General features: G+C 42.1%; 44 protein-coding genes and 1 pseudogene (2 of these 45 cut by a window edge). 17 read left to right on the forward strand and 28 right to left on the reverse strand.

Going from position 1 to position 57,671, the window contains the following annotated elements; all coding sequences use genetic code 11:
* From L8S15_RS07860 to aspT, 7 genes and pseudogenes are all read right to left on the reverse strand, one after another.
* Positions 1 to 466 (reverse strand): annotated as a pseudogene (locus L8S15_RS07860) (BamA/TamA family outer membrane protein); it reaches 695 nt to the left of the window's first position.
* Between the two features lie 259 nt (positions 467 to 725).
* The gene (locus tag L8S15_RS07865) at positions 726 to 1,631 is read right to left on the reverse strand and encodes a LysR family transcriptional regulator (protein WP_016767437.1); all 906 of its coding nucleotides are present in this window, start codon (positions 1,629 to 1,631) and stop codon (positions 726 to 728) included.
* Between the two features lie 156 nt (positions 1,632 to 1,787).
* Positions 1,788 to 2,213, reverse strand: a complete 426-nt coding sequence (locus tag L8S15_RS07870; protein WP_102387813.1) for a hypothetical protein — start codon at positions 2,211 to 2,213, stop codon at positions 1,788 to 1,790.
* A gap of 16 nt (positions 2,214 to 2,229) precedes the next feature.
* Positions 2,230 to 3,402, reverse strand: a complete 1,173-nt coding sequence (locus L8S15_RS07875; protein ID WP_102297707.1) for a patatin-like phospholipase family protein — start codon at positions 3,400 to 3,402, stop codon at positions 2,230 to 2,232.
* A gap of 226 nt (positions 3,403 to 3,628) precedes the next feature.
* On the reverse strand, positions 3,629 to 4,486 hold the full coding sequence (pdxY, locus tag L8S15_RS07880; protein ID WP_280572428.1) for a pyridoxal kinase PdxY: 858 nt from the start codon (positions 4,484 to 4,486) through the stop codon (positions 3,629 to 3,631).
* 209 nt (positions 4,487 to 4,695) lie between these two features.
* Complete coding sequence (locus L8S15_RS07885; protein ID WP_280572430.1) at positions 4,696 to 6,294, reverse strand: bifunctional aspartate transaminase/aspartate 4-decarboxylase; 1,599 nt, start codon at positions 6,292 to 6,294, stop codon at positions 4,696 to 4,698.
* A gap of 164 nt (positions 6,295 to 6,458) precedes the next feature.
* A complete protein-coding gene (gene aspT / locus L8S15_RS07890) occupies positions 6,459 to 8,174 on the reverse strand; it encodes an aspartate-alanine antiporter (protein ID WP_280572432.1) in 1,716 nt (571 codons plus the stop codon).
* Positions 8,175 to 8,646: 472 nt separating this feature from the next.
* Between aspT and L8S15_RS07895 the strand changes: the two genes are divergently transcribed.
* From L8S15_RS07895 to L8S15_RS07920, 6 genes are all read left to right on the forward strand, one after another.
* Positions 8,647 to 8,859: a DUF1656 domain-containing protein gene (locus tag L8S15_RS07895; protein WP_280572434.1), complete on the forward strand. Its 213-nt coding sequence runs from the start codon at positions 8,647 to 8,649 to the stop codon at positions 8,857 to 8,859.
* 10 nt (positions 8,860 to 8,869) lie between these two features.
* The gene (locus L8S15_RS07900; RefSeq protein ID WP_016785222.1) at positions 8,870 to 9,736 is read left to right on the forward strand and encodes an HlyD family secretion protein; all 867 of its coding nucleotides are present in this window, start codon (positions 8,870 to 8,872) and stop codon (positions 9,734 to 9,736) included.
* A 9-nt stretch (positions 9,737 to 9,745) separates the two neighbouring features.
* Positions 9,746 to 11,101, forward strand: a complete 1,356-nt coding sequence (locus L8S15_RS07905; protein WP_016785221.1) for an FUSC family protein — start codon at positions 9,746 to 9,748, stop codon at positions 11,099 to 11,101.
* Between the two features lie 320 nt (positions 11,102 to 11,421).
* Positions 11,422 to 13,080, forward strand: a complete 1,659-nt coding sequence (locus tag L8S15_RS07910; RefSeq protein ID WP_280572437.1) for a hypothetical protein — start codon at positions 11,422 to 11,424, stop codon at positions 13,078 to 13,080.
* A 129-nt stretch (positions 13,081 to 13,209) separates the two neighbouring features.
* Positions 13,210 to 15,306, forward strand: a complete 2,097-nt coding sequence (locus L8S15_RS07915) for a carboxylesterase family protein (protein WP_016794773.1) — start codon at positions 13,210 to 13,212, stop codon at positions 15,304 to 15,306.
* A gap of 81 nt (positions 15,307 to 15,387) precedes the next feature.
* Entirely contained in the window at positions 15,388 to 16,839 is a 1,452-nt protein-coding gene (locus L8S15_RS07920) for a phospholipase D family protein (protein ID WP_280572440.1), read from the forward strand.
* 300 nt (positions 16,840 to 17,139) lie between these two features.
* Here the strand turns inward: L8S15_RS07920 and L8S15_RS07925 are convergent, their stop codons facing one another.
* The 6 genes from L8S15_RS07925 to L8S15_RS07950 all read right to left on the reverse strand — a co-directional run bounded on the left by L8S15_RS07925 (position 17,140) and on the right by L8S15_RS07950 (position 25,288).
* Positions 17,140 to 18,858, reverse strand: a complete 1,719-nt coding sequence (locus L8S15_RS07925; RefSeq protein WP_280572442.1) for an autotransporter assembly complex family protein — start codon at positions 18,856 to 18,858, stop codon at positions 17,140 to 17,142.
* Between the two features lie 186 nt (positions 18,859 to 19,044).
* Entirely contained in the window at positions 19,045 to 20,331 is a 1,287-nt protein-coding gene (locus L8S15_RS07930; RefSeq protein WP_280572446.1) for a DEAD/DEAH box helicase, read from the reverse strand.
* A gap of 143 nt (positions 20,332 to 20,474) precedes the next feature.
* Positions 20,475 to 21,215, reverse strand: a complete 741-nt coding sequence (locus L8S15_RS07935) for a DUF1223 domain-containing protein (protein ID WP_280572448.1) — start codon at positions 21,213 to 21,215, stop codon at positions 20,475 to 20,477.
* Positions 21,216 to 21,397: 182 nt separating this feature from the next.
* A complete protein-coding gene (locus tag L8S15_RS07940) occupies positions 21,398 to 21,586 on the reverse strand; it encodes a hypothetical protein (RefSeq protein WP_010429554.1) in 189 nt (62 codons plus the stop codon).
* A gap of 312 nt (positions 21,587 to 21,898) precedes the next feature.
* Positions 21,899 to 22,900 carry a TerC/Alx family metal homeostasis membrane protein gene (locus L8S15_RS07945; protein WP_016800344.1) on the reverse strand — a complete coding sequence of 334 codons (1,002 nt, stop codon included), beginning with the start codon at positions 22,898 to 22,900 and terminating at the stop codon, positions 21,899 to 21,901.
* 648 nt (positions 22,901 to 23,548) lie between these two features.
* Positions 23,549 to 25,288 carry a bifunctional UDP-sugar hydrolase/5'-nucleotidase gene (locus L8S15_RS07950; protein ID WP_016767452.1) on the reverse strand — a complete coding sequence of 580 codons (1,740 nt, stop codon included), beginning with the start codon at positions 25,286 to 25,288 and terminating at the stop codon, positions 23,549 to 23,551.
* A 238-nt stretch (positions 25,289 to 25,526) separates the two neighbouring features.
* On the opposite strand from L8S15_RS07950, the gene L8S15_RS07955 reads away from it, so the two are divergent.
* Positions 25,527 to 27,272, forward strand: coding sequence for an ATP-dependent endonuclease (locus L8S15_RS07955; RefSeq protein ID WP_016767453.1), 1,746 nt, complete (start codon positions 25,527 to 25,529; stop codon positions 27,270 to 27,272).
* Between the two features lie 222 nt (positions 27,273 to 27,494).
* On the opposite strand, the gene L8S15_RS07960 is transcribed toward L8S15_RS07955, so the two are convergent.
* Both L8S15_RS07960 and L8S15_RS07965 read right to left on the reverse strand, forming a co-directional pair.
* Positions 27,495 to 27,989 (reverse strand): DUF1097 domain-containing protein, encoded by a 495-nt coding sequence (locus tag L8S15_RS07960; RefSeq protein ID WP_010429538.1) that lies wholly within the window; start codon positions 27,987 to 27,989, stop codon positions 27,495 to 27,497.
* Positions 27,990 to 28,192: 203 nt separating this feature from the next.
* Positions 28,193 to 29,098 carry a LysR substrate-binding domain-containing protein gene (locus tag L8S15_RS07965; protein WP_010429535.1) on the reverse strand — a complete coding sequence of 302 codons (906 nt, stop codon included), beginning with the start codon at positions 29,096 to 29,098 and terminating at the stop codon, positions 28,193 to 28,195.
* 259 nt (positions 29,099 to 29,357) lie between these two features.
* On the opposite strand from L8S15_RS07965, the gene focA reads away from it, so the two are divergent.
* The gene (gene focA / locus L8S15_RS07970) at positions 29,358 to 30,809 is read left to right on the forward strand and encodes a formate transporter FocA (RefSeq protein WP_016768772.1); all 1,452 of its coding nucleotides are present in this window, start codon (positions 29,358 to 29,360) and stop codon (positions 30,807 to 30,809) included.
* A gap of 307 nt (positions 30,810 to 31,116) precedes the next feature.
* Here the strand turns inward: focA and L8S15_RS07975 are convergent, their stop codons facing one another.
* From L8S15_RS07975 to L8S15_RS07985, 3 genes are all read right to left on the reverse strand, one after another.
* The gene (locus L8S15_RS07975) at positions 31,117 to 31,686 is read right to left on the reverse strand and encodes a YceI family protein (protein WP_010429532.1); all 570 of its coding nucleotides are present in this window, start codon (positions 31,684 to 31,686) and stop codon (positions 31,117 to 31,119) included.
* A complete protein-coding gene (locus tag L8S15_RS07980; protein WP_010429530.1) occupies positions 31,683 to 32,222 on the reverse strand; it encodes a cytochrome b in 540 nt (179 codons plus the stop codon). The genes L8S15_RS07975 and L8S15_RS07980 overlap by 4 nt, the downstream gene beginning before the upstream one ends.
* Before the next feature lie 192 nt (positions 32,223 to 32,414).
* The gene (locus L8S15_RS07985; protein WP_010429527.1) at positions 32,415 to 32,660 is read right to left on the reverse strand and encodes a DUF2164 domain-containing protein; all 246 of its coding nucleotides are present in this window, start codon (positions 32,658 to 32,660) and stop codon (positions 32,415 to 32,417) included.
* A gap of 307 nt (positions 32,661 to 32,967) precedes the next feature.
* Here L8S15_RS07985 and L8S15_RS07990 point away from each other — a divergent pair, with 307 nt between their 5' ends.
* Positions 32,968 to 33,603, forward strand: coding sequence for a hypothetical protein (locus tag L8S15_RS07990; protein WP_010429523.1), 636 nt, complete (start codon positions 32,968 to 32,970; stop codon positions 33,601 to 33,603).
* A gap of 574 nt (positions 33,604 to 34,177) precedes the next feature.
* Positions 34,178 to 34,915 (forward strand): EAL domain-containing protein, encoded by a 738-nt coding sequence (locus L8S15_RS07995; protein ID WP_016768771.1) that lies wholly within the window; start codon positions 34,178 to 34,180, stop codon positions 34,913 to 34,915.
* Positions 34,916 to 35,075: 160 nt separating this feature from the next.
* Here the strand turns inward: L8S15_RS07995 and L8S15_RS08000 are convergent, their stop codons facing one another.
* From L8S15_RS08000 to L8S15_RS08010, 3 genes are read right to left on the reverse strand one after another with little or no spacing between them, the layout of a single operon-like run.
* The gene (locus tag L8S15_RS08000) at positions 35,076 to 38,135 is read right to left on the reverse strand and encodes an efflux RND transporter permease subunit (protein ID WP_280572459.1); all 3,060 of its coding nucleotides are present in this window, start codon (positions 38,133 to 38,135) and stop codon (positions 35,076 to 35,078) included.
* Positions 38,132 to 39,187: an efflux RND transporter periplasmic adaptor subunit gene (locus L8S15_RS08005; RefSeq protein WP_280572461.1), complete on the reverse strand. Its 1,056-nt coding sequence runs from the start codon at positions 39,185 to 39,187 to the stop codon at positions 38,132 to 38,134. The genes L8S15_RS08000 and L8S15_RS08005 overlap by 4 nt, the downstream gene beginning before the upstream one ends.
* The gene (locus tag L8S15_RS08010; protein ID WP_016768768.1) at positions 39,187 to 40,275 is read right to left on the reverse strand and encodes an efflux RND transporter periplasmic adaptor subunit; all 1,089 of its coding nucleotides are present in this window, start codon (positions 40,273 to 40,275) and stop codon (positions 39,187 to 39,189) included. The genes L8S15_RS08005 and L8S15_RS08010 overlap by 1 nt, the downstream gene beginning before the upstream one ends.
* A gap of 155 nt (positions 40,276 to 40,430) precedes the next feature.
* Here L8S15_RS08010 and L8S15_RS08015 point away from each other — a divergent pair, with 155 nt between their 5' ends.
* On the forward strand, positions 40,431 to 41,159 hold the full coding sequence (locus tag L8S15_RS08015; protein WP_280572463.1) for a TetR/AcrR family transcriptional regulator: 729 nt from the start codon (positions 40,431 to 40,433) through the stop codon (positions 41,157 to 41,159).
* Positions 41,160 to 41,305: 146 nt separating this feature from the next.
* Here L8S15_RS08015 and L8S15_RS08020 read toward each other — a convergent pair whose 3' ends face one another.
* The 3 genes from L8S15_RS08020 to L8S15_RS08030 all read right to left on the reverse strand — a co-directional run bounded on the left by L8S15_RS08020 (position 41,306) and on the right by L8S15_RS08030 (position 43,566).
* Positions 41,306 to 42,577: a DEAD/DEAH box helicase gene (locus L8S15_RS08020; RefSeq protein ID WP_102286106.1), complete on the reverse strand. Its 1,272-nt coding sequence runs from the start codon at positions 42,575 to 42,577 to the stop codon at positions 41,306 to 41,308.
* Between the two features lie 57 nt (positions 42,578 to 42,634).
* Positions 42,635 to 43,246, reverse strand: a complete 612-nt coding sequence (locus L8S15_RS08025; RefSeq protein WP_102286104.1) for an ACP phosphodiesterase — start codon at positions 43,244 to 43,246, stop codon at positions 42,635 to 42,637.
* Positions 43,247 to 43,437: 191 nt separating this feature from the next.
* Positions 43,438 to 43,566 (reverse strand): hypothetical protein, encoded by a 129-nt coding sequence (locus tag L8S15_RS08030; RefSeq protein ID WP_010429500.1) that lies wholly within the window; start codon positions 43,564 to 43,566, stop codon positions 43,438 to 43,440.
* Positions 43,567 to 44,013: 447 nt separating this feature from the next.
* On the opposite strand from L8S15_RS08030, the gene L8S15_RS08035 reads away from it, so the two are divergent.
* Both L8S15_RS08035 and L8S15_RS08040 read left to right on the forward strand, forming a co-directional pair.
* Complete coding sequence (locus L8S15_RS08035) at positions 44,014 to 45,237, forward strand: aromatic amino acid transport family protein (RefSeq protein WP_016793676.1); 1,224 nt, start codon at positions 44,014 to 44,016, stop codon at positions 45,235 to 45,237.
* Between the two features lie 148 nt (positions 45,238 to 45,385).
* The gene (locus L8S15_RS08040) at positions 45,386 to 46,816 is read left to right on the forward strand and encodes a methyl-accepting chemotaxis protein (protein ID WP_280572476.1); all 1,431 of its coding nucleotides are present in this window, start codon (positions 45,386 to 45,388) and stop codon (positions 46,814 to 46,816) included.
* 596 nt (positions 46,817 to 47,412) lie between these two features.
* Here L8S15_RS08040 and L8S15_RS08045 read toward each other — a convergent pair.
* The 3 genes from L8S15_RS08045 to L8S15_RS08055 form a co-directional block, all read right to left on the reverse strand.
* The gene (locus L8S15_RS08045) at positions 47,413 to 48,138 is read right to left on the reverse strand and encodes an HAD-IA family hydrolase (protein WP_016768765.1); all 726 of its coding nucleotides are present in this window, start codon (positions 48,136 to 48,138) and stop codon (positions 47,413 to 47,415) included.
* Positions 48,139 to 48,463: 325 nt separating this feature from the next.
* Positions 48,464 to 50,308: an HD domain-containing phosphohydrolase gene (locus L8S15_RS08050; RefSeq protein ID WP_016794994.1), complete on the reverse strand. Its 1,845-nt coding sequence runs from the start codon at positions 50,306 to 50,308 to the stop codon at positions 48,464 to 48,466.
* A 60-nt stretch (positions 50,309 to 50,368) separates the two neighbouring features.
* Positions 50,369 to 50,863: a hypothetical protein gene (locus L8S15_RS08055; protein ID WP_010429480.1), complete on the reverse strand. Its 495-nt coding sequence runs from the start codon at positions 50,861 to 50,863 to the stop codon at positions 50,369 to 50,371.
* A gap of 248 nt (positions 50,864 to 51,111) precedes the next feature.
* Here L8S15_RS08055 and L8S15_RS08060 point away from each other — a divergent pair, with 248 nt between their 5' ends.
* The 4 genes from L8S15_RS08060 to L8S15_RS08075 all read left to right on the forward strand — a co-directional run bounded on the left by L8S15_RS08060 (position 51,112) and on the right by L8S15_RS08075 (position 57,228).
* Positions 51,112 to 51,588 carry a CreA family protein gene (locus L8S15_RS08060; RefSeq protein ID WP_010429477.1) on the forward strand — a complete coding sequence of 159 codons (477 nt, stop codon included), beginning with the start codon at positions 51,112 to 51,114 and terminating at the stop codon, positions 51,586 to 51,588.
* 143 nt (positions 51,589 to 51,731) lie between these two features.
* A complete protein-coding gene (locus L8S15_RS08065) occupies positions 51,732 to 53,036 on the forward strand; it encodes an inosine/guanosine kinase (RefSeq protein WP_010429474.1) in 1,305 nt (434 codons plus the stop codon).
* A gap of 284 nt (positions 53,037 to 53,320) precedes the next feature.
* Positions 53,321 to 55,069, forward strand: coding sequence for a formate--tetrahydrofolate ligase (locus L8S15_RS08070; protein WP_016792004.1), 1,749 nt, complete (start codon positions 53,321 to 53,323; stop codon positions 55,067 to 55,069).
* A gap of 254 nt (positions 55,070 to 55,323) precedes the next feature.
* Positions 55,324 to 57,228 (forward strand): diguanylate cyclase, encoded by a 1,905-nt coding sequence (locus L8S15_RS08075; RefSeq protein WP_280572485.1) that lies wholly within the window; start codon positions 55,324 to 55,326, stop codon positions 57,226 to 57,228.
* 65 nt (positions 57,229 to 57,293) lie between these two features.
* Here the strand turns inward: L8S15_RS08075 and L8S15_RS08080 are convergent, their stop codons facing one another.
* A protein-coding gene (locus tag L8S15_RS08080; RefSeq protein ID WP_016793674.1) for a beta-phosphoglucomutase family hydrolase crosses the window boundary here: on the reverse strand, positions 57,294 to 57,671 show its 3' portion. It continues 228 nt past the right edge of the window; only the last 378 of its 606 coding nucleotides appear in the window; its start codon lies beyond the right edge, outside the window; its stop codon occupies positions 57,294 to 57,296.

Here is a 57,671-nt window from a genome sequence, read left to right on the forward strand (position 1 = left end):
CAAATTTCAAGTCTAATTCTTTGCCACCAAAAGAAAGTTGCTTATATAAATCGATATTCGCAACACCGAAACCACCGCCACCGGTATAACGAATTGAATCATTCATCCATGAACGTCTGTGGCCACCAAAAACAAACCAGGTTTCATTTTCTGTTCCTAAAGCACCAACAACACTCATCGCAGATGGAACAAGTTGCGCACCACCATCAATAGCCTTTAACGCTGCTTCTTTACGGATTCGTTTTTCTTCTTCGCCCTCGTGTAAAAACAACCCAGCAACACCACCACCATAACCAACCGCAGGCTCGGTAATTAGTATAGGTATAGGTAAAAACCCCGTTGCATTTTCTGCAATGTGATGTCCCATATCAAATTGACTATCAACAGGATCATAAAACGATGCAAAGGAAGGTGTTATCGTAAGCAAAGAGCAAGAAAAAAGAGCAAAGCCGCCGCAGCGATTCATAAGATTGGCCTCAATAAAAAGGCCGGGTAATTACCCGACCGAAAGTTTGCTTCCTTGAAATAAACATAGAAATTAAACACTTATTGCCAATAAAGGGGGTCCTTAATCGACTGGGTTAGAGTAGGTCAAACTGTGGCATTGCCCTACTCTCATATGGAGGATCTAGCCCTACAAAATCAAATCATTCTAAAGATGACAAATACGAAAAAGGCTCATATAAATGAGCCTCTGTGAACAAGTAAACTGTGTTATTGGTTCATTAATCTCGCTTTAGCAATCGCTCTACGTTTTCTTTGATAACTGATAATACTGATGACTTAACTTCGCTAATTTGTTTAGAATGAGGGCACCATAGTGCAAAGCCAAATTTAAATCCTTGTTCCATTTCAGATGATTGTATAGGTTCGATGTCGTAATGCGAAAATTCAGAATGAGCGAACGTTTTTGGTAGAAGTGCCCATCCTAGACCTGCTTCAACCATTTTGATAACTAGCGCTAATTGGTCGACTTCTTCATTGTCAGAACTAACGGTTATTTTTTCGGACATTCCTTCTTCAATGAAGGATTTTAAGACAAACTGCTTCGCATTTCTTAGCGCTAAAAGTACATCTTCTTTTGCCAAAGATGAAAACTCACCATTTTTTTGAACGAAAGGAAAAAATTCTATATGGCCTAAAAAGGTGGCATCAAAACTGTGTATTCCACGACTGTCATGCACGTTGACCAATCCAAAATGATACTCACCGCTCTGAAGGCCTTGCTTAATGTCTTTTTTATTTCGTACAAGAAAATTCACTCGCATCATCGGGAAATCACGACGCAACTTCTTTCGAATATCCACAAGGATTTGATGAGGTATCACACTTGAATAAGCAAAAGTAATGTTTTCCAAACCGCCATAAGACAAGCTCAAGGCTACCTTGTCGAAAGTGCGTGCTTGTTCAATCGTTTGCTTAGCATAGTGATAGAGATGGTGCCCATCTTCTGTTGGCTTAACCGATCTTCCAACCCTTTCAAATAGACTTACCGCGAGTTGGTCTTCAAGGTTAGTAATAACCTGGCCGATTGTTGTTCTGTGCTTGTTAAGCTTAACCGCAGCCTTGCTAAAAGACAGTTGGTCATAGACAGTCACAAACGCGAGAAGTTGTTCAATGCTGAAATTCATTTTGTTGTGCTTACTTTTAGTTGTTATGTATTTAAATTATCACAGGTTGACGAAAGATCTACTTTGTCAGAATAATAATAGTGAAATGAATTTGTCTGGTTTTAAAAAAAAACCTACTTAAGTCAGTAGGTTCTATCATTGACGTGTAACGAATACTTAAATGTATTCGATAATTCGTGCTAAGTAGTTAAAGTCGCCTGAATCACCGTGGTAATTGCGGTAAACATCGACACTAAAATATCTAGGTTGATCCGCTTGAATATGTTCAGCAATACGCTGCTCAATGGACTCTAGAGTTTCACCCGTTTGCGAGTAAATGTATTTTTTGGTGTTTTTTTGAAGCTGGCGTTGCTTGGCTTCTTTGTGTGTAACGTAATTGTTCACTTCACCCCACAGACCAATGTAATCAATCGCCACATAGTCTGAATTTTCTTCAACCATGGTCAACGCCGCTTCTTGCTGAACGTCGGCCAGTTGTAGCATGTCATTATCGATTTTCTGTTGTTCCATTAAGGTCGCGTTTTGGGCCATTACACAGGTAGACGTTGTCATTAAAAGTATCGCTAATGTTGTTTTTCTCATTTTCTAATATCCCTAACTAAGGTAATTCGGTTACCCAAGGTTTCCCGCGTGTTGCTTTGTGATAACCATATTTGTATATGGTTAATAGGTAATGTTCATCAAACATGTCTTTGGTGCGTTTTGCATAACCAAAGTCGTGTTCCATATAAGTAAATTGCATATCGATATTGTTGATTTCGCAGATGTATTTCATTCGATATAGGTCACCACGTGTTTGAGCAAGAGTCAGGCTTGATACGCTCTTTGCTACCAAATCGAGCCCCTTATCTCTGAGTGAGTGATACGGTGCTTTCAGCGAGCCATTTCGAATAATATCGAGTTGTGGTGATGTCTCTAACCCAAGTGAATCTGAGATCTGTTGATAATCGAAGTTAGATGGATTGAAGAACACTTGAGTCGCTAAACCGCCATCGACATGCAACTCTTCAAAAATTACACCTTCATGTTCCACATTAATAAACTGCGGTGGGAATACTCCGGGAATGGAAGCACTTGCCGCCAAGACCTTATAAATGAGTTCAGACTTATTTGGCATGTCACTGTTTGCTATTGCGCCCACATTCCAAATGACAAGCTCGCCAGAATCAAAATGTGTGGTGCCAATAAACAAACGTTTGCCGCTGCGATGTTGCGTTGCAATTTGCTCAATCATCGGTTCAGGGAAAGCCTCAGCAATAAACTGGTACAAGTGTTCTCCATCGGTAAACGCATCTTTAAAGACAGTGTTTAAAAAGTTCTTTTTTCCGAGCACTGATTTATCATTGATGTTCAACATTACTTCTTTCATCTTCGAAAGCGCGTCTCCCCCGATAAATACAAACGGTGCCATTAATGCTCCTGCGCTGATGCCAGTCACTATGGAGTAATCCTTCAGCTGGCCTGATTCTTCAAGCCCTATCAAGATACCCGCACCAAAAGCTCCGTTTGCGCCACCTCCTGACAATGCCAGGATGTTCAGTTGATCGCCTGATACAGTAATTGGCGTGGTTTGATCATCTGCAGAGTATAAGAAGTCTGGCGCCTCACTCGCCCAAATACGCAGTGGCTCTACTAGTGATGATGCATCTTCTACAGTGACTTCTTTATAATTGTCTTTGTTTACGCGTACATCCAATGTGTGAGGTGAGCTACAAGCCACCACGAGCAAAGACATAGCTACAGTAAAACCCGAAGAAATTAGACGGTTCATATTTAGGCTCATTTAATGTTCTCTAAAATAATCCAGAGACTCTGTTTAATAAAAAGAGAAGTAAAAAAACAGAGAGGTTAATAAATAGGGATAAAGTGAAGTCCATCTCTTTATGGTCGTAATATAGCTAGGATCCGGCGTAACTCGTAATCTCATTTGGAGGACGCTATCCATCGAATAGTCACCCTGTTAGCCTTCGTCTTAAACACTGTTGGAGTTAAACGCTCTAGCCTATTTTAACTACGTTGAAGTCGTGAGTAGGCTCAACAAATTCATATTGAGCATTAATCGTTTGTAGTTCCCAAGTGCCATAGCTCTTAGTCAGCTCCAATACACCGTAGACGGCGTTGTTTGCGTGACGGAGTGCAGCCACCGGAGACATTTTTTTCATTAATCCTGCAGTAAATAAGCCCGAAATAAGATCGCCAACACCAACCGGTTGTTTATCAAATTCGATGTTCGGTCGTTGAGCTAAATAGCATGCTTTTTTCGTTGCGAGGATCATACTGAATGCGTCGTCCGGTAATGAGTGTAGATGTTTCACTAGCACAATTTTTGGCCCAAGCTTCAGAGCTTTCTTACAGGCTGTAACTGCATCATAAAGTGAGTGAATTTTGGTGTCGGTCAATTCACTCAGCTCAAATTGGTTTGGTACGATGACATCAGCTAAAGGTAGCAAATGCTTGGCAATAGCCGCTTTAACACCTACATCAACAATGCAACCTTTGTCCGGGTCTCCCATTACAGGGTCACAAATATAGAGCGCGCTGTGGTTCTTTTCTTTGATGAGGTTCACCGCCTCGGCAACCGCTTTGCATTGGTCTGCACTTCCCTGATAACCCGATAGAACCGCCCCACAATCTTTCAATGCACTGATGTTGTCTAAGCCTCGAACTAAGTTTCGAATATCGTCTGAACTGAATGTTTGTCCCGCCCAACCTTGTTCATATTGAGTGTGATTAGAGAACTGAACGGTATGGATTGGCCACACATCGAGTCCCATTCTTTGGATTGGAAAAACCACAGAGCTGTTGCCTGCATGCCCATAAACCACGTGAGATTGAATAGAAATAATACTTTTCATACGCCGCTCTTTTTCAGTTTGAATTAGATTTTGGATTACTAGGGTAAGACGACTAAATAAACACAACGGAACGTCAGAGAAGCAGTTTTTGCCTTCTAACCACTGTACTTATTTGGTCGGAATAGCCTCGACATCGTCGAGGCTTATTCTTAGTGATTTGAACATCATTGGCTTAAAATCATGAATTCGATTCTAAGCCTGATTAGAGCTTATGCGCCTTGGAACTCAGTGAAGTGCTCATCCAACACCTTGCGAGTTGCGCGACCAATCAGTTCATACTCATGGTGAGTCAGGTTAGCTAGCGATACACGAACAGACGCGTGTACTACATCGAAGCCTTTGCCTGGAAGCAAGATAACGCCAGTTTCGTGTGCAAGTCGGAACAAGAAGTCTTTGCCCTTCTCGTTCGCTTTGAACCATTCAACGAAAGCTGGTCCGTACAATTTGCCGCCCAAAGTGTCGAGCTCAAGCAATGTGTAGTAGTCCACACGATCTTTGTTTTCTTCAATTTCGATACCCATGTTTTTATACAGAGTTTTGTAGCGCTCGCGAATGATACGCTTGCACGATTCTTTGTAGTTTTGCTCTGAATCCATTAGGCAGTTCAATGAGAACAGCGCCATTTGAACTTGTTGTGGTAGTGAAAGACCAGCAGTGTGATTAAGTGCCACGCTTCGGCTGTCTGCAACAATACGGTCGATGAATTTAATACCGCGTGGTTCTGGGTCTACCGTCTTGTAGCGATTATCCAGTTCAAGTTGACGCGTTTCTGGTAGGCTGCGCATCGCATCGTCGAACACGTTGTTGTGTTGAATCGCAATCGAGCCAAGGCGCCAGCCAGTCGCACCAAAGTACTTAGAGAATGAGTAAACACAAAGCGTGTTGTATGGAAGTTTGGCAAACAGAGAAACAAACTCGTCTGCGAACGTGCCGTATACATCATCGGTGATAATGAATAGGTCACTACGTTGTGTGTTAACGAAGTCTGAAAGGTTATTCAGAGTCTCATCAGAGAACTTAACTGATGCAGGGTTTGCTGGGTTTACCACACATAGTAGTTTGATGTCATTGTCTTCAAGCTTCTGGATTTCAGACATAGGTAGCTGCCATGTTGTCTCATCTAAACGAAGCTCAACAATTTCTAGTTCGTATTCAGAAAGCTCTGGGATTTCCAGGTAAGGTGTGAAAATTGGTGTGATTAACGCAACCTTATCGCCTTTCTTTAGTAGACCGTTGTGAAACATGGTTTGGAACGTATACGTCATCGATGCCGTACCACCTTCCGTTGCGAACAGATCAAAATCTGTCGTCATTGGCATTGGTCCGTACATCTCTTCTGCAATGTATTGTTTTACAACGCTTTCGATATTCGTCAGCATGCGTGGTGGTACTGGGTAGTTACACGCTAAATACGCATTCACTAGCTCATTTAAGAACACTTGCTTCTCGATACCTAATCGATCTTTTGCGTAACTCAGAGCTTTTTCAATGAATTGAACACCTGGGTTCTGTTGATTGTTGTTTGCGTAAGAATCAAAGCGCTCAACAATACCAACACCATCTGGAATGCCGCCAAAACTTCCGTCTAAGTAAGAGTATGTGCGCTCCGCTTCCATTACTGCGAATTCACCCAAGCGAATAAATGCTTTACGTGGCAATGTTGCTAGGAAATTTGGATTACCACGACCTGCATCTAATAAAGTACGGTCTGGCACTGTTTGCGCAACTTCAATTAATTTGTCTTTTAATTCAAACGGGCTTAAATCAGCGAATTTAGAAAAGTCGATAGTTGTATTTTGTGTAGTCATGATATTTACCTAATAATTTAATCTTAAACACTTTCAATTAGAATGAAGTGTTTTACTTAAGTGTGATTATTCAGGCCTACCCTATTTCGTTATTGGGCAGGTCTTTTAATTAAGGTGATAATTTTTTAGTGTCTTTTAAATCTGTAATGAATTCTTAGGTTCAATTACATACCCGCATTAACGGTAATAATGCCGACGATAATTGGTCCCCATAGAGTCAGTAACACGTTGGCTACAGCGTAAGTCACGGTGAACGAAAATACTGGCGTTGCATTGCCTGTTTTCTCCATCAATGCTGCGAATGCTGGGTTTGCACTTCGACCACCAGTCACACAACCTAAAGCTTCTACTGGGTTCTTGATCTTCAACACAAAGTACGAGAAGAAGAATGAAATAATCTGTGGAATGATGGTGACTGCCATACCCAAGAACAGAAGTGACATTCCGTGTTCTTTGATGGTATCAACCGCTTGAGGGCCTGCTTGTAGGCCAACAATACCTACAAATGCCGCTAGACCAAAGTCACGAATGAAGTTTGCTGCACCCACTGGGAACTGAGCCACATGTGGGTTTCGGCTACGTAACCAACCAACAAGTAAACCAGAGATCAAACAACCTGCACCAGAACCAATCGTGACGGGAATGCCTGCAATCTTGAAGCTAATTAAGCCAATAAGAAGGCCCAACACCATACCGAAACCCAGTACGATGAAGTCAGTCATAGTCGCAGAACCCATGCGCTTACCGATGTATTTTTCAACTCGGTTAATGTCTTGAGCGGTACCCGTTAGCTGGATAACATCGTTCTTCTCAACAATAAGGTCTTCAGTAATCGCCACTGAAGTACCTGCACGCATGTAGTCTGTCACATACACGCCACGGAATGAGCGTTCGTTTGAGCTGTCTTTGATTTTTTTTAGCGAGCGACCTATTAGCTTGCGGTTATCAGCGATAAGTTGACGATTTTCTTCAATAACTTCATAGCTTTCCGGTAATGCTACTTCATTGCTTTGTGCCTTGCTCTGTAGCTCATGAACCGCATTTCTACGGCCGGTAACCACAACAAGGTCGCCGGCTTTAAGCGCAGTGAACTTGTCTGCACTTAGCTCTTTTCCATCGCGCTCAATAAGTTCGATACACGCAGCAAGTGATGATTGATTCAGTTGTGCTAGCGTTTGCCCAACCAATTTATCGTCGTGAGTTACTTTAAAAGCACGTGTCACTAGAGCGGTGACTGCGTTAAATTCGCCTTCTGCTAAATCGCGTTTGCCGTTAGAGTTTTTCTCTTCTAGGGCTATCGCTTCAGCTCGAATGTCCCATTTCATCAGTGTTGGGAATACCCAAGTCACCATCAAGATTGGTCCTAAAGAACCAAAGATGTATGTTACCGCGTAACCAACCGCTACGTTTGTTTGCATCAGGTGCTTGGCTTCTTCAGATACGCCGCCTAAACGTGCAATCGCATCGCCTGCAGTACCAATGATCGCGGATTGAGTTAAGCCACCAGCCGCTAGACCTGCAGCTGTACCTCTATCTAGATCAAATAACCACGCGGCAGCAAGCACACACAATAAGCCTGAAACCGTCATAACAACCGCAGAGAGCAGAATGTTAATGGTTCTGAAGTTAAGGGCTTTAAAAAATTGCGCGCCGCCTTGATAACCCACAGCATAAATAAAGAGCGCAAAGAAAATACTTTTTACGCCGGGATCAATCTGAACACCAAATTGGCCAATAATTACACCCATTAATAATGTTCCGGCTACCCCGCCTAAAACAAATCGGCCGATAGTAATTTTACCAACCATATAACCCAATGAGAGTGTAATAAATAGTGCGACAAATGGTGCCATGTCAAACAGATTAGAAATAATGTCCATGACAAATTTACTCTTGTTACTAAATATAAGGAGTAAATAATCTAACGAATAACTTAATAATGATATTTGTTTGATTATTAAAAATAAATAAAGCATCTCGTTGCTTCGAACCGAATATTAAGAACAAAAGGTTTTAATATGTAATCTCATTTGATGGATCAGATCATCACTTTGACTATTTGGATAACTCTTAAAGCGTAATTTACTTCTAAAGTCGTTGTTTTAACTGCATTCATCTGGCACCAGCAGAAATGAGTTATTTTCGAAATAAATTGCGATTAATTGTTTTTAAACCCTGAACGGTAACCTACCTGGCCTTGTTCTAATGGCTTGCGATACTAAAGAAAGACATGGCTGGCATAGCTACCTAGTAAAGTCGATTTTTTGATGGATCCGGTCCTCTATACGCGATTATCACAATAAATCGAATTCCGTTATCTTTGTATTCATCAAACAAATAGAGAAAAGAACCATGAACACAATGCCACATGAACTTGTGTGGGGTGAAGTCTACTTCCCACCGCTGTTATTGGTTATCGCACTGGCTTACATATTGACAATGCTAACAGGGTCAATCGCTACCAGTTTTGGCCTTCATAAGTACGTCGCCTTTCCTGCAATAGCAGAACTGAGCTTGATCGTGATTTTTACTGGCGCTATCGGCCATTTTATTACCATTTTTTGAGGCACTTACTTTGATCAAACGTTATCTCATCACACTTTTATTATTGGCTGCTGCGGGAACTGTGGTTTATAGCTATTACCAGTCGTACTCAAGTAACCCGTGGACCAGAGACGGGCAAGTGAGTGCTTATATTGTCTCGATTACACCTCGAGTAACGGGTCAAGTGATTGAAGTACATGTCGAAGACAACTCTAAAGTGAAAAAAGGCGATCTTCTTTTTGAAATCGATCCGAGTATTTACAAGGCGACCTACAGAAAAGCACTTGCCACACAAAAACAAGCGTTTGCCCTACTCGCCAAAGCCAAAAATGAAGAACAACGCGCCTTGAATTTAGAGAAAAGAACGCCCGGTGCCGTGCCCGTGCTTACTCTAAACAACTTAAACAACGCGGTAGAAACAAGCGCCGCGAATGTCGAACTGGCAAAAGCTAACGTAGAAGAAGCACATCTTAACCTTGAGTACACCAAGGTATATGCACCTACTAACGGCTATATTACTAACCTGACCCTACGCGTGGGTTCTCAAGTCGTCGCAAATTCACCTGTGGTTGCGCTAATTGATGAAGATAGCTTTTGGATTGAAGGTTATTTCAAAGAGACTGATTTAGTCGGCGTCGACGTTCAGGACACTGCCTATGTGACCTTAATGATGCACAACAATGTTCAACTAGAAGGACATATCAAAAGTATTGGCTTTGGTATTGCCAAGCAAGACGGCAGCACTGGTAATGATTTATTGCCAAATGTGAATCCAAATTTCCAATGGATACGTCTCGCCCAACGCATTCCTATCAAAGTTAAGTTAGACAAAATACCTGAGGACGTACAACTGCGTGTTGGTATGACTGCCTCGATTAAAATAATCAAAAATAGCTAGGTGGTTCTAATGTTCACTGCATCGACTAAAGACGCGATTAAAGCCGCACTGTCTATCGTTATTGCAATCTGCCTAGCGTTGTGGTTTGGCTGGGAAAAACCCTATTGGGCTGCGATAGCCGTTGCAGTGATGACATTGAACGAAAGCTTCGCCCATTCAATAAACAAAGGCCATAACCGGTTAATGGGAACTTTGTTAGGGACCGGTTATGCCTTTTTCCTTATCGCCATGTTTTCTCAAGATCGTTTCTTGTTTCTAGCATTTTTTACGCTGTTCCTTGGGGTGTGTATCTTCATGTCGAGCGACGAGAAGTACGGTTATATCTTTTCAATTGGATTTGCCGTGTGTTCAATTGTTTCATGCATGGGCGGGTTTGATAGCCAAACCACCTTTCACTTTGCTGTTCTTAGGCTTCAAGAGACACTACTAGGAGTTGTGGTCTTCTCTTTTGTGTATCGCATCGTGTGGCCTGTGAATACTGAGCTCAACTTTGTACAACGTTTCGAAACAAGTAAACAAGCGTTGTTAGATGCAATGGAAAAATCAGACGACATCGATATTGCCGCACTTGAAAGCAACACCGCAAATATTGATAAGCTGTATCAACTTTTAGATTTACCACTGACCGGAAGTTATCATCTTAAAGAGAACATCCAAACATGGCGTTTGCGTATCGATGAAATGGCGCATATCCAAGATGCATTAATCAAACAAAGTAACAGTGAACCTAACTTGGGTATCCAGTGGTCGGTTATTATTAAGAACTTGAAGACGTTCGATGTCTTAACACCAGAACAATCTCTTGTTGAAGGCGAACTCAATGTAATGGGCGATCATAAAGAAGTTTCTTGGCATCATGCTCATCGCACGTTTGTTGAACATTTGAATGAAGATGGGCGCAAAGTGCTGCAAGGCGTGTCGATGTTTATCACATCACTATTGATTTGGATTTATCTTCCAGTGCCGGGCGGGTTTATCTTTCCTATGTTAGCCGGTGTATTCTCTTCTATGGTGCCGACAATGCCACCAAGCGTTATTAAGGATGCCTTCTATGGTGTTTTGGGCACAGGATCGGTGATTCTGTTGCAGTACATCTTTGTGATGCCCTCAATGACGGAGTTATGGGCGCTCGGTCTATTCTACTTCCTTAACATTATGGTGATATGGAAAGTGTTCGCCACGCCTAAACTCATGGTGCATCGAATACTAGGTGTTAATTTGTTAGTCGTACTGACATCTGGAGCTCTCAACCTTACGCCCGTTTACCAAATTGAAACACCGCTATTAATGTTGGTTAATATCTTAATCATTTTAATGATAGCCAAGCTGTTTACTGATCTATTTAGGGTGAAGGTCACCGCTTAAAGCTCAATACATAAACCACTTCAACAATACGGCCTGCCCAGTATTTTACTTAGCAGGCCGTTTTTATCTTATAAAAATCATATAAATCAGAATGTTAGAGTAGTTATTCACTAAAGTAGGATAGCGTCCATCAAACGCGATTAACGCGATCTGCCACCTCCTCTTAAAATCCTCTCATTGATTGACGCAATGCATTTTTAGTCGCGACATTCACACTAGCAATCCTAACGGATAAATACATAACAACTGAACACGACGTTCAGTATTACATCGACTGTTTGAGTCTCGAAGGTTTGAGGCCACTCAGCGTGGAAACCGTCATGAGTTTTTTTGAAATACGCACCAGCGCCTGTAAGACCCATACTCTTTCTGTGTTAGCGAGCGCCCTATTACTTATTACTCCCACTTTTGCGTCAGCAGCAAAAACCAAGACTTACACCGAAGTCAAAGAGCAAGGTCGAGTACTGTTTGACAAATATGGCATAAGTCATGACTTGCCAAAGCTAGCAATAAGCTCACTAGTACAAGGTCAGCACCTAGTTGAACACGCACATCGTACACTGCAAGTTGGTGATGATGTTCGTGACTCAAGCGTCTACCTCGTCAAGAACACCGACACTAAAGGCAACATCGACCTTCGTATCAAATATAACCCAGATGAGCTGGATGATAACGAAAACCTACTCGATGAAATAGAAGCCTTCACACGTACCGAATATCGCTTACGTCACTATGCAGAAAGCTTTGATTCATCTTCGGTTCGAGTAAAAGAAATCGACGATAACAAAGTAATCATCAGCTTCGATTATTCGAAGTATGGACTCCCTCAAGATATCGCATATTTCCGTTTTTTGAATGTCGACATTGAGTTAGTCGACGGTGAACCAAAACGAATGCTGATCAGCAATGACAAGCCGTTCATACACCATACCTACAAGGTAGAAAGCTATAAGCAAGAGATTGAGTTTCACACTTTACCGACGGATAAGTTAGTCATCGCAAATAAAACAACTGAAGTGGTTGGTACAACCAAGAACAAGCCAATGAAGATGACGAGCATCATCGAACCAGTCGCGTTTTATGAAGAGGATAACGGCGTACAAGTGGTCAACGAAGCGAGGCTTCAAGAAGTATCAGACCCAAGAATGTTAGAAGCGAGCGTCAAGCTAGACCGAGTTTTTCCGTTAATGGGTGACATGGTACGACGTCAAGGCATTGATTTACCTCTTCCATTCGGCGTATCAGTGGCTTATCGCAACCAAGACATGGACATTCCAATGACTGATTACGTGATTGGTGGTGTTCGCTTGAACGACTTATTTGATCCTGAAGATAGCGTTGCGACGGTTAAGGCTGAGAGTCTTTCTATACGTGGTGACGTTAATATCCTGCCATTCTGGAATGTATTCGGATATGTAGGAAAGGTAAACGTTGATGCGAATGTGGATGCGGCTTATACCGGCGCAGCAGGTGAATACCTAAAAGACAAACTCAATGACAAATTACCTGGGCTAGGTAACGCACTTTGCGAAGGTGTCTCTGCCTTATGTAACAGTGGCCGTTTGAATGTACCACTTCATCTTGAATATGACTTACGCGGTGCGGGCACCACATTATCTGTTGGTTACAAAGAGTTCTTTGCCTCAGTCACAGGTACCTATTCACAAACACGCCTGAAAGGAATGGATGATTGGGGCGATGGCATTGTTACGGTTCAACCTATGTTGGGTTATCAATTAGTCGATTATCGAGCTCAGTTTTTCGTTGGCGCTGAATACCAAGGTTTAAATTCTCGTATGCAAGGCACTGTAAAAACTGATGACATCGAATTTGATTATGACGTTGGTGTCGACATCGATCAGTGGGCATTCCTAACAGGGGTTAACAAACAGATCGGCAAGCATTACAACATGACCGTGTTGTACAACAAAGGTGAAACTCGTTCGGCTGTAACGCTGAATCTTGGCTACCGATTCTAGTCACTGAGCTTGGGATACCAGCCTAACCTTAAAACTAAGTTGTTCTTGATAAGAAGTTTTGTAGCTCTGTTATCTACGTAGATGACGATTAAACAGACTACGCCGAATACTATTGTGGAAACTCATTTTATGACTATTGCATACCGCTCTATGATCGCCCTTACTATTGCTGCTGCGTTAGCAGGTTGCGATACTGATACTGCCCCTACAGTTCCATTGCCAGACAAACCAGAACCGCTAGTTCCGGCACCTGTTGAACCTTTTACCGCTCAAATCGGTGACGTAACGATTAAAGCGACCAAAGAAGAACTGGTTATTACTTCAAATACCGAAGACAACAAACTGACTTCTGTTGAGTCTTTTAAAGGTATTAAATTTGCTGAGGCAGAGCGCTTTGAGCACAGTGAACTTATCGATCTTGGGACTGACATTGATGCGACTGCGTTTGGTGATGCTTGCCCTCAATTGAAGACCGTTTCACAGACACAATCTGAAGACTGTTTGAACCTTAACATTTGGCGTCCAGTAGACTTAGATGCTGATGCAGATCTACCGGTTTATGTATTCATCCACGGCGGTGACTTTGAATATGGCTCAGGTTCTGAAGCACTTGTGCACGGTGATACCGTGGTTGCTCAAGGAAGCGACGATGGTAAGCCTTTCATCTATGTAAGCTTGAACTACCGTCTTGGTCAGTTAGGTACTCAATGGATTAAAGGCGCAAACGAAGATGGCAACTATGGCCTAGGTGACCAAAAGCGCGCCTTAGAGTGGGTACACAATAATATTACCGATTTCGGTGGTAATGCTCAAAATGTAACCGTTATTGGGCAAGGCTCAGGTGCTATGTCTATTGGTTTCTTGCAGCAAGATGACGATATCGCAGGTCAATATTTCCAACGTTCCATCATGCAGAGCAACCCGTATGGTTTTGAGTACGCTAGCTATGACGTGGCTAAGGACCGCAACAATGATTTTGATGCAAACACTTCGATCGACGAGATCATGGCGTCGCAAGAAACAGCTTTGAATGGTATTGAACAGCTAAAAAATTGGTTGTTAGGTTCTTTGCAAATCCCAATTCTGAGCCCAGCAGCAGATGAAACTCCAATGTCAAACTTGATGCCTTTTGCTCCCTACATCTTGTGTGAAAAAACTAGCTTACTTGGTAGCTGTAGCGAATCAGCAGAATCACCAATACAAGCAGGCTTCTCAGTACCTACTGTCCTCGGTGAAAATGCACATGAAGCGAACAGCTTTGGCATGCTCTTTACTACAACGTTCTTGATTCCGACAGTCATTGAACTACTAGCAAATGATGAGCCTGAACTGCTTACTAACGAAGAGCCAGCACAGCTTGCACTTGCAATGGTTAACTGGTTAGAAGATCAAAACAACATCGTTCTTCTTCAGCAAAAACTATCTGAGCGAGCAAGTGATGAAGTTTCAGCAGAGCTTGTATTGCCAAGCAGCGCTTACAGCGCTGTAACGAGTTTATTTTATGGTGCCAAGCTAGAAGGAGATCTACTTGAAATGACTGGATGCATTGATACCAGTGATATTGCGGGTACCTTAGGTTGCTTGGTCGACATTGTTGATATAACTAGCCACCAACAAACCCAAGACATTCTGGCTCTAACTGATTTTTACCCTAACTCAGAAGCAACTCTGGGCGACGCAACAGCGAACATGAAGCAATTTAAAACCTTGCTAAATGACACACTATTCAATGGCCCTGCTCGTTATATGGCAGCAAACAGCGAAGTACAAGCAACGTTATACTACTTTGAGCACAAACCAAGTTTTAACATGTGGAACTTTAAAACAGCTCTAAATGAAGAAACGGGCGAATACGACCAACTGTCAATCATTGATCTATTCAAAACGATTGGTTGCATCAGCGGTGCATGTAACGGTTCAGAACTACCATTTATGTTCAACAAAGCTGTACGTTTTGACGGTAGTGAGATTCACCCAACAAGTAATGAGAAGGCATTGATGAACGAAATGTCACGCCTATGGTTTAGCGAAGAACTATTCACTAACTACCAGTACAGCGATTCTGCCGACAATGTATTAGTTATCGAATCTCAAGGCTTTAGCGATAACACAACCTATGACTGGGACTATGTCACAAACCCAGGTGTTGATCCTAAGCTTCGTGAAGGTCGCTTAACGGGTCTAACAGAGCAAGGTCTTATGCCTTGGGACTGGTACCTAAACTAAACATATTCCCCCCCTCCTACTTTAACGGCCAGCTCGCTGGCCGTTTTTATATCCAATTTTACGCTCAAACGCAGGTTAGTTATGACACTTAGCAAACTAAAAACAGCATGCACAATGATGTTAATTGCTTTGGTCACAGGATGTGCCCAACCTTACCCCGATGTTGAAACAGACTTCGAAGCAAACTGGCAAAGCACCGAACACCAAGCAGAAGTGTATTTGATTCCTTCTGCGCCAGAAGCCTTCGCTCGTCGTATCGACCTCGTTCGCCGAGCACAACATTCGATAGATATGACTTACTTCTCTTGGGAACGTGACACGCTAGGTTTGATGCTTCTAAACGAGCTAAAGCAAGCAGCGGATCGTGAGGTTCACATCCGACTGACCTTAGATGACCTACTGGTTTTTAATGATAAATGGTTAGCGGAATTGGACTCACACCCCAATATTGAGATTCGACTGTTTAACCCTTTTGAGTCACGTAAAGCTGGCTGGGTTGGCCGTGCGTTCAGCTTCTCGACTCACCAAAAGCGACTGGATAATCGGCTTCACGAGAAGTACTTCAATGTTGACCATCAATCGATGATTTTGGGCGGAAGAAACATCGGTAATGATTACTTTGGTTATAGCGAAAATGCCAATTTCTTTGATATGGACGTTCTATTTCGAGGTACGGTAATAGCGTCTTTCGATCGCAACTACCAAGCACTTTGGGAGAGCGAATATGTTGTGCCAATTCAAGAACGAATTAAAGTCAAAGGTCAATACAAAGCATTTATTAAAGCAATGAACAATGGCGAAAAGAATAAAGAACAGATCACGTTCGATGTTGAGAAACAGATAAATCACCTAGGTGAACCAAACTTTATTGAAGCATCGGTTACTCCTCTATTTGATTCGTTAAAGAAGCTCGATGACAACAAACCCTACTTTCGTCAACGTACAGAGTACTTAATGAAGCAAAAAGTAGCGACCCCATCTAAGGCTATAATTTCTACGCCTTATATGGTGCCAAGCGATAACCAGTTTGTGTTTGTCGGTGCGCTTAGAGAGAACCAAGCTGAAGTAACCTTACTAACCAACTCATCTGCTTCCAATGATTCAGGCTTTGTGCCAGCGTATTACGAAAAACACCGTGAGACTTTACTCGACAAAGGCGTAAGTGTCTATGAGTACAAAAGCCAAGCTATCAATGATGATCACTACTTTCATGTTGATACCTACTACCATAACAAGACCGTCATTTTAGATGAACGAGTGACCTATATTGGCTCTTCTAACTTCGATCCAAGATCAGACTTTTTGAACGTTGAGTTTGGTGTGTTGATTGAGAGTGAAGAGTTTGCGAAGCAAGTGACACACTACTTAACGCGTCAGAAAGAGGATTTGTTCTGGGCTGTTTCGCGAGCCCAATCAGGCGAGACTATTTGGATTTCAGGCGAACAAACACACACGAAGAGCCCAAACTACAGTCCATTGAATAAATTTCCGGATTGGTTGTTTCGAAAAATGAACGGCGAGTTTGAGCTGTAATCCAATGGCTGAATGCTTGTCTTAGCTAGAGCAAAACTCTGTAAACTAATCTCTGAACCATAAAACAAAGAAACCGCGTCACATGCGCGGTTTCTTTGTCTGAAGAAAAACTAATCTTACATGCTTGGTGTAATGGTTCTATTGTCCACGTTATTGACCATTCTAACGTAGTTTAGTAGGTCCGCATCGTAAGTATGCTCACATCCTCCTGCTGTTGATAAATACCGACTTTCAACTCTGGATTCGACTCTTTAATTGGCTTGAATACCCATTAGCGAGAGCTCAAACAAAGTACGAGCATCAGAATTGAGTACCCAAAGAAAAGTGAATACGAAACTCATCACCTTCAGGGGCATCTAAACCGTATGCAAAATCGAGTTTTACAGGAATGAATTGTGATTTCCAAATCAAGCTAAGGCCTGTGCCACGCTTCCAATCTGCTTCATCATCAAACGCATCACCAACATCGAGAAACGCGCCCATCCAAATTGACTGATACACCTGATGCTGATATTCAAGGCCTGCCGTTAACATGTAGCGCGCGCCGGTTAGTTCGCCGTTATCGTCTTTCGGAGAAATCGATTCATAACCATAACCTCTTAAGCTTCCATCACCACCAGCAAAATAACGCAGTGAAGACGGTACGTCCAACAATGATTTCGCAATGTTAATGCCAACGTTTGAACGGAAATGGAGCTTCTGATTATCACTAATATCCCACGAAACTACACTGTTTCCTTCCAACCGCAACAGCCTTGAATCAGAGAACAGATTAGGGTCAGAATATTCAATAGAATAGATGTGTCGATGATTAATCTCCAGTTGATCATTTTTACGATCAACCTGAGAGAAGCTGATGCCAGGTAGCAACAATTGCGATTGGTCTTCCTCAGACGCCTGAATGTACTGTTCGTGCAAGTACTTGACGTAAATGGTGCTTTGCCAATCACTATCTAATTGCCAGTAACGTTCGAACTTAAGATCGTTTGTAAGACTATTGGTGTCTCGATGATCAATTCGTTTCGATTCAAACTGAATACCAAAGTAATCAGTTGTGACCTTTTCCGTTGGGATTTTGTACCCCAACTGCAGTGATTGCTCTTGTTCAGACAAATATGTCTGTGTTTCAAAGCTATGGCCTCTTCGGTTATACCAAGGCTTTGACCAACTGAGCGAGGCTCGTAAACCGAGATCGGTAGAATAACCGTCACCCACCTGCACAATATTACGAGAACTTGGCTCGGCAATGATATCAATTGGAACTTCTAGGTTGTCATCAAGCTTATCAAAGTCACCATGTACGATGACACTTCGAAACCATTGAGTGTCAGACAAATCGGATTGCAGTTCACCTAACTTGATGGTGTCAAAGTCGTCACCTTTTTTGAAAGTTGGTATTTTCTCGATACGGGTAGGATCAACGCCATCATCTGGAATACTTATAGAACCAAACTTGTATCGTGGCCCACTTGAAAAGTGCAGGTAAATGTTGGCGATGTTCTCGCTGGGAATAACTTCAATCTTTGACTCGATAAACCTACCGTCAAAATAACCTTTCCGCTTCGCTAAAGAAAAAATCGCACGCTTAGTATGGTCGTATTCTTGATGAGACAAAGTTAAACCTGAGCCTAACTTGCTATGATTGAGTATGTTGATGAACTCTTCATCTTTACTCGCTTCGCCTGTGACTTTTACTATCGATTCTGCGATGCGCATGACAGGGCCAGAATCGATGTTAATGATCACGTTATCAGAATCATTGAATTCGATATCTAGCTGAGGGTGATAATAACCATAAGGATTGAGCGCATCTTGAATACGTTTAGATAGCTTAGTTTTCGATAGCTGTGAAGCAGGAACATCAACCAAAGGTTCTAAGTATAATTCTACGTTTTCGGTGAGAGTTTTATTAACCCCTTTAGTCTCAAATTCAGCAGCTCTCGAAGAGTGTTGGGTAAACAGGAAAAATGAAGCTACCAGCACTAATTGTTTAATCGAGGTCTTCACGCGGTTACCCAATTTGCTCAAAACCCGAACAGGTTATGAGCAAAGCGTTAAATCGCTGAATCTCTTATGGAGGATCTGACCCTACGAACTAGTGATCAGGCTTTTTGCTAAGATTAGGTTATTACCAGAGCCAAAATGTAAGTACAAAAAAGGCGCAATTAAGCGCCTTTATAAATTTTATTTTTTACTGACTCTATATTAGTTATTTCTCAACCAAACATCTTGGTTTTTAGGTGCTTTCTTCTTTTTCTTCTTACCTGTGCCAGCAGGTGGCGCAACAGGTTTGAGCGCTGCAACCAGCTCAGCAACCGCTTCGGAATCTACTTCAAAGCCTTCGATTTGCTCACGCTCAAGACGGATTTTGTTCTTCTTCTCAATGATTGTGAAGTGATGGTAATCTTCGTGGTCGATCAAAGATAGCGCTAGACCAACCTCACCCGCACGACCACTTCGGCCAATACGATGCATGTAGTCTGATGGGCTACGCGGTAAATCAAAGTTGATTACTACTGGTAGCTTTTCGATATCCAGACCACGTGCCGCGATGTCTGTCGCGATAAGAACGTCAATCTCGCCAGATTTAAAATCTTCAAGAATACGGGTACGTGAACCCTGCCCTTTATCGCCGTGGAATACTTCTGCGATGATACCGCGCTTGTATATCTTGTCTGCAAGGTGCTCACAGCTGTTTTTCGCGTTTACGAAGATAAGAGCTTGGCGCCATTCGTGCTGTTGAATCAGGTGCGCTAACAATGCTGTCTTACGACCTTTTTCTACTTCGAATACACGCTGAACCAATGTGCTCGCATTAGCACTTTGAAGTTGAACTTCAATTGGATCATTCAGTAGTTCGTGAGTCAGCGTTTTAACTTGCTCGGGGAAAGTCGCAGAGAACAACAAGGTTTGTTTTTTGCTTGGCAGAAGTTTCAAGATCGCGTCTAGTTCTTCTGTAAAACCAAGGCTTAACATTCGGTCAGCTTCATCAAGTACTAACGTTTTTGCTTTATCGAGTTTGATAGCGTTGCTTGAGATCAGGTCAAGCAATCGGCCTGGTGTTGCCACCAAGATATCTGTACCACCACGTAGCGCTTGCATCTGAGTGTTCACCGACACACCACCGAATACACAAACGGTTTTAATTGCACCGTTGAAATGCACTGCGTAAGACTTAACGCTATCGGCAACTTGCTTAGCAAGCTCACGTGTTGGAACCAAGATAAGGCCAGAAACATAGTTACCTTTGCCCGAACGACGGTCTAAAGGTGCATCTTCATGGATCTGCTGTAATAGTGGAAGTGCAAATGCCGCGGTTTTACCTGAACCGGTATTTGCGCCTGCAATTAGGTCGCGTCCTGCTAACACACTCGGAATAACTTGCGCTTGGATAGGCGTTGGCTGTTGGTATTCAAGCTCGGTAAGACGAGCCATCAATGGTGAAATTAAGCCAAGATCAGAAAAGTTGGTTGGTGTTGTGGTGTTAGTCATTAATTGCAGGAACTCAAAGCTAAAATAATAGCGCGCTATACTAACGTATTTCAGCCGTATTACGTAACTAAATCGCCCCTTTCTCCCGTGTTTCAGCGATTAAGCCCCTCTAAAACACATCCAGATACCAAGTTATCGCAAATTTAGTTCAGCCACCCTGCTACTGTTTGTTCCGGTTCATACGAATTAGGCTCTGTTAACCACACGGCTACTGCGTCAGGTGTGGCAACTAACGGGGAGAAGTCGATATTGAATTGCCATTCAGACTCACCACGTTGGTAGCCATCGTAAACCACGACAAAATCGTGCTCAAGTTTCTTATCTCTGTTCTCGCCCGCTTTAACGCTGGTGACTTCGTTCATCGCCAACAAGGCAATATGAGCGACATAGTCCCCTTTTCCTTCATACCTGACACTGAACGTGTCGCCTTTATGATTGACTGTAAGCTTGGGGTTATTTTGTTGGGGGAGCGAAGGCAGCGTTCTATCAAGCCAATTGAAATAACCGCGCCACTCTTTACCGTCGACAACGAAGCCTGGCGTATAAACGCCACTTGTTACCCCATAAGCTTTGTATAAACGTTGCTTCTGACTGAACGCTTTGCTGGCAAACTTGTCTCCCCAACCTAGGTAATCCCAGTAGTCAACGTGATAAGCGAGCGGAATAACTTGTGTCCAGAGTTTCGGATGTTCTTCAAAAGTGCTGAGGTATTCATCAGCAGGCGGACAACTCGAACAACCTTCAGAGGTGAACAGTTCGATCACCTGAGCAGGTTGCCCTTCATTACTCCAGGTTTGTGCAAGCGACACTGAGGAATACAAACTGATCGGTAAGGCAAATAAACAAAGTTTAATCAATGATGGATTGAGTTTGGCGTGTGACATACCGAGCTCCTTGTACAAAGCGAATTGATTGGCGCTCAAATACAGACCGTTATGCCTAGGTTTTTCTTTCAGGAGCTTAGTTTGCGAAAAGATAGAGTTTATTTCAGATACAAAAACGCCAGCTTCAAAAGCTGGCGTTTCTTAATTCTGTATTTCTTTAATTCTATGCATTTACGCTGAGATCAACGGTTGATACCGATATCGCGCTGCATGTGACCCGATAGGTCGCTTGCGTAGTAACTACGTGGAGAGTTGTCTACGAAAAGAATATCGAAAATGTGTGCAATCAATCCTTTGAAGTTAACCGAGTAGGTCTTCTTATCCATAGAGTTAGGAACAGCGATAGTATTCATTTGCATTGCTTGAGCCATGATTGCCTCTCTATAAACTTGTTTAAGTATCTCGTTCTGATGACAAGAATAATAGGTGATATTTTACCCGTTAAAAAATGACTAAAATTGAAAATTCAGATTAGTTTTTCTAATAAAACAAGCCATTAACAAGCTGGGAGAATACATATTCACCCACAATGCTTATAAATTCAACAAGACATCAAAATCATGCATTTAGTTCAAATAACCCCCTATACAAAGCGGCCAATGTCACAGAAAATTTACATAAATAAATTATCCACTTCATCGACCACGGACTTACTATCGATTTTTCGATAAGTTATATTTGGTTTAATTTACTTGTTCAATGGCAGGTTTCTTCGCATAAATCGACGCTATAATAGCGATGGCCATCGTAGAGATAAGTACCAAAAGTGACCAATGCGTAGGGATTGCCCACTCACTATCAACTAGCAGCATTTTCACACCAATAAAGACCATGATGAATGAAAGCGCTGGCTTCAAGTAGATGAACTTGTCCATCATACCTTGGAGTACAAAGTACAGTGAACGAAGGCCAAGTAACGCAAAAACGTTTGCAGCCAGCACTAAGAATGGCTCTCGCGTAACGGCGAAAATCGCAGGGATCGAATCCAATGCAAACATTACGTCCATCACTGCAATTGCACCGATCACCAACATCATTGGAGTGAATGCCCATTTAGCACCCTGTTTAACCATTAATGCAGGACCATGGAAATCCTCGGTTACGGGCATCACTTTACGAAGTAGCTTTTCAGGCAGTGTATTTATACTCTCTTCTTCGTCTTTATCTAACGCCAGTTTAATACCTGTACCAATCAAGAACGCAGCGAACACGTAAAGTACCCAGTGGTATTCAGCTAATAATTGCGCGCCTAACGCGATCATGATTGCACGAAGTACCAACGCACCAATAACCCCCCAAAGAAGCGCACGCGGTCTTAAGTGCTCTGGAACTTGATACTGAGCGAATATCATCGCGAATATAAATAGGTTGTCTACGCTAAGGGATTTTTCTAGCAAGTAACCGGTAATGAATGACACGGTTGCTTTTTGAGCTGTGTATTCACTATTCGGCGCATAGAGGTCCCAAAACAAGTAAATAGAACCAGCGAACAAAAATGCGAGCACAAACCAGAAAACACTCCAGATCGCCGCTTTCTTGATGGTGACATTACCTCCGCGAGTCTGATAGATATCAATAGAAACAAGAATCACAGTCAGCAGGAAAAAGCCCGCATATGTCGTCATGATTGGCGATGAAAAAAAGGATTCACTATTGGTAGATAATAGAGATTGAGTTGAGTTCATTATTCCTCCGGGCGGAAGAACTTTACAAAGACCTTCCGCAAACAAAACATATCAAGCTCCACGACGGATCTTGATTGTGATTGCGTTGGTCTCGTTGAAGTGAAATATGGGATTTCACCTTTACATACCGGATAGACTCTTGGCCTAACGAGATGACGATATGTAAACTTGCGCTAACTACTCCCCAAACGCGTGGATAATATTCCTCTAACATTGTTTCGTCTAGATAAATTTTAAAAATAAATAAAAAAGGAGCACAAGGCTCCTTTTTTATTGCTGTAAGCTTATCAAAGCGACACTTGTATTGATTCAAATAATCCCCCTAAGAGGTTCACCGATTTTTGAAACTGAGTGTCATTCCAAGCCTGCAACCCTTATGTTGTTGTGGTTTGAAAATCGCGTTCAAACCGAATCATCTTATAGCTTTGTTAAGTTATAAAATCGACAAGTTATAAACCTGCAGTAGGTACTAAGTACACCAATGCAGACCAAACAGACACCCAACCGACAACAGCTGCAGCGTCGAACCAATCTTTCTTATCCATGCTTTGCCTCCACAGAAAGTTACCTGGAAAACTAAGCATAAACAGTGCCAATTTTATAGATTTACTTAAGCAATAATAATACGTCTAAATAGGCTAAATGGGATTACCTAAAACACTCCATGCAATTCAATATTTCGCTCTGCTGAAGTGACTCTGGGTTGTCTTGAAGAAACGCAATAAAACAGTCTGACATTGAATCGGTGGTCACTGTACCATTCCCTATCATATCTAATACTGCATCATAACCTTCTTTACCTTTCATTGTGTAGGCAGACGATGCGCCGCGGTATACCTGTTCACGATCAACATCTTGCCAACCAGCCTCATCAGTGTGTATTTCTAGGTGGTGAATTCGGTGCCCTAATGGCGCCTCTTTGTGATAACAAAATCTCAAGTTGTGAGTATAAGGAAAGCTACCTGAGCCAGTACCAACAACGCCATTGTCTAACGCATTATTGATCGCACCTTCTAACATACCCGCGATCGTTTCACCTTTTACGTCATATACACCAATAGGTACGGCAAACGGTAGCAGTTTTCCGGCAATATCGGCAACCGAAACATCACCACTGTTGAGCGAATTTCTAACGCCGCCAGAATTGTGAATAGCGAAGTCTACTTGATGACCTTTTTCGTTCATCAAGTAATGAAAAGACTGAGCAACCAACGGTGCCAGTTGGCTTGGCCCTTTTTCATCAGGAATGCGCACATGACGCAGTTTCGTATCTGCATGAGCAATAACCTGTTTCTGCAGTTTTCGAACTCTAGGCTGATATTTGTCAGTAAGTATGCTTTGCAGTTCAGGATCTTTTTTACATACCGCAATATTCTGGTGGTTGTTCAAGAACTCACACGCCATATCATGGGCATCGTCTTGACCTACTTCACTTAATTTAGCGTCTATAAACAGTCGACGCCCCAACAGCAATTCGTTTTTGCCATTAAAGTGAGTCACCTTACCTTTAGAATCGAACTCGATTTCACAGTGCCCTAGGCTCATTGCGTGAAAACCAGATTGAACCACATACGTGTCGCCAACTTTCACACCATAATCGTCATCTTTAACTAAACCAATATCAGAGAAGTCACCTTGCAGGCGGTGACTATGACCACCAACAATCACGCCAATGCCTGTAACGTTTGCCGCTAATTCTAAATCAGCTTCATAACCAAGGTGACTGAGTAATACGATCTTATTAATACCCGTTTGGTGAATTTGCTCTATTGTGGCTTTTGCCGTTTCTAATGCATTTTCAAATGGTGTGTCAATATCAGGGTTAGCGATACCCGCCATCTTGTCGATGCTTAAACCGAATATCGCAACTTTCTCTCCATCAAACTCTTTCGTTATAAAAGAAGCACTTCGGGTTTCAGTCAGGAAAGGCTTAACAATGTCGTTGTCCGCTAAAGTATGAATTTTATTGATATCCTCATTCGATAAGTTCCAGTTACCCGCCAACAGTGGGAATTTGATTCGTTTGGCGAAGATTGCAACTGGCTCGTTACCCATATCAAGTTCATGATTACCGAGCGTCATGGCGTCAATATTAAGAGCATTCAACAGATCGGCGTTTGCTTTTCCCTTAAATAATGAAAAGTATAAGGTGCCCTGGAAGCAGTCTCCAGCATGCAAAAACAAGGTTCCAACCTTTTGTCGTTGCGCATCTTGTTCTATTTGTTTAAAGCGCGTTGAGATTCGAGCAAAGCCACCAGCACTGACATAAGGTTCAATGATGTGGTTATTCATTTTAAGTGATAGCTGTAATGACGTTGGTTCAAAGTATGAGTGGGTGTCGTTAATGTGTGCCAACACTATTTTGGTCGGCTTATTATTTTTAGTCATATTGTGTTCTCTCTTTGTCCCTTCATACTAGGTCGAGAATCATGACAGAATCGTGAATTTTATGAAACTGCACTGCAAAAAAATACTCGATATAGATCAAAAATCTGATTTTGCACCGTATTAATAAAGAGCGGTTTTTGTGACAAGCGAACATACTGAACACGTGTTTTTCGATTATGATTAAAGATATCTGTTAGCTTTCAAACAATTAGCAGAGCCTTCCGTTAGGAGTAAGCCTATGCAACTAGAAAGAATCGAGATTTCTGGCTTTCGAGGTATAAAGCGCATGTCTCTTGCGTTTGATGAGTTAACCACGCTGATTGGTGAAAACACTTGGGGCAAGTCTTCATTATTGGATGCTCTATCCGTCGTACTTCCATCAGATGGCGTTCCATATCATTTTAAAATGACCGATTTTCATGTCGATTACTCTGTTTCACACCCACAATCTCAACACCTCCAAATAGTTCTCGCATTAAAAGCCAGCGATAAAAGTGAACTAAATGCCGGGCGTTATCGCAAACTAAAACCCATTTGGGTTCAAGATGAGTTCGGTGTGTTCCGTATCTATTACCGAATCAGTGCGACGTTAGAGCAATATGAAGCCACCACTCATTATGCTTTCTTAAATATAGAGGGAAACCCACTAAAGTTGCACCATTCTGAAAAGCTCGCTCAAGAGTTGATGACATTGCACCCAGTGATCCGTCTGCGTGATGCAAGACATTTTGATCGTCCTTTCAATAGTAAATCACTCAACCACAATGCTCATCTCCATACCAATGGGCATAATGGTAACGGCAACAACGAAAATGGTAGCGCGAATAGCCACGCCAGTACTGGTCATGGAAACGGGCACAATAGCAATGGGCGTCAAGCTCGAATAGAGAAACGAATTGATAATACATGCCGACGATTGATGGCAATCCCTGGCCATGTAAACAAAGGCGAAATGCGTAGCAGTCTAGAGTCTATGCAAAGCCTAATTGAGCATTACTTTTCTTTCAAAAGCACTGCTCGCCGCAACCCTAGAAAACCGAGGGACGGTTTACTCTACTCTGCAGGCGCAAACGATAAGAGCATTCATCAGCTTGTAGAAGAAACTAAAAACAAACAAACTCGCCTATTATTCATGGGTTTGCTCAATGCCTACCTTCAAGCAAAAGGGCCGAATGAATTAAGGCGATGTGCACGCCCCCTTTTGATCCTCGAAGATCCAGAAGGCCGCTTACACCCAACGCACTTGGCAAGGGCTTGGAGCTTGATGCAGAAATTACCGATGCAGAAAATCCTCACCACCAACAGTGGTGACCTTCTAGCTGCGGTACCTCTACAATCGATTCGTCGATTGGTTCGCCATTCAGACAAAACCATCGCTAACCAACTCAACATGAATCACTTCAGCAAAGATGAGTTGAGACGAATTGGTTTCCATATTCGTTTCCACCGCTCTGGTGCATTGTTTGCCCGCTGCTGGTTATTAGTGGAAGGTGAAACCGAAGTTTGGTTATTCAACGAATTAGCTAACCAATGTGGCTATAACCTTGCCGCTGAAGGTGTTCAAATTATCGAGTTCGCTCAGTCAGGTCTTAAAGCGCTCATTAAGGTTGCACAAGAGTTTGGTATCGACTGGCATGTAGTGACCGATGGCGACGCGGCAGGTAAAAAATACGCAGCGACCGTTTTATCAAAGCTTGGTAATGACCAAGAACGACACCGCTTAACTGAATTACCTGATAAAGACATAGAACATTACTTGTATATGAACGGCTTCGAGAACTTTTTCCGTGACATGGTGAAAATTCCATACGATCACCCTATTCCTCCAAAGAAAGTAGTCGCTAAGGTACTCAAAAAACACGCAAAACCCGACCTTGCATTGGCGATAGTTTCTCATTGCGAAAATCAGGGGCAAGAATGTATTCCATTATTGCTGAGGTGGACCCTAAAACGCGTCATCACTATGGCAAACGGGAATACTTAAATAACTAGCACCTAGCACCTAGCACCTAGCACCTAGCATTCAATTTGTCTGATCGATGTTATAATTTCAATTTTAAACAAATACTTAAGCTTATTATCACAATAACAATCAAACAAAAAAGGCACACCAAACGGTGTGCCTGTATAAATCGATATACAAATTAATTGGGGATTATCTTGCAAGAGTTAACCGTGACTAAAGCGTCAATACTTAACGTATTTATTAAGCCTTTGCCTGTTTAGCGTGTTGTTCAACAACTTCCGAAGATTGAGTCGATTTCTCGTGAAGCCATAGCCCCGTTGCTTTCATCAAGTATCCGAATACACCACCAAGCAGCAAAGACGGCACTACAAGTTGCCAATCGCCACCTGCAGCAAACGTAGCACAACAACCAATAAAGGTGCCGGGGATATAACCTAGCCACGCTTGTTTCGCTTGAATACACATAAAGAAAGCAACGATAGCGGTAATCATATAGCCTAAAATCTCTAGACCTGCGAAGGTTGAGCTTTCGATAATCACCATTGCCCAGAATACACCTGTCATATTGGTTAATAAGCTGCTTGCTAGCCCTTTTACACCGCCCGTTGGCGAAGCAAAGTAACTGGTGCAACCTAAGAAACCTGCCCATGACAACAGACCGAAAGAGATAGCAATCCACCCCCATAGACCTGACAAGATACCTGTTGTTAATGAAATCGCGACTAATGTACTCATACTATTTCTAAAGCCTAACTGTAGGGTTTCTACAACCGGATTTAGCCTCACTTAAAATCAAGTGAGTATATTATGTGAAGAGAGCTCTGATTTAGCCGATCATGATCACATTAATAATGTATGCGAATGTGCATTTATCACTATATAGAGACCGAAATCGCTTATTCAACATATTTGGTTATTAGTATTTTATCAAATCTAGGTTACAGAACCGACCGTTTACCTTTCATCATGCGTTTACCTTCACGCTTAATGCACTCAGCGAGTGGGTTCTCTGCCATGTCAGCACGCCAAATAAAGGACAGCGTTCTTTCCATTTCTAGCTCAGGAACATTCAACGTCACCAGTTGGCCTGACTCAACAAATTGTTCGACATCTAGATAAGGTAAACACGTTAAATATGGGCCGTTTGCAACCAAACTTCTTAAAACAGGAACGTGTTCGTACTCTCGCCAAACGTCGAGATCGCCAATTAAATGATGAATAGAGCTATCAAAAACTTTGCGGGTACCTGAGCCGTGCTCGCGTAATACCCACTTCGCTTGCTCTAATTGCGCCAAACTTACTCGTTCTCGCTTGGCAAACGGGTGATGAGCCGACGCAACCACCGTTAAATGGTCAGTACACCATACTTCTTGGTGAACACGGTTGTCGTCACAACGACCTTCGATTACGCCCAAGTCGTATTGATAATCTAATACGCCATCTATTACTGCATCCGTACTTTGCACCCCAAGTGAGATTCGCATCTCAGGAAAGTCGTTATCAATAATACTGATGAGATCTGGGACGAGGTGTTCCGCAGGGGTTTGGCTTGCACCTAATTTGAGCTCACCACTCAGTAAATGCTGCTCATAAAAACCCATCTCAATTTGCTGCGCATCTTGCAGTAAACGCTTCGCTTTTGGTCTCAACCACATGCCCCAATGAGTAAGGGCCATTTGCTTGCCTTGCCTTTCAAACAAAGGCCTGCCAAGCATTTTTTCCAACTGTGCAAGAGACATACTTGTCGCCGACTGAGTTAACGCCAACTTGTCTGCTGCCTGACTAACACTCCCGGAATCTGCTACTGCATCAAATACCGCGAGTTGCTTCAATGAATAACGCAAAATTGATCCTTAATGCTTCTAATTATTTGTGTCCAAATGCTCGTTTTTTATAAAGCCGATGAGCAATCAATTTCATTCTACGCGTAACCAAATCTATATCAATAAATTTGATGTGGTTTCTAAAAATTATCAATTTTACCTCTACCTCTCAACCCCCTAATCTGTAATGGCAGGACACAACGAGCCCTGTAAAACACTACTGATTAACTCAGTCATTAACACTAGGAATTAAACATGACGGATTGTTCAAGGGGGGAATATGGCAACAGGCACTTCTGAAAATCATCAACTGTTCTCACCAACAGAAATGATGGCGGAAGCAGAGAAGTTTGCACTAAGTAAGGCAAGTAAAACCAGCAGCATGACATTGAGTTTGGCAATCATGGCTGGTGCATTCATAGGGCTTGCTTTTTTATTCTACATCACGGTTACCACCGGTAGCGCTGATGCGGGATGGGGATTAAGTCGCTTAGCTGGCGGCCTAGCATTCAGTATGGGTTTAATCTTAATTGTTATTTGTGGTGGTGAGCTGTTTACCAGTTCGGTGTTATCAAGCATCTCATGGGCAAACAAGCAGATTACTTTCACCAAGATGCTTTCAATCTGGGGCAAGGTTTACGTAGGTAACTTTGTTGGTGCGATGTTCCTTTTGGCGTTAGTCAGCGCCGCAGGCTTGTATCAACTTGATGGCGGACAGTGGGGCTTAAACGCTCTTAACATTGCTCAGCACAAGCTACACCACAGCCCTGTTCAAGCTTTTGCTTTAGGTGTGCTTTGTAACTTACTGGTGTGTTTAGCAATTTGGTTAACGTTTAGTTCTGCGAATGCGATGACTAAAGCAATGATGACCGTATTACCCGTAGCGATGTTCGTTAGCTCAGGCTTTGAACACTGTGTGGCAAATATGTTCATGGTTCCACTAGGCATCACGATTCAAGCGTTCGCACCAGAGAGTTTTTGGATGCAGATTGGCGCGACACCAGCTCAGTACGCAGACCTTAATGTCGTGCAATTTGTTACCGCAAACTTAATACCAGTGACAATAGGCAACATCGTAGGTGGCTCGGTATTAGTCGGCTTAGCTAATTGGAGCATCTACCGTCGCCCACAACTTAAAGCAACAAAAATTACAGCAATTACACAAACAACAGAAATCACGTCAGTTAAGGAAATCACTATGAACACAGCAACTACTATCAAGCAAATAATGAACACTCAACCAATTACACTTAGCGTAGAAATGCCTACCTCTGTTGCAATTGATACACTTTTAGACGCTCAACTTGTTAGCGCTCCTGTTTGTGATGTTGAAGGCCGCCTTGTAGGTATCTTCTCTGTTCATGACGTAATGGTTGACCTATGGTGCCAGGATTACATCCCTACTAAAGGTCAAAAAGTGGTAGACCTAATGAGTCGTGACGTAGTCGCTATCGATGCTAACGACAAGCTAGTCGATGTTGCTGAGTTCTTATGTATCGACAAAGAGCAACTATATCCAACAACAAGTATGGGCTTCGCCACTCGCCTGACTTCTCTTTCTCTAGAAGAGCGTGCAAAAGCGATGAAAGTAAGCCAACCACACATGCTTCCAGTGTTAGAAAATGGCGTGATGGTAGGTGTACTGACTCGCATTGAAGTTATGCAAGCACTGCGTCCTATCTATGGCGACCGACTAAACGTGGTTCCACAAGCTGAGCTAGAAACGGCTTAACTAACGGCTACTTGCAAAGCTAGAAACAGATTAACGAATCTAAAGCTGAACTATTAGGGATTAGTAGTTCAACTGGATAACTCAGTCATAGCAACGTTGACTGGCTAGAGGCAAATGGTGGCTTTTGACGTAACAAAAGGTTTGACACAAAACAGACCTAAACGCGTTGCCATTTATCTCAATAAAAAAGGCGCAAAGTGAAAACTTTGCGCCTTTCTCTATTTCTAACTGTCGCTTTCTTGATATCAATTAAACTTTTGATACTTCTTAAAATGTTGATATCAGACGACCATTGTGAATAGCTAGATTACTTCTTTACACCTTCAACGTGCAAATCCATATCGACATAGCTTGAAGCGCCCATTACAGGAATATTGAAGTCAGCAAGTTCTAGGCGAGTCGTACCAACGAAACCAGCACGCTCACCACCCCATGGGTCTTGGCCAGCGCCAATAAATTCAGCTTCGATAACGATAGGCTTAGTGACACCATGAAGTTTAAGGTCACCCATTACTTCAAGTTTGCCGTCGCCTTTATCAACCACTTTTGTGCTGTTGAAAGTGGCATCTGAAAATTTGCTTGCATCAATGAAGTCAGAGCTACGGATGTGCTTATCACGTTCTGCGTGGTTTGAATCTAGGCTTGTTGTATCAATAGTTACATTTATTTTTGATGCTTCAATATTGCTTTCATCAAATGAAAAATCACCTGAGAACGTATTAAAACGACCCTGGATAAAACTGTAACCTAAGTGGCTAACTTTAAAATTAACTGAAGCATGTGCGCCTTTTGTATCAATCACGTAATCAGCGGCGTTCGCAGCGAAAGGCATTGCCATAGCAAATGCTAATCCTGTAGCGATAATTGACTTATTCATTTTGAAGCTCCTATCATTTTTCGTAGCGTATCGTCTTTGTCGATAACGTGGTGTTTTATCGCCGCTAAGGCGTGTACTGATGCCATAATGATCAGTACCCATGCAGCGTAGTAGTGAATCGTTCCTGCAAGATCAGATTGGTTTGCAAACAGTTCGCCCATACTTGGGACAGTGAACCAATTGAATACCTCTATCCCGCGACCATCTGATGTAGAAATCAAATAACCTGAAATAAATAAAACCGCTAAGTTTATGTACATAAAACCGTGAGCAATCTTAGCAGCTGCGACTTCATAGCTTTTACCTTCCACCTTGGGTGACGTGGTAACTAGTTTCCAAAGCAAGCGAACAACGGTCACTGTAGCTAAAAGAATACCTACCGAACGGTGATAGTCTGGTGCTGTTTTGTACCACTCGCTGTAGTACGAAAGATCAACCATCCACAGGCCCACACCAAATAAGCCAAAAATTGCTAGAGCTGAAATCCAATGCATCGCTCGTGCTAAAGGGTTGTAATTTCTAACGTTGTTGTCCATGCATCTTTTCCGAATGTTAACGAGTAGTGTAGTTTTAAAAAGCGTACCCTACACCAAGTTTGTGTAACATATTATTTACCAAGCTTTACATTAGTTACATCATTTCAATCTAAACGAGTTATTCAAATTTTTTGAACAAGTGACTATTTTCTTGAACCAGTCGCTCTTTTACCTGAACAACGCGCATTGTTTTTAAATTTCAACGATTTGTTCAATCTCGTAAAGCTCATCTGCAATATCTAACATTTTACGTTCCATCACTTTTTGAGCATCTTCTATCCCTTTGTTGTAATAAATCGCACCAAATTTTTTACTGATGAAGTCCACTATAAACTCGGTATCAAATTGCCCTACTTCTATATCGATCTCATCCTGCAGATACTTTTGAAGAGCATCAGTAAGCTCAGACTTTTGTTTTGAATCTAATTGAATAGTCATAAATGTTTCCGAATAAATACGAGTAGAAGAACTGTGATTAGCTGACTAAGATTAGGTGAGCTAAACGCAATTGATAATGAGAGATGGCTACAATTCTGGTTGCTCACTGTAATCCTAGTAACTCACTATAATTCCACATAATTTAGAAGACAGACCACTAGACTGCCAGTGCTATCCATAAAAAAGACTTGGAATAGCTAATTTTGATAGAGGGATCAAGAACTCACGTTTTGCTCATAGGTAATGGCACACAAATTACCGTACTATTGCCCATCAATAAGATAGTAACTATGTATAAGGGACTTCATTGTTATTAGATCTCGTGATTAAAAGCGTTAATCAATTTCAAGACGACTGTCTAAAGCTCTGTGAACACCATTACCCTACCGTACACAACCAAGGGATCAGTGAACACCACATAGGAAAAGCGTTTGCTCGACGAATGGAACACACCTTCGTGAGTTTTAATCATGTGAGCAACATCAGCCCACTCGAAATGTTCTCTTCTGGTGATAGCCCTCGTCACTTCCGAATTTCTTCTGAAATTGGTACGGTTTGGATGATTAGCCATCATATGGTGAGCGCCGGAAAAACGTGCCGCAAAAAGTTAATGCTAGACATTCATAAATGGCAATCAGAGTACGGATTTGCCATTCAACCTAACGATCTTTTGATTATTGTCTCTGACCATTGGATCAGCAGAAGTAAGACTAGCGGTGAGCTTTTGCACTGGTGGATGGGAGAGTTGCCTGACGAAATATCCGAATACAACCAACAGGGCATCACATTAAGAGAGAGCGAATCTCAGTTTGCTACTGATTTAAATCGTAATTTTAGAATTAGCCCGTGCTTTATTAAATTCGGACATCCTTTAAAACGGTCAGGAAATCAACAATTAGTTCGTAAATACTTACAACTTTATGCAGTACTTCAATGGCAATAAGAATACGAGTCAATTTTTAAATTTAATATTTAAAGTAAATTTTTGACTTTCACAAAGTATTTTATAACCGAAAACTTTTCTTGTGTTCATTAATTATCCAAATGTCAATTTTGAATGATTAATAACCTTTACGCTAACTTTATCGATTATGAGAGATAGATATCATTTCTATGTAACTGGTACAGTCTCTTTAATTCTTAACTTTGATGCCCTCCCAAAATCTAAGTCTTTAACCCTAGTTTTCTCTGGTGTACTGGTGCTCTAGCCTTATATTAGGTGTGGTTACTATGCGATAGGTTCCTTAGCCATTAAATTCACTGCAGCAATGAAACGACAGGAAGTGATAATTGAGACTAATTACTGATATCATTTATCATCCTGATTTTTCGTTAATTATATTTATTTAAATATTGACGCTGTAAATGAATTTTTATTAATTGACAATTTACTAACACCTGTCAATATTGTGACAGCCATGGCGAATGTTTTCGTCACTGAATAAACACCTTTACTAACGACTATGATTCTATCAAACAGAAGTGAATTTATTAGCTGTATATCCGTGGATACCGATATGCAGTTTATTGCTAAATACCAAGATCTAACACTTAAAAGTGTCTATCAACCGATATTTGATTGTTCTATGGCTCAGATAGGCGTAGAGGCTTTAGTTCGCCTATCGAACGGCAAGGGTGAAATTGTTCGTCCTGATCACTTCTTCCATTCCGACGAAACTTTATGCGTTGATAAGATCAATGTAGAAAGGCTGAGTAGAGCTATCCATATCCGCAACTTTGCACAATCAAAAATTCGTCACTTACACCTGTTTTTGAACGTGCTCCCGAACGTTGGTGAGCTGTTTGCCGCAGAAAAAGTAAGCGACAGTCTGTTGGCTAAACGCCTCCATGAACTTAACCTATCATCGTCTCAAATAGTAATGGAATTGGTTGAACTTAATGCAGAAAGTGAAGAGCGCTTGAAAGACGCCGCCCACTCACTCGCACAAAATGGATTTCAAATCGCAGTCGATGATTTTGGAACACAAGCTTCAACCGAGCAACGCGTTCGTCATATCAATCCTCATATAATAAAAATAGACCGATCTGTTATGCTCGACTTCGAAAAAGGCAACACTCGTGAAATGACCTTAGTACTAGAGCTTGCTAACCAAATTGGCGCCAAGACCGTAATTGAAGGAATTGAAACTCAGCAACAACTCGTTGCAATGCAAAGTTTAGGCTTCGATATGTATCAAGGCTACCACTTAGCCATGCCACAGCCGATTGAGTTGGATATACGCCTCGCTATCTAAAACCGCTTATCTATAGAAGCTGCTTTTCCATTGATTAGCGGCTTTTTAACTCCTGTTGGTTAACTCTCTTTTATAAACTTAACGCTTAGCCTTAGCACTTATAAAAAAGCCCAGTCAAGATGACTGGGCTGGCTTAAAAGAATCTGTTTTATATCAATCCCTAATAACCCGCAGTGGACGGTTTGATTCTATAAAGGATAGCGAACATCACTGGTACTACTATTAGCGTTAGTACTGTAGCAAAACCTAAGCCTGCCATGATGGTGATCGCCATCGAGCCAAAAAATGCATCAAATACCAAAGGTATCATGCCTAAGATAGTCGTTAACGCTGCCATAGAAACCGGTCGCACACGGCTGATCGCGCTATCCACAACCGCTAAGTATGGGTCTTTACCGGTTGATAATTCAGTGTTGATCTGGTCAAGCAATATAATACCATTCTTCAAAATCATGCCACTTAGACTTAGTAAGCCTAAGAACGCAGTGAAGCTGAATGGCATATTGGTACCTAACAAACCAATCGAAACACCAATGATTGAAAGTGGAACCGTAAACCAAATCACAAGCGGCTTACGAACCGAGTTAAACAGAAGCATTGTGATGATAAACATCAGCAAGTAACCCATTGGTAGTGAACCAAATAGAGATTCTTGCGCATCTTTGGAACTTTCGTACTCGCCACCCCAACTAATCTCGTAACCTGCAGGTAGAACGAGTGCTTCAACCTTTGGTTTTACCCTAGCGAACAAGCTAGCTGGCGTTTCGTCACCCAACACATCGTGGTCGGCAAGTACGGTTAACGTGCGTTTTCTGTCACGACGTTGAATCAGCGGTTCAGACCATTGAAGTTCAACCCCATCGATCACTTGTTCAACGGGAATGTATGTTTGCAACGATGGACTCCAGATTTTCACATTATTCAGTGATTCAAAATCAAAACGTTCGGCTTCAGGCAAACGCGCTACGATAGGCAACATATGAGTACCATCACGCAATAACCCAATGTTGTAACCACCAAATGCCATTTGTAACGTCTCAGACAAATCAGTCTTTGAAATGCCAAGACGACGAGCCTTTGATTCATTGAACAGTGGCACTAACTCTTTAGTACGTTCACGCCAGTCATGACGAACATTTCGAGATCCCGGATCCGCTAACAAAATATCTTCTACTTGAACCGCGATGCTGCGAAGTATCTGTGGGTCTGCGCCACTAATACGTGCTTCTATTTTTGAAGCTGGTGACGGGCCAAACTCAATCAATTTGAATTGGAACGTCGGTTGTTCAAATTGGTTGGCTAAGTCCTTGTCTAACTCTTCTAGCACTTCAAACATGGTGTCACGGTCAGTCGTTCGAATTTGTAGCTGACTGTACGCTTCGTAACTTTTCTCTGGTTGATATGTAAGCGCAAAACGTTGCATACCCTGCCCAACCGTTGTTGTCACAAACTCCACGTTATCTTGCTGGCGAATATAACTTTCAACCTTTTCGGTCTGCTTGATCGTTTCACGAACATCAGTGCCTTCCGGCATCCACATGTCTACATAGAACATTGGTGTGTTTGATGGTGGAAAGAACTGCTGTTTCACCATCCCAAAGCCGACTACGGAAACTGCTAATAGCGCAACCATACTGACAACAGTAAGCCATCTAAATCGAAGCGCTACTTTCAGACACACACCAAATACAACGAACAAGATGCCTTTGTAAGGGTCTTCGTTTTCATCAACTTTGTCTTCTTCTTTAAGCAACATTTCAGCAAGGAAAGGCGTTAATGTTAGCGCCGTTACCCAACTTAAGAATAGCGAGAAGCACAGTACCCAGAACAACGAGCCCATGAACTCACCTGTTGCATCTTTCGACAAGCCGATAGGCGCAAAGGCTGTGATAGCAATAATGGTCGCACCCAATAGTGGCCATTGTGTTTGTGTCACGATGTCTTTCGCTGCTTGAAGTTTGGTCTTACCTTTTTTCAAGCCAACCAGAATACCCTCAACAACAACAATCGCATTATCCACCAGCATACCCAATGCGATAATCAGTGCACCCAGTGAGATACGGTGCAGTTCTACATCGTTGTAGTCCATAAGAATGAAGGTACCAAACACCGTCAATAAAAGTACCAAACCAATGATTAAGCCACTGCGTAAACCCATTGCAAACAGCAGCACAATGATAACGATAGCAACCGCTTCAACTAAGCTAATCAAAAAGTCTGCAACTGATTTGTCTACTTCTTGTGCCTGGTTATAGAAGTAGTTCAATTCTACACCGGCAGGTTTAATGCTTTCTAAGCGATCCAACTCCGTATCAAGCGCATTGCCAATTTCGACTACGTTTACACCTGACGAAAAGGCGATACCTAGGTTTATAGCCGGCTTGCCGTTGTAAGTAAGCACATTGCCAGGCTTTTCTTGAATGCCACGCGTAACATCAGCGACATCTTTAAGGCGAATTAAGTTACCCGTGTCACGACCATGAATGATCAGGTTTTCAAGTTCTTCAACGGTATTGAGCGTACCATTAGGTCTAATCGTTAAGCTTTGACCGTTTAGCATCACTTCACCAGCCGATACCACACTGTTTTGCTGTGCTAATAAGGAGGTTACGGTCGACATATCTAAGTTCAACGCAGCTAAGCGTTCAAGTGACATTTCAACAAACATTTGTTCTTGTTGATCACCGGCAATGCTGACTTTCCCAACGCCTTCTACAAGTTCAATTTCACGTGTTAGGTAGTCAGCGTATTGCTTCAATTCAACAGAATCATAACCGTCCCCCGTTAGCATAATCATGACACCGAACACATCACCAAAATCGTCGATAATCTGAACAGAATTAACACCACTTGGAAGCGTAGGTTGAAGATCATTAATTTTACGACGCATCTCATCCCAAATCTGTGGTAGCTCGTCCGGACCGTAGTCCATCTTCATACTGACCATTATTTGAGACATGCCACTCGATGAGGTCGACGTAATCTTATCGATATAAGGGAGCTGTCTTATCTCTTTTTCAAGTGGATACGTCAGCTCTTCTTCAACTTCCATTGATGTGGCGCCAGGGTAAGTTGAAATAATCATGGCATCTTTGATGGTAAAAGCTGGGTCTTCTAAACGGGATAGATTACCAAAAGATGTGACACCACCGATGGCCAAAATGACGAGAAACAACCAACTGATTACTTTGTTCTTTATTGAATATTCTGCGATGTTCATTCTGCTTTTCCTGACAATTTGATTCCGTCACGGAGTTTTCTTAAATTTGAATTTACGAGTTGATCACCTTGCTCAACACCGTGAGCGACAAGTGCGCCTTTACCACTGATCTTTTCAACTTCAACTTCGCTTTTGAACGCTTGTCCATCTTCGAGTTTCCATACAAAAAACTGGGTTGCTTCACCCCCAGCTTGTAGCGTTGTCATTGGTAATTCATAGCCTTGAACATCACTTAGACCCGCTTTAGCCATATCTACATTTACCGTAACACTTGTACCTGGTAAAACTTCGTTCTTAGGTTGTGGCATCTGCATCCAAAATTCATAAGAACGAGATTGTGGGTGTAATTCACTGGTGTGTTCTAAATACGTCAATGGATATTGACCAGTATGCCCACCGAAAGTCGCTTGAGGGCGGTAACTGTTTGACCGCATATTTGGGCTGATTGACGCTAAGATTGAATCTGAGACTTGAATTCGCACATACACCTTTTCGTTTTGATACAAGCTCAATAAAGTTTCACCCGGTGTTACATTTTCAAAGCGCTGTTTATCTACTGTTGAAACCGTTCCAGAAAATGGTGCTAAAAGCTCGGTGTAACTCAGCTTACGCTCTGCCGCAGCCAAGTTAGCCGATGCCAATTTGTAGTTAGCGGTTAGTTGATCGTGTTCAGATTGAGATAGCATCTTGCTGCTGAACATCTCAGTACCACGCGCAAGTTGCTTACTCGCTAGCTCAAATTGAGATTTAGCGTCCGTCAAACCTTGCAGGTAGGTATCGTTATCAAGCGTTGCGAGCAATTGCCCTTTTTCTACTCTGTCTCCGGCCTCGACCAAGACTCGCTTAATTTCACCAGGCAGCTTAAAAGATAAAGGCGTTAACTCAGCAGGCATCACTTGACCGTTAAAGCTTCTGAACTGTTCAGTGAGAGGAGCACCAACTTCAAAGGTAGAAACGAAAAGAGAAGGTTGCTCGCGGTGATCAGCCTCGCTGTTACAGGCTTGAAGAAACAAAGTAGATGCTACGACAAATGATAATTTAGAAAGGTTCATTAAATACCGCCCTCACGTTGCCACGCCTTGACTTGCTGGCCCTCAGATAAAACATCGACACCCGCTTCAACGATAAGGTCGCCAGGAGACAAGCCATCAATAACGTTGCCTTGTGGGTCAAGAGATACTTGTACTTTAGAAATCAATTGAGACTCTGGGCTATAACGCCAAAGCTCGCCGTGGTTCGTTTCTCTGCTTAACCATGCAGAGTCAACGATTCCGATGCCTAGCTGAGATTTACTTTTCTGAACTTCAACTTGGGCAGTCATGCCGGACAACAGATTTATCCCGTCAGGTTTTACGATAGACACAACCGCTTGATAGCTGTTGGTGTCTTCGTCGGGCTGAGTCGATATCTCTTTAAAACGAGTGGGAATACGAATGCCTCGGTGGCTATCCATCACTACCCACATGTTTGAACTGGTTAGGTCTTGAATAGAACGGTCTTCAAGCTTTGATACCGGGATAGAGAACGTCACGTCCATTTCGCTGTGATTCAAAATGTTAAGCACTGGCTGCTTTTCTGCGATTAATTGGTATTGCTTACCGAACACCATAGACACTACGCCATCGAATGGAGCAACTAATGTGGTGTAACCAAGGTTTGTTTTTGCTTGGTCCAACTCAACTTCAGCGGCAGTAAATGTATTTAAAGCTTGGTCATAGTAATCAGTGCTTACTAGCTTTTTCGCGTATAACTTTGAAGCTTGTTTGAACTGGCTATTCGCCAAGTCAAATCTTGCTTGAGCCGCATCAAGCGCAATTCGGTAATCCGTTGCATCCAACGCTGCTAATACTTGGCCTTTCTTCACTTCCTGCCCCATTCGAACAGAAAATATTTCAATGTCTCCACTAACTTGGAAAGAAAGCGCAGCACGATCGGTTGCGTCAACTTTGGCGATAAAGCTATCTAGGTCAACATCACTTTGTTGAGGAATTTCAAAAAGCTTTACAGGTTTAACAACTTGAATAGTTTCTTCGGACTGGGCTTTATTACACCCAGTTAGAGAACCCGCAAGCATGATCGTGGCGATCGCTAGCAACGCATTCTTTCTTAAACTGGTTTCGATAGACAAATTGGATTGCATGATGCTTCTCCATTTAATTATTATGTTTTATTACACAGGCGGGCAGTATATTTAAAATTAGATAATTCTCAAGCTTTACTTTCCACCTGTGCAGTATTTTTATTTTAATAAAAACAGTGTAGAATGTGGTAATCAGGTAAACGTGTGAAGTAAAGATGACAGAAAAGAAACAAGGTAGAAGAAGTGCAAAAGACGCGGAGGAGACGCGATTTTTGATCATGACGGTTGCTGCGGATATGTTCTGTGAGCATGGTTATGATAGCGTTTCGCTTCGTAACATCAGTGAAAAAGCAGGCGTATCGCATAGCCTTATCCGCCACCACTTTGGTAGCAAAGAAAAGATTTGGCATGCTATAAGCGATTGTTTACATGGTTATTTTCAGTCTTATATTGCTAAAATCATGGATGAGCTTCCAAAAGATGCAGCGCCAAACATTACTATCTATTTATTTAGTATGCGCCTCTTTAGCAACATGATTCACTCACGTAAGCCGATGCAACTTATCACCGACTCTGTTCGCCAAAAAGATAACTTAGTTGATTACTTTATCGACAATGTTGGCAATGTTGAAAAAGAAATCAATATGCTAGCTGAGCAGTATAATGAGGCGAATCCTGAAAACTTGATCAACATTTATGAGATTAAGTGGAAAATGATCATGTACGCGCATGGAGCCGTATGCCTAACTCCGTTCATGGAAAGCACATGGAACGAAGGCGAGATGCAGTCAACACCTGAAGAAGCATTATTAAAACATTGGCAGTTATTCAACACACAAATGCTCAGCACGTTCAACATCAATGAAGAATGGGCACTGAATCCTACCTCGATCGAAGAATTAGTTTATGACGTACCTTGCGTATGGAAGTGCGAACAAGACTAAGTAACGCTGAGGCCTTTGTACTCGACATTTAAATTGCCTTGATACGAAAATGCCCCATGACTGATCACAGTCATGGGGCATTTTTATATTGGCTCAGGTTAATACTTTCGAATTAATAAACGCGATAAACATCAACTCCAACAAGACTAGCGTCGCGCTTTACCGCGGTTTTGGTGAATTTTTAGCTTTGCTTTCATCTTACGTTTTTCTGATGAACGACTCTTACTACGCCCCCCTCGTTCTGGTGCCACGTCTTTTTCAAGGCTTGGTTCAAAGCCCTCTAACCACTCTTGAGGCAAGCGTGTATCAAGTAATCGCTCAATGTCACCCAGGAGATAAGCTTCATCCTGACTCATCAAAGATATCGCTAAACCGCTGTTGCCTGCACGGCCAGTTCGTCCAATACGGTGAACGTAGTCTTCTGCTTTGAATGGCAGGTCATAATTCACAACTTGTTCTAGCTGCTGAATATCGATACCACGTGCTGCCACGTCGGTTGCGATCAACGCGCGAACTTTGCCTGACTTGAAATCGTCCAGTGCTTTTTGACGCGCACCCTGGCTCTTATCGCCATTGATTGATGCGGCTTTAATACCATCTAACTTAAGCTCTTTAACCAGAGCATCAGTGCCCTGCTTAGTTTTTGTGAACACCAACACTTGTTGCCAGTTTTTTGAGCCAATCAAATACGCTAATAATTCACTTTTACGCGACTTATCTACCGGGTAAACCATCTGTGTTACGGTTTCAGCAGTGCTGTTTTTTGGCGTAACTTGAATTTCACTCGGCTTTTGCATCATACGGTGTGCAATCGCTTTGATTTTGTTATCAAACGTTGCAGAGAAGAACAGGGTTTGACGTACTTCGTTCATGCGAGAAAGAATGCGCTTAATGTCCGGCATAAAGCCCATGTCTAACATGCGATCCGCTTCATCCAGTACCAATACTTCGGTATGGCTTAGCATGATGTTCTTGGTAAACATATGGTCAATAAGACGACCAGGCGTCGCTACAAGAATATCAGCGCCGCCGCGCAGGTTATCAGTTTGAACCTTCATGCTAACGCCTCCATAAGCCACAACGACTTTAATATCGGTACCTTTTGCGTACTCGGTTACGTTATCAAACACCTGTTGTGCTAATTCACGCGTTGGCACTAACACAAGCGCACGCACTAACTTTGGATTTGGAATAATGTTGTCTTTGGTCTCGATTAATCTTTGAATAATCGGCAAACCAAATGCCGCTGTTTTGCCTGTACCCGTTTGAGCACCAGCTAATACATCTTTGCCTTCTAATACCAATGGAATCGCTTGTTCTTGAACACTGGTAGGAGCCGTAAAATTAAGCTCTGCTAACGTAGCAAGAAGGTGCTCAGATAATCCAAGTTGGTTAAAAGATTTGGTAGATTCAGACATAGTATGATGCTCAACGATTAAATAGGCGCGGATTGTAGCAAACCTGCATTACGCTGTTTACCTTTCCTTTTGATTTTTCTTCAATTGAAGCGTACTAAACTGGTTAGCTTGCTCTAAAACCAATGGATAAAGCTCATTAAAGTGACACTGCAACGTATCATAGTGGTACTCAAGGTCAGCATAACAGTTTTTGAGCATGCCTAGTTTGGGCCTTCTTATAGCCATTCGTTGCAGTACCATATCGATTGAAGACATGTCTTGATAACTTTCTAACCATCGTTGTTCCGCCATTTTCTGATGGATAGTAATAAAACTCTCAGGCCAATGTGGTTCTTGATGTGCGAAAATTTGTTGGTGGGAATCCAGGCAAAAACGTTCCAGTGTCTGTTGTGAGAATTTCTCCCAATGATTGGCTAAGCAATGATCCCAAAATACATCGAGAGCAATAGGAGCAAAGCGCCGTGTTTGAACTGAAAAGAGTGATTTGGCTGAGCGCGACACATCATGGAGGTCGGTGTAACTGTCCACGAATCGATGAAGTCTGATGCCATTTGCAAGCGAAGTTGAATAATGCTTATTCGGATCGCCTTTAACAAAATCACCTAACAGATTTCCTGCCAAGTTACTCTTGCAATGTTGCGCGATGTGAAGATGTGCGAGAAAGTTCATTGAACCTCATTAAAGTATCGAGAACTAAGTAATATGGTAAACGTACTCGTTTATCTTCGCGAACTTTAATGAGGATAGTTTTGATTGACGTGTGAGCAAATGAGGTTTGCTCAGTTTAAGAGTTGTCTAATTTGGGAAACATTGAGCTATGGAAGTATTGAGCTTTAGTATACCCAAAACTTAATAAAACTTTAGTTTGAAGAGTTAAAAAGTTCTTCTGCTAATTGTTTAACCGTCTGCTCATAGTCAGATAAATCAATACCAATTTCCATGGCATCTAACAACTCAAGACTTTCGTCATTAAAAGATTGGTCACTCATAGTGCCCCCTCTATTCCTTGGTGTGGACATAATGTCCTGTTAACTAGTGCACCATCTTGGACTTATATTATGTCACTTTGATGAACGCACTCTACTTTACCCATTCCATATTTATAGCTTAAAGCTACTCGCGGTCATCAGCGCCTTTTTACGCTAAAGGGGTATACGCGAACGACATATGTACTGCCACCTTACACTAAGTACAACCATTTACTCTAACAATTTTGAACCAGATCATAGTCAAACGTTTGCTTAGGCCATCAAGTTTTTGAAAATACGCCTCAGTGTAAACCAAGATTTACACTGGATGTTTTTAATTACACAAAGCATTGCATTTGGAATTAAACTCAATCAGAATACTTGAAAATCGAGATATTCTTTGGGTTTATGCACTTAAGCTAGAAGAATTACAATGAAAATACACTCTAACGTAAAGAATTATATACAATGAATAAATCAAAGGTTTTTGGTAGTACTTTGATCATTGCTGGTACCACAATTGGTGCTGGCATGCTCGCTCTTCCCCTTGCTTCTGCAGGTATCGGCTTTTCCACTTCACTTTTCTTGATGTTGGGTTTGTGGGCATTAATGGCATTTACGGCTCTATTAATGGTAGAGCTTCATCAATTCGCAGAATCTGACGCAACCCTACACACTTTAGCTCACACAATTTTAGGGACAAAAGGAAAGTGGATTGCGAGCTTCGCGGTGATGTTTCTGTTTTACGCTTTATGTGCGGCATACATCGCGGGCGGTGGTGCCCAGTTTAACCAACGTATTTCGGATATCGCGGGTATCGAGCTCAACTCTCAAATCACCACTCTTCTATTCACACTGTTAGTTGCAGGCGTTGTAACTATTGGTACACACAGTGTCGACAAAGTTAACCGCGTTTTATTTGGGTTAAAGCTAATCGCAATGGTTTTAGTTCTAAGTTTCTTAGCACCAAACATTACCTCTCAGTACCTAATGAGTATGCCATTGCAGCAAGGTCTTATTGTTGCAGCAATTCCTGTCGTATTTACTTCTTTCGGTTTCCACGGCAGCATTCCATCGATCGTTCGCTATTTAGATGGCGATGTTCGCTCTTTACGTAAAGTAATGATTATTGGCTCAGCACTACCTTTAGTTATCTACGTTTTCTGGCAGAGTGTGACTTTAGGTGTGATTAGCCAAGAACAACTATTGTCAGATACAAGCTTGGGCGCGCTTTTAGTATCTCTATCGCAAACCGTTCACCAATCCAACCTGAGCGTGATCGTCGGTGTATTCGCGGACCTTGCACTACTGACTTCTTTTATTGGCGTAAGTTTAGGGTTATTTGAATTCATGGGTGATTCTCTTAGCAATAAGCTTGGCAACGGCAAACGTGCAAAAACAGCGGTTATCACCTTCTTACCACCACTTGGTTTTGCTCTGTTTTACCCTCAAGGATTCATCACAGCATTGGGCTACGCAGCTATTGCGCTTTCTGTGCTGGCAATCCTTTTACCTACCGTCATGGTTTACAAGATTCGTTACACTGACTTCTCTGTTCAATCGCAAGGGACAGGAACGACTTACCAAGTATTAGGTGGAAGCAAAGCACTGTTTTTAGCTGGCACTATTGGTATATTTATCATTGCTATCCAAATCTTGATTTCAGTAGGGTTATTACCGTCACTTGGCTAATAAAGGGATCTGAGATTGAATAAGTTGATCGATATCTCATAATTGATATCTCCATATCATTAATTTTCACAGTTACCTGGATTAGATCACATTTTTATTAGGGTCGGTTATTTAGAGTCCACGGTAAAGGATTTACCGTGGAGTTTTTATGAAAGAAGTACAGTTTCGAACGATAGACAAGTTGTTTATCAAAATGTCTATTAACGATAAGTTTTGGGTCATTTTCTTAATATTTTTGGCCGCAGTGGTAAGCTTATCTGGTTTAAACTACGTCAGTAAAATGGACCAAATTGACGCTAGTGCAAAACAGCAGGTTGAGTATCAACTTAAAGGTATTTTGTCTGCATCAGAATCACCTGCCTCTATCGACTCAGTTCGCCAACAATCACGCCCTCAAGAAACCAATGTACTCAACAATGGTTCTGTTACGGCAACCGCGTTAGCGAAAGATGGTAACTACTACTCACTGACTGTTTCCGATATCAATACACAAAATCAAAAGCAAAAGCAACAAGCACTATACACCTTCTTACTCAGTCTCTTATGGTGTGTCCCTTTTGGTATTTTCTGCTATTGGGTAGCGACCTTCTTAGGCGGCGCGCTTTGGGTACTTTATTCAACCACTCAAAAGATTGGTGACGGTGACTTAACCTCACGACTTGGTTTCCACCCAGGCCGTGATGAGTTTGGTACGATTGGTTGTGCACTCGACCGCTCAATGGACACACTTAGCGAGCTCGTAGACAATGTAAACCACAGCGCTGCGACACTAAGCGAAACGTCTGCATCTTTTGAAACAGAGATGAAACGCAGTGAAACTCAAATTATGAGCCAAAACGCGTCACTGGATTCCGTTGCAACAGCAATGGACCAAATGACCGCGTCAGCCAATGAAGTTTCTAATATTTCAGCTCGTTCAACAGAACAAACAGAACAAGACGCACAACAAATTAACGATAGCCACGCTAAGGTTCAGCAAGCCATCTCAGAGATCACCACCCTTTCTTCTTTGATTGAGCAAACTTCTTCTTCTGTTACTAGCCTCAACGTAAACACTAGTCAAATTAATGAAGTCATCACGACGATCAACGCTATTTCAGAGCAAACTAACTTACTTGCATTAAATGCTGCGATTGAAGCGGCTCGTGCGGGTGAACAAGGTCGTGGTTTTGCTGTTGTTGCTGATGAAGTAAGAACCCTAGCAAGTAGAACTCAGTCTGCTACAGTTGAGATCCAAACAATGATTGAGCGTCTTCAACAAGAAAGCCAAAATATTGCAAAGATTACCGAACAAACCGTTGACCAAGCACAAACCAGTAGTCATCTAATTTCTGATATTGGCCATGACGTTCACTCTATCGCTGACTCAGCGCAAGCGTTAATGGACATGAGTATTCAAATAGCGACCTCGGCCGATGAACAAAGTAATGTTGCGAACACGATTGCTGCAGAGCTTAATGATATTCGCAGCCAATCTGATGTAATTAAAGACGTCGCACAGAATTCTTCAAATGGTGTATCTAAGCTGACAGAAGCATCGGTTTCTCTGTCTCAGACACTAGCGAGATACCGCACTTAACGACGAGATATACGAGACAAGCAGCGTGAAGCAACTTGTTCCAAAACCAGTTAACCCAAAAGGACTCGTAAGAGTCCTTTTTTATTGGGGTTTTGTGTATCTAATTAACCATTGATAACTAAGCTTAGCGTCGCAAGATACTAAGTACTGGGGATATAGCGGGTAAAGGAAACAGAAAATAAACAAGAAAAATTGGTCCAGAATGCTTCAAAGAGACATCGTTAGACTGCTAAGCAACCCATTACTCAGAAAACTCACAGAGTAAAAACAATGCAACATGGCCACCTGTATGCCCGTTAACTATCAGATTATCATTACCATGAAGTTAGTCGCAAAGGAGAGATTATAAGCAGTCAAAACTGTCTAATAATCGAGCTTAGGAGTAATCTAATAGTACGGGTCTTATTTTCGCTTACCCTCTTGCTGCAGGTGACACATAATGAATAAAACAGAAGCACCGAACACCGAAAACATCACGTGCCCTTTATGCCAACACGACGAATATCTGCTTTCAGAAAGTGGAGAGAAGTTTACTTGCGCATCTTGCGGTTTTCATACCAAACAATTTAGTAAAGTCATTAGTCTTGAGCTCGGCTCTACCCCACCAAAGCTCCCGAACTCGGTATACCCCCACTTGAACAGTGCTTGCCATTAATCCAAACCGAAATTTCTTCCAAACTGTATATATCCTGAGCCGCTAGTTCTGTAGAGCCGGCTTCTGGATATACGCTTAATTCTTCAATACTTGGGCGCAGTCGGAACGATTGAATACCAGCACGCACACCAGCCTCAATCCCCTTCAAAGTGTCATCCACATAAATACATTCATTGGGTAAAAAGCCCATATTCATAGCTGTATACATAATAAGGTCAGGTTCTGGCTTCCAGCTATTGGCGTCAAAAGCCGAAAACACTTTGCCTTTGAAGTCGTCAAGCATACCTGTCATCGCTAATGAAGATTCAACTCGAGATTTAGGTGCATTGGAAGCAATACAAAATTCGATATCTTGTCGCTTAAGGAATTCAATAAGCTCTATAGCACCATCCATTGGCTTTAAATGGCGCTGGAACAATGCTTCTAGTTCTGTTCGATATAACGGCTCAAGCGTATCGATCGAGATAGAAAGCCCTAAACGTTCCTGTGTATCCATCAATATATCGGCTAACTTCCCGCCTTGAAAGTGAGCATAACAATCATTGACGTTTAAACTAGCTCCAAAATCAGCAAACACATTCACTAAAGCTTGGCAGCAAAGCTTCTCACTATCAATCAGCGTTCCATCACAATCAAAAATCACACATTTAGTCTGTTCTAGCCGCATAGGTATTTCACTCACATCAAATCCAAGCTTTATCCTATAGGGTTATCTTAATGCTAGAGATGACTTAGGTAACAGTTTACCGATGCGCACTTATTTATCTTCGCAAAATATGCAGCTGATCACTTAATAGCTAAAGTTAAGCAACAGGTTTCACCAAATTAAATCAACTTTATTAGAACCAAATGCTGCCATGTTTACAAAAGCAAATGAATATCAGTTCAAAATATAAAGGGACTTGGCTAATGTTCTGAAGAAAAAGGCCAACTGGAGAGTGTTATAAAGGTTAAAGAGAGCATCTGCTTAAGCTAATGATGGCGACAATCGCCTACACAGTACTTAACTCACTCTTTGCAGACACTGTTTGCTGTAGGTCAGTTGCATCTTTTGGAGCGACAGTAGCTTGTAAATTGATCACGTGACGTGAATCCTCGGTATCAGGATAAGTATCTCTTATCGCGACGAACTCAGCTAAGTGATTCAATAAGATCTTGGTCAGCTTAGGGTCGAATTGATAACCACACTCTCGCTCAAACAAGTCCACAACCATCTCTAATGGCCATGGCTCTTTGTAGCAACGAGTACTAAGTAGGGCATCAAATACATCAGCCACTGCAGTAATGCGAGCAAACAGATGAATTTCCTCACCAACCTTACCACTAGGATAACCCGCTCCGTCCCAACGCTCATGGTGCTCGTTAGCAATGATCGCAGCAAGGTTAGTAATGTCACCAGCACCGCTTTTCAATAAGTTGTAGCCAGCTGTAGTATGTAATTTCATCACCTCCCACTCTTGTGGCGTTAACTTGCCAGGCTTATCCAAGATCGATTCCGGTACCGAAATTTTTCCGACATCATGCATCGGGCTGATTATCTCAATCATCTCGACCTCACGATGACTTAAGCCGTGATGCTTGGCGAGTAATGCTGATAATTTAGCGACACGTTTAACGTGATTCCCTGTCTCACCAGAGCGGGTTTCAATGGCCTCACCCAATACATGAATCATGTCCTTTTGAACATTTAGTGTCTGCTTCTGAAGGGCTAGGATTCGTTTGTTCTTCTTCGCTAACTCTTTCTTCTGACGTAAAGTAATGAACTGCATTACGATAATCAGACTCAACCCTGCAATCACCATGATCAAACCCAACAGTATTTGGAAATTCTTACGTATGAAAGAAGCTGGTTCATTGATGACTACCGATTGTTCAGGAAGTGCACTCTTGTTAATACCAAACTTATTCATTGCAGGGTAATTAAAGACAAAACGTATATTATCACCCGGAATTAAAGGGGCAGAAAATCCGAGCGGCACGTATTTATCCAAAGCATTGACCGCCTCTTCCCCCATACTTTGTGAATGATTTACATAGCCACCGAATACATCACCTAAGATGTTAAATTGCCAAAGCGCAAATACAGGTGCCGCGCTCGAAGTTGACAGGATCTCCGCTACCTCTTTGTAAGAGTGGTAAATTGCTTTATGTAGCTCTGTGTTGTAGTGACTGAGTAACACAGCGTCATCAACAGAAATTGTCTTTAAGTATTGGCTCGCTTGTTCAAGCGTTTGACTTCCAATTTCAATCAAGTTGATATGCGGAAATCCAGCCATTACTTTATGCACTTCTTTTCGTATCAACTCAGACGTGACACTGTAATCATTTACAAAATATAAGTTCTTAAGGTTTGGTCTTAATTGCGCAATAAGCGCAATATTAATATCAATATGGTCATTCTCATACAGCACGGTCGCCTTGTCGGTGACCGCGTACATATCAGTACTAATATCATTGATACCAGCAGCAACAACAGGTGTCGAACGATCAATCACTGAGCTTAACGACTTAAGAAAATTTGCTGCGTTATCGTCAGTGACAATGACGCCATCAAACTTATACTCCGAATATTTAGTTTCGAAGTATGCTGCCAAAGCGTCGTAATACTCAGGGCTATGGATACGCTTGGTATCTAAGTATTCTACAGAGAGCTTTATTTCAGCTTTTGAGTGTTTGAACGCGTTTTCGATTCCTTTTTGGAAATCCGCGGTCCATTGGTAGGAAGGTTCGTAGGAGTGCAGAACTAGAATTTGTTTAATATCCCAGTCTTTAGCATGTGTAACAGGAGAAAAAGCGCTAACACACAATACAGCGATTGATATCAATAGCTTGTACATACAAAACCCTTTTTAAAAGATGGGGTATTGTACTCAGATTAACGCTTTCTCAAAGAATCTTTAGTTCTCAACCCATACTTGATCGCCAGAAGCATGATCTTGTGCCCAAAAATCATGTAACTGTTTAGCAAAGCCGTTGATATCTTGATCATTCTTATTAACAACATCCGATATCAACAGACAACTTGCACCTTGAGTCACAATCGCACTCGCCACAACATCGCCTTTTGTTGTCCCTACATAAAGCTCATGTTCGTCCGACAGCATTATCTGGCTTAAGAATTCCAACATGTGCGCTCTTTCGGTTTCATTTTGATAGGCACTGGCTTGGTTAAGAGAGAAAAGTACGGTCAGTTTATGGAAGTCGACTTTGTGCAATTCATCAATTTGAGTAGGAGTTTGGTCTTGCGGGAGGAGTTGGTAAGTCTTTTGAGAAAGTTGGTTTTTATAGATGTCTCGACCGAGGAGGCTCTCTTTTGCAGGATATGCAATATCGAGTTGACTAAATAGCCATTTATTTTTCTGGTGTGCAATTTCAGGTATTTCGTTATTCATTCTTTTAGTACCCACGGTTAGTATCCCCAAATATCACAGTTATTTGGAAGACATATGGTCGACTGAGGTGCCGAACTACAAGCAGAAAGGATACAGAGCATGATCAAAGCCAACAAGTACTTTAAATGCTTCATCTTTTTCATTATCCAACAACATCCTTTAAGAACTTAACGAAAAGCTCTACACTCGTATTCAAGCTTTCAATATCCTTATAGTAAACAGAACTATATAAATAAAAAGGACTTCTTATGAAAAAAGCCTTAATAACAGCAGGTATCATCGCAATGTTAACTGGCTGTTCGGACAACGAGGTTGGCGACGTCTCACTGGGTTTCTTCACAATGAAAGATATCAAGATGTCTTCTTTAGATGACGATAAGATCGCAGGTGTGACTTGCCATATCGCATCAATAGAGGCAAACCTCAGCCTTTCTGATCCAAGTGATAGCTCTATTTCTTGTCGTCAAACAGGTGAAATCACACCAGAAATGATTGCTCAAATTGACAAAAGCAAGTCAGGCGAAGTGGTATTTAAGAAATCAAAGAGTATTTTCTTCAAGACAATGAAGGTTCGCCGTATTTACGATGCAGAGAATCAATCACTGCTCTACTTGTCTTACACTACAAAGGAAACAGAAGGTAGCTTCAAACACAGCCTTTCAACTGTTCCGCTATGGGGTACAAAGGCTTACGTTGATCCCGCAACGTTAGTACCAACAGAATAGCGACAAGCGAATAGTCTTACGTAAATAGTCAAGCGAATCACCTGTACAGACATTGTACAGGTGATTCAAAATGTAATAAAAATGAAAGAAACAGAAATAAAATGTGATATCATGCGGCAAAATTTTTTCACTGTATTTTTCATATGAAGTTTCCTGGACAGCGTAAATCTAAGCACTACTTTCCAACTCACGCACGTGATCCGTTGGTCAACCAAATTCAACAAACACCCAAGCTACACCGCGCAACAATTGTCGGTGTTGGTCAAACGATTGTTGATATCGAAGCCCGTGTTGATAACGCGTTCTTAGAAAAATACGAGCTGAGTAAAGGTCACTCGCTAGTATTGGAAGAAAGTAAAGCAGATGCGCTATATGAAGAGTTAGTTGAGCGCGGTTTGATCACACATCAATACCCTGGCGATACTATTGGTAATACACTGCACAATTATTCCGTACTCGCAGACAGCAAATCTGTTCTGCTTGGCGTCATGTCTAAGAAAATTGAAGTTGGCTCATTTGGTTATCGTTACCTATGCCGCACTTCTTCTCGTATGAACTTAAACCACCTACAAACTGTTGATGGTCCTATTGGTCGTTGTTATACGCTCATTACCGAAGATGGCGAACGTACATTCGCGATTAACGAAGGACACATGAATCAACTGCTTCCTGAAAGCATTCCTGAGCAGGTTTTCGAAAAAGCCTCAGCGTTAGTCGTCTCTTCATACTTAATGCGCGGTAAGCCAGAAGATCCAATGCCAAAAGCCGTGCAAAAAGCAATTGAATACGCGAAATCGCACAATGTGCCTGTTGTACTCACGCTTGGTACTAAATACGTGATCGAAGGAAATGCTGAATGGTGGCAAGAATACCTAAAAGAAAACGTTACTATCGTTGCGATGAACGAAGATGAGGGTGAAGCTCTAACTGGCGAGAAAGATCCTCTACTTGCGGCTAATAAAGCACTTGAATGGGTAGACCTAGTGCTATGTACTGCTGGCCCAATCGGTCTTTACATGGCTGGCTACACAGACGAGTTAGCGAAGCGTGAAACGACTCTGCCATTGTTACCTGGTAACATCCCAGAGTTCAATAAGTATGAATTCAGCCGTGCAATGCGTAAGCAAGACTGCCAAGACCCAGTGAAAGTATACTCTCACATAGGCCCTTACTTAGGTGGTCCACTAGAGATTAAAAACACCAACGGTGCTGGCGATGGCGCGCTTTCTGCTCTATTACACGATATGGCAGCGAACAGCTACCACCACGTGAACGTGCCGAACTCAGAAAAACATGAATACACGTGCCTAACGTACTCGTCATTGTCCCAAATTTGTAAGTACGCAAACCGTGTAAGCTACGAAGTGTTGACTCAGCACTCTCCTCGCCTTTCTCGCGCGCTACCAGAACGCGAAGATAGTTTAGAAGAAACATACTGGGATCGTTAATCAGGCTTTAGCTAATTAGCTTTATTAGCTGGTGAGACTTTCCAGAACTAAAAGGGCTGCTATATGCAGCCCTTTTAGTATCAAACGATAATGTAAGTACAACCGAAGGTAATCAAATCGAATATTTTGCTCGTTTAAGATTTGATCTCGCGCAATGACTCTTTAGATCTGTTATCTTCCAGCACATAATTCGTGTGGTTTGCCTTTACTTGGCAAATTTATACAGTACTATCGCCACGCAAACGTTTACGTACCACCTTTCGGTTCTGATATAAGGATCAAATATGCTATCTGATATTGATATTTGTCGCTCAACTCCCCTTAAAAACATCAGTGAGGTTGCCAAACACGCTGGCTTACAAAATAACGAACACCAGCCACTAGGGCAATATAAGTCAAAGGTGTCTCTAACGTCACTGGAGCGTCTCGCTAACCAACAAGATGGTAAGTTGGTTGTCGTAACAGCGATTACTCCGACGCCGCTCGGTGAAGGTAAAACCGTTACCACAATCGGACTAGCACAAGGGCTCGCTAAGATTAACCAATCGGCAATGGCCTGTATTCGTCAGCCTTCAATGGGTCCAGTATTCGGCGTTAAAGGCGGTGCTGCAGGCGGTGGATATTCTCAAGTAGCCCCAATGGAACAATTAAACCTGCATCTGACTGGCGATATTCATGCTGTAACAGCTGCTCACAACCTCGCATCTGCCGCGATTGACGCACGTTTGTATCACGAGCAACGTGAAGGTTTAGGAGCTTTTGAAGCGCGCTCTGGCTTAAAAGCCTTAGATATCGATCCCAACAGAATCGTGTGGCGTCGTGTGCTCGATCACAATGACCGCGCACTTCGTATGCTCACCGTTGGAAAAAATGAAGCCGGTAAAACGATTAATGGCTTTGAGCGTGAAGACGGATTTGATATCTCAGCAGCTTCAGAGTTAATGGCAATACTCGCATTGGCGAATAACCTTCAAGACTTGCGTAAACGTATCGGTCGAGTGGTACTTGCGTATAACCAGCACGGCTTACCGCTAACGGCAGATGACTTCAGCGTTGCAGGGGCGATGACCGTAACAATGAAAGATTCTATCGAGCCTACATTGATGCAAACCCTTGAAGGCGTTCCTACGTTAATTCACGCTGGGCCATTCGCAAACATTGCACATGGCAACTCATCCATCATTGCCGATAAAATAGCATTGAAGCTTAGTGACTTTGTTGTAACTGAAGGTGGGTTCGGCTCAGATATGGGCTTTGAAAAAGCGTGCAACATAAAAGTGAAGGCGTCGAACAAGAAACCTGACTGCGCAGTTGTCGTTGCAACATTACGCGGCTTAAAGGCGAACTCTGGATTATACGATTTAAGACCAGGGAATCCCTTACCAGATTCAATTTTTAGTGATGACCAAGACGCGCTGATAGCAGGCTTTGAAAACCTTAAATGGCATATCAACAATGTCAAACAGTACGGTGTATCTATTGTCATTGCAATCAACCGCTTCCCACAAGACTCAATTCAAGAGCTAAACGCTTTAAAACAGATGATCATCGATTTTGACCCAAGTGCTCGCGTTGAAATAAGCGAAGCATTTGGCAAAGGCGGTGAAGGTGCCACTCAACTAGCGCATGCCGTCGTAAAAGCTTGCCAAGATAACAATGAGTTCAAGCCGTTGTATCAATCTGAACAGAGTTTGGAAGAGAAACTGATGGCAGTTGCTGAAGTTGGCTACGGGGCATCAAGCATTACATTATCAGCTCTTGCGAAACAACAGCTTGAGGAATTTAACAAACACGGCTTTAACGGCCTATCGGTTTGCTTGGCAAAAACGCCGTTGTCTATCTCGACAGAAGCACACATAAAAGGAGCGCCGGCTCATTTTGACGTTCCTGTTAGAGAATTAAAACTGTGTGCTGGTGCGGGCTTTATTTATGCTTTGTGTGGCAATGTGATGACCATGCCTGGGTTACCTGATAAACCTGCATTTATGTCGTTGGATATTGATGACAAAGGGGACATCATCGGGTTAAGTTAATCAATACAATATCTTAGTTCAATTGAGAAGCTCACCAACGATTTGCCTACTCGCCATCTAACGAATTAGCCTGTTACGAGTAGGCATCATTTAGCGTTGTTTATTATTACTTAATCAATCAATTAGCAACCCCAATTGCAAAAAGTTGCACTAAAACCATAATAATATGCAAATCTTGTTTTAAGTTCTGGGTCAAGATCACATTAAAAACCCTATAAAATATATAGTATTGCGCTGATTCTTTAAGGACAGCGATGAATACGAGTATAAAAAAGCTAATCAGTCAATTTCTGTGCACCTTATTTGCGCTAGGATTAGTCCCTGCCCTCTATATTAACTCCGAGCTTGATAGGGTCGAGGCTCAGCACGCGTTAAATATTAAACAGTCTAGCCAAAATCAAATCGAATATAGCTTCAATGAGCTTGCTGTTATTGTCGATCAAATCTCAAACTCTGTTCCTGCCATTGCCGATTCACGGACACTGCTACGCGCAATTGAAGAGCCTTCAACTATCAATAGAGAAACATTAGAAGATCTTTGGGTAATGCTGGCTCGTGGCCAACAATATTACTCTCAACTTCGCTATCTCGATCTAGAGGGTAATGAAGTTTTTCGTATAAATTACAACAACAAAAAAGCAAAGATAGTTCCAAATAACAAGTTACAAGACAAATCAGCTCGTGCTTACTTTAAAACACTTCAGCAGTTAAAAATTGGAGAAGTTAGCTCTAATGGGATTGATCTGGAGATTGAAAATGGTGAGATCGTCCACCCACTGATCCCAGCACTGCGAATAATGACGCCAGTTGCTTCAGGCAACCGTATTCTCGGATATTTTATTGCCAACCTAAACATGCTTGAAATATACGACCGCCTTCTGTATCAAATCGGCACATCGTATGTTGTTCCCGTCATACTCAACCAAACGGGGCATGTCATCATGGGGCCCGATATTGAAGAATCATTTGGACACCTTATTGAGTCTCGTGCTGATAAAACTTACGCCAAGCTTTATCCAGAACTTTGGCGAGCGATTCAAGATGATCGCTCTTCAAGCTATTTTGATGGCAAAAACTGGTATTTCCATTCAAACATTAGTCCAAAAATAAAACAGTTTGAAGGGCCTATTTATATGGTTCTTCATATAAAAAATCAGCAAGTAAACAGTCAATACCAACGAGAGCAACACTCAATCCTGGTTCAGACGATTACTTTAGTTGTATTAATATCAATGATTTCAATCGGTTTCGTGCTTTGGAATATAAACCATAAAAAAAATAGTATTGAAAGCCAATTAGCAAAGGCAGCAATGAACGGTATGTCTGCATTGGTTATCACCGACAGAAACAACCGAATCATCAAGGTGAACCAAGAGTTTACTCGTGTCAGTGGCTACGAACTGGAAGATGTAAAAGGCCGCCAACCATCAATGTTTGCTTCTGGACGCTATAATCAAGAGTTTTACATTAAAATGTGGAGCGTAATTCAGAAAAAAGGCATGTGGGAAGGTGAAGTAGTCAATCGTCGCAAAGACGGGTCCTTAATTACTGAAATACTTCGAATTCAGACCATTAAAGATTCTAAAGGTGTCATCCAATTTTATGTCGCGTCTTTTGTTGATATCAGTAAACACAAAGAACTTGAGAAAAGGCTGCGAAACCTGAGTGAAAAAGATGCACTAGCAGAGTGTTGGAATCGACGTAAATTCGATCTTGAACTTCGCGATGAATGTTCCCGTGTCAACCGTTACCCAACCCGAGAGCAATCTTGCTTGGCGATCTTAGATATTGATCACTTCAAACGTATAAATGACAGGTTTGGGCACGATTACGGTGACCGCGTCATTCAAACAGTCGCTCAGGTACTACAACGTGAGTGCCGTGAAACCGATGTTGTTGCGCGCATCGGCGGTGAAGAATTTGGCATCATTCTGCCGCATACCACAACCGAAGAAGCAGAATACGTACTCAACCGTTTAAGAATCGCTGTGTGCATCGAACTGGACAACGTCGTTACCATTAGTGGTGGAATTACCAACCTAACGAACGACCCTGCCCTCAATTACAAGTGTGCTGATCTTGCCCTATACGAAGCGAAAGCTGCGGGTCGAAACAACGTATGTTTATTCCTAGACAGTGAGATGAGTGAAATCGCCTAACAGAAAATCAAGGCTGTTCCTTTAGGTTGTTAACCAAAGCGCTTGCCCACCTATTAGTAATTCATTCAACTTGGCGCAGGATAAAACTCTAAGTTATTCCCTTCGACCACAAGAATACAGTCCATGTTCGCCGCGTGAGCTGCCTGCTTACCAAGATTTGTATCTTCAAACACAACACACTGTTCCGGCTTCAAACCCATTCCAAAACAAGCATCAAGGAATGTATCTGGGTTTGGCTTGTGATTTTTAACGTCCGTGGCGGTCACTAAAATATCAAGCTTGTTTAGAATATCGGTTTTCTCTAACAATTGCTCGGCACTTTTACGTTGGCTCCCCGTCCCTACAGCGATTTTCTTACTACCCAAGTGTTCTAACAACAAAGAATGCGTACAAGGAATAATATCGCCTTTGTCTTCAATAGCCGCAAATGAAGCCATCTTAAA

Source organism: Vibrio sp. S/42/10, from assembly GCF_029890535.1.
GTDB lineage: Bacteria > Pseudomonadota > Gammaproteobacteria > Enterobacterales > Vibrionaceae > Vibrio > Vibrio cyclitrophicus.

Excerpts from the sequence above, each read along its gene's own strand:
- pdxY (WP_280572428.1), bottom strand. The coding sequence starts at position 4,486 with ATGAAAAGTATTATTTCTATTCAATCTCACGTGGTTTATGGGCATGCA.
- L8S15_RS08065 (WP_010429474.1), top strand. The coding sequence starts at position 51,732 with ATGAAGTTTCCTGGACAGCGTAAATCTAAGCACTACTTTCCAACTCAC.
- L8S15_RS07945 (WP_016800344.1), bottom strand. The coding sequence starts at position 22,900 with ATGAACTCAACTCAATCTCTATTATCTACCAATAGTGAATCCTTTTTT.
- L8S15_RS08040 (WP_280572476.1), top strand. The coding sequence starts at position 45,386 with ATGAAAGAAGTACAGTTTCGAACGATAGACAAGTTGTTTATCAAAATG.
- L8S15_RS08070 (WP_016792004.1), top strand. The coding sequence starts at position 53,321 with ATGCTATCTGATATTGATATTTGTCGCTCAACTCCCCTTAAAAACATC.
- L8S15_RS08030 (WP_010429500.1), bottom strand. The coding sequence starts at position 43,566 with ATGAGTGACCAATCTTTTAATGACGAAAGTCTTGAGTTGTTAGATGCC.
- L8S15_RS08025 (WP_102286104.1), bottom strand. The coding sequence starts at position 43,246 with ATGAACTTTCTCGCACATCTTCACATCGCGCAACATTGCAAGAGTAAC.
- L8S15_RS07980 (WP_010429530.1), bottom strand. The coding sequence starts at position 32,222 with ATGGACAACAACGTTAGAAATTACAACCCTTTAGCACGAGCGATGCAT.
- L8S15_RS07875 (WP_102297707.1), bottom strand. The coding sequence starts at position 3,402 with ATGAACCGTCTAATTTCTTCGGGTTTTACTGTAGCTATGTCTTTGCTC.
- L8S15_RS08035 (WP_016793676.1), top strand. The coding sequence starts at position 44,014 with ATGAATAAATCAAAGGTTTTTGGTAGTACTTTGATCATTGCTGGTACC.
- L8S15_RS07885 (WP_280572430.1), bottom strand. The coding sequence starts at position 6,294 with ATGACTACACAAAATACAACTATCGACTTTTCTAAATTCGCTGATTTA.
- L8S15_RS08000 (WP_280572459.1), bottom strand. The coding sequence starts at position 38,135 with ATGAACATCGCAGAATATTCAATAAAGAACAAAGTAATCAGTTGGTTG.
- L8S15_RS07870 (WP_102387813.1), bottom strand. The coding sequence starts at position 2,213 with ATGAGAAAAACAACATTAGCGATACTTTTAATGACAACGTCTACCTGT.
- L8S15_RS07895 (WP_280572434.1), top strand. The coding sequence starts at position 8,647 with ATGAACACAATGCCACATGAACTTGTGTGGGGTGAAGTCTACTTCCCA.
- L8S15_RS07935 (WP_280572448.1), bottom strand. The coding sequence starts at position 21,215 with ATGTCACACGCCAAACTCAATCCATCATTGATTAAACTTTGTTTATTT.
- L8S15_RS07995 (WP_016768771.1), top strand. The coding sequence starts at position 34,178 with ATGCAGTTTATTGCTAAATACCAAGATCTAACACTTAAAAGTGTCTAT.
- L8S15_RS08060 (WP_010429477.1), top strand. The coding sequence starts at position 51,112 with ATGAAAAAAGCCTTAATAACAGCAGGTATCATCGCAATGTTAACTGGC.
- L8S15_RS08045 (WP_016768765.1), bottom strand. The coding sequence starts at position 48,138 with ATGCGGCTAGAACAGACTAAATGTGTGATTTTTGATTGTGATGGAACG.
- L8S15_RS08055 (WP_010429480.1), bottom strand. The coding sequence starts at position 50,863 with ATGAATAACGAAATACCTGAAATTGCACACCAGAAAAATAAATGGCTA.
- L8S15_RS07910 (WP_280572437.1), top strand. The coding sequence starts at position 11,422 with ATGAGTTTTTTTGAAATACGCACCAGCGCCTGTAAGACCCATACTCTT.
- L8S15_RS08010 (WP_016768768.1), bottom strand. The coding sequence starts at position 40,275 with ATGCAATCCAATTTGTCTATCGAAACCAGTTTAAGAAAGAATGCGTTG.
- L8S15_RS07975 (WP_010429532.1), bottom strand. The coding sequence starts at position 31,686 with ATGAATAAGTCAATTATCGCTACAGGATTAGCATTTGCTATGGCAATG.
- L8S15_RS08015 (WP_280572463.1), top strand. The coding sequence starts at position 40,431 with ATGACAGAAAAGAAACAAGGTAGAAGAAGTGCAAAAGACGCGGAGGAG.
- focA (WP_016768772.1), top strand. The coding sequence starts at position 29,358 with ATGGCAACAGGCACTTCTGAAAATCATCAACTGTTCTCACCAACAGAA.
- L8S15_RS08050 (WP_016794994.1), bottom strand. The coding sequence starts at position 50,308 with ATGTACAAGCTATTGATATCAATCGCTGTATTGTGTGTTAGCGCTTTT.
- L8S15_RS08020 (WP_102286106.1), bottom strand. The coding sequence starts at position 42,577 with ATGTCTGAATCTACCAAATCTTTTAACCAACTTGGATTATCTGAGCAC.
- L8S15_RS08005 (WP_280572461.1), bottom strand. The coding sequence starts at position 39,187 with ATGAACCTTTCTAAATTATCATTTGTCGTAGCATCTACTTTGTTTCTT.
- L8S15_RS07865 (WP_016767437.1), bottom strand. The coding sequence starts at position 1,631 with ATGAATTTCAGCATTGAACAACTTCTCGCGTTTGTGACTGTCTATGAC.
- L8S15_RS07905 (WP_016785221.1), top strand. The coding sequence starts at position 9,746 with ATGTTCACTGCATCGACTAAAGACGCGATTAAAGCCGCACTGTCTATC.
- L8S15_RS07960 (WP_010429538.1), bottom strand. The coding sequence starts at position 27,989 with ATGAGTACATTAGTCGCGATTTCATTAACAACAGGTATCTTGTCAGGT.
- L8S15_RS07985 (WP_010429527.1), bottom strand. The coding sequence starts at position 32,660 with ATGACTATTCAATTAGATTCAAAACAAAAGTCTGAGCTTACTGATGCT.
- L8S15_RS07955 (WP_016767453.1), top strand. The coding sequence starts at position 25,527 with ATGCAACTAGAAAGAATCGAGATTTCTGGCTTTCGAGGTATAAAGCGC.
- L8S15_RS07915 (WP_016794773.1), top strand. The coding sequence starts at position 13,210 with ATGACTATTGCATACCGCTCTATGATCGCCCTTACTATTGCTGCTGCG.
- L8S15_RS07940 (WP_010429554.1), bottom strand. The coding sequence starts at position 21,586 with ATGGCTCAAGCAATGCAAATGAATACTATCGCTGTTCCTAACTCTATG.
- L8S15_RS07930 (WP_280572446.1), bottom strand. The coding sequence starts at position 20,331 with ATGACTAACACCACAACACCAACCAACTTTTCTGATCTTGGCTTAATT.
- L8S15_RS08075 (WP_280572485.1), top strand. The coding sequence starts at position 55,324 with ATGAATACGAGTATAAAAAAGCTAATCAGTCAATTTCTGTGCACCTTA.
- aspT (WP_280572432.1), bottom strand. The coding sequence starts at position 8,174 with ATGGACATTATTTCTAATCTGTTTGACATGGCACCATTTGTCGCACTA.
- L8S15_RS07950 (WP_016767452.1), bottom strand. The coding sequence starts at position 25,288 with ATGACTAAAAATAATAAGCCGACCAAAATAGTGTTGGCACACATTAAC.
- L8S15_RS07920 (WP_280572440.1), top strand. The coding sequence starts at position 15,388 with ATGACACTTAGCAAACTAAAAACAGCATGCACAATGATGTTAATTGCT.